This is a genomic window from Pseudomonas sp. PS01301 (assembly GCF_029960215.1).
GTDB classification, from domain to species: domain Bacteria; phylum Pseudomonadota; class Gammaproteobacteria; order Pseudomonadales; family Pseudomonadaceae; genus Aquipseudomonas; species Aquipseudomonas coleopterorum.
This window is the reverse complement of sequence record NZ_JASCPM010000010.1, coordinates 1-57,671: the sequence shown is the minus strand read 5'-3', so window position 1 is coordinate 57,671 and position 57,671 is coordinate 1. Positions and strand designations below refer to the sequence as shown.

The window sequence follows — 57,671 nt, the reverse complement described above, 5'->3', positions numbered from 1 at the left end:
CATCAATGACGTGTGTTCCAGAGTGCTGCGCGACGGCTCGTCGAGCAACTCCTCCATCCGTTGTTTCAACACCAGGGTCTGGAAGTCAGGCATGCTTTGGGCCGGTTCGACGTGCCAACTCGGCATCTGGGTTTCGCTGGCCAGCAGGAACCAATAGAAGCCGTAGGGTGGCAAGGTCAGCAGAAAATTCAGCTGACCGATGGGTGGGAAGGCGCTGCCACCGAGCATTTCCACCGGCACCATGCCGGCGTACTGGGACAGATCCAATTCAGCCGCTTGGGCGGCACGCGAGACGTTGGCGACACACAACACGATCTCGGTCTTGCCATCGCTACCTGTGTATTCGCGCACGTAGGCCAGAATGCGTCGGTTGGTCGGCGTGAGCATGGTCAGACTGCCCCGACCGAATGCCTTCTGCTGGCGGCGCACGGCGAGCATGCGCCGGGTCCAGTTGAGCAGCGAGTGCGGATCGTTGGCCTGGGTCTCGACGTTGACCGACTGGTAGCCATACAGCGGATCCATGATCGGCGGCAATACCAGGCTGGCCGGGTCGGCGCGGGAGAAGCCGCCGTTGCGGTCAATCGACCACTGCATCGGCGTGCGCACGCCGTCACGATCGCCCAGGTAGATGTTGTCGCCCATGCCGATTTCGTCACCGTAATACAGGGTCGGTGTGCCGGGCATGGACAACAGCAGGCTGTTGAGCAGCTCGACGCGGCGGCGGTCCCGTTCCAGCAGCGGCGCCAGGCGACGACGAATGCCGAGATTGATCCGCGCCCTGCTGTCGGCGGCGTAGTAGTTCCACAGGTAGTCGCGTTCACGATCGGTGACCATTTCCAGGGTCAGTTCATCGTGGTTGCGCAGAAAGATCGCCCATTGGCAATTGGCCGGGATCGCCGGGGTCTGACGCAGGATGTCGGTGACCGGAAACCGGTCTTCCTGGGCGAGCGCCATGTACATGCGCGGCATCAACGGGAAGTGAAAGGCCATGTGGCATTCGTCGCCGTCGTCGCCCTTCGCCTCGCCGAAATACAGCTGGGTATCTTCCGGCCACTGATTGGCTTCGGCCAACAGCATGCGATCGGGGTAGTTGGCATCGATCTCGGCACGTATCTGCTTGAGCACCTGATGGGTCTCGGCCAGGTTCTCGTTGTTGGTGCCGTCACGCTCGATCAGGTACGGAATGGCATCCAGGCGCAGACCGTCGATGCCCATGTCCAACCAGTAGCGCATCACATCGATGACCGCTTTCATCACCTGCGGATTGTCGAAATTCAGGTCGGGCTGATGGGAATAGAACCGGTGCCAGAAGTACTGACCGGCCACCGGATCCCAGGTCCAGTTGGACTTTTCGGTGTCCAGAAAGATGATCCGCGTGCCGTCGTATTTCTCGTCGCTATCGGACCACACATAGAAATCGCGGGCCTTGGAGCCTTTCTTGGCCTTGCGCGCACGCTGGAACCACGGGTGCTGGTCGGAAGTGTGGTTGATCACCAGTTCGGTGATCACTCGCAAACCGCGCTTGTGCGCCTCGTTGATGAAGCGGCGCGCGTCGGCCAAGGTGCCGTAGTCCGGGTGCACGGCCTTGTACTCGGCAATGTCGTAGCCATCGTCGCGACGCGGCGAGGGGTAGAACGGCAACAGCCAGATGGTGTTGACGCCCAGATCGGCAATGTAATCGAGTTTGGCGATCAACCCCGGAAAGTCACCGATGCCATCGTTGTCGGAGTCGAAGAATGACTTGACGTGGACCTGATAGATAACCGCGTCCTTGTACCAGAGCGGGTCATCGATGAACGCTTGCGACCGAGGCTTTTTCGCCATTGTTGTTTCCCTGTCTTGTGCGGCTAGGCAACATTGATTGCAACGTGTGGCCAGGAGTGCAGCGTACAGCGAGGGTGCAGCGCGAGACGAGTATTCACACCTCGACGCGCGTGAGCCTCCAGATGCCGAACGGCTGGTAGCCGGGGTCGATCCGCATGAACTGGGTCTTGCCATGCCACGTCCAGCGGTGCCCGGTCATCAGGTCTTCGCCATTGGTGGATGCATTGTCGTCCAACCCCAGCTCCCACAACGGCAGCTCGAAATGGGCTTCCTGAACGTTGTGCGGATCCAGGCTGACCGCGACCAGTACATAGTTGCTGCGGTCGGCCGTGCGCTTGCCGAAATACAGGATGTTGTCGTTGTAGCATTGAAAGAACTCGACGCCCAGATGTGTTTGCAGCGCCGGGTTCTGACGACGGATACGGTTGAGCTGGGCAATCTCGGCAATGATGTTGCCCGGCGCGGTGTAATCCCGTGGCCGGATCTCGTATTTCTCCGAGTCCAGGTACTCTTCCTTGCCGGGGATCGGCGCCGATTCACACAGTTCGAAACCCGAGTACATGCCCCACAGGCCCGAGCCCATCGTCGCCAGCGCGGCGCGGATGAGGAACCCGGCGCGGCCGCTGTCATGCAGGAAAAACGGGTTGATGTCCGGCGTATTGACGAAGAAGTTCGGCCGGTAGCAGTGAGCCCAGGGTGCCTGGTTCAACTGAGTGAAATAGGTGGTCAGCTCAGGCTTGGTGTTGCGCCAGGTGAAGTAGGTGTAACTCTGGGAATACCCGACCTTGCCCAGGCGCGCCATCATCGCAGGCTTGGTGAACGCCTCGGCCAGGAACATCACGCTTGGGTCCTTGCTGCGGATATCGGCAATCAGCCATTGCCAGAACGGCAGCGGTTTGGTGTGCGGATTGTCGACGCGGAAGATCTTCACGCCCTCCTCGACCCAACCCCAGACCACATCGCGCAGTTCGGTCCACAGACCTGGTACGGCATCAGCCGCGTAGAAGTCGACGTTGACGATGTCCTGATATTTCTTCGGCGGATTTTCCGCGTAGCGGATGGTGCCATCCGGGCGCCAGCTGAACCAGCCCGGATGCTCCTTGAGCCAGAGGTGATCCTGCGAGCACTGGATGGCGAAATCCAGGGCGATTTCCAGCCCGTGCTCGGCAGCAGCAGCCACCAGTGCACGGAAGTCTTCGCGGGTACCCAACTGCGGGTGAATGGCTTCGTGTCCGCCTTCGGCGCTGCCGATGGCGTACGGGCTGCCGGGATCGTCCGGGCCTGCAGTCAGGGAGTTGTTCGGGCCCTTGCGGTGCGCACGGCCGATCGGATGGATCGGCGGGAAATACAGCACGTCGAAGTTCATGTCGCGAATCATCGGCAGACGGCTGTGCACGTCGTTGAAGGTGCCGTGGCGCGCCTTGTCGTCGGTGATCGAACGCGGGAACAGCTCGTACCAACTGGCGAACTGCGCCAGTTCCCGTTCCACGTCCAGGGGGAATTCGATGCTGGTGCACAGGAAGGCACGATGATCGGCCAGGGACATCAGCGCCTGGGTATCACGCTGCAACAGCAGCGCAACCTTGGCGTCCTGATCCAGCCCCTGCAGTTCATCGTGAAGCTGACGCAACTGGCGAGCCAGGGTGTCCTGGCTGCGCGCGGCGGCTTGTGCGAGGTGCAGGCGACCTTCTTCCAGTTCGAGCTCGATGGTGACGCCGGCAGCGAATTTCTTTTCCAGCTCGTAACGGTAGCTGGCGAACTGGTCGATCCAGGCATCGATACAGTAGGCATAGGTGCCGACGCTGTCGATGACCAGTTCCGCTTCCCAGCTGTCGTTGCCCAGTTCGCGCATGCTAGTGCTGTGCCAGGTGTCGGAGCCGGCCTCGTGCCAGCGCAGAACCACGGCCAGTTTGTCGTGGCCATCAGCATAGACCTTGGTGCTGACCGTAACGGTCTGGCCAACGATGGCCTTGACGGCGAACTGCCCACCGTCGATGGCAGGCTGAGTGTCTTCGATCACGATCCGTGGCAGCAGCAGCGCCTGGGACAGGCTCAGCACATGGTCTGGCGTCTGTGCATCGGTCGCGTTCTGGTCCGTCGGGATAGTCTGATCAGCCGTCATCGAGCCTTGCTCCTGTGCGTCGCCTGGACGCTGTTGTGCTTGTGCAAGCGGTGAAGTGAATCGGGTTTTTCAATCGCTTAGGTTCGGAGCCGGGCCGGGTGGGAAAGTTCATATGCCTTTGCAGCTTCAATGTACCGGCCAGGGAGCCAAATGGTGGTCTGCGGTGTCCACCGCAGGCACTACTCTTCCTCCTTGTCCTTCACTTTGCAGAGGTAGCGCCATGAGCCTTCCACTTCCACCCGGAACCCCCGATCCCAACATCGACCAGCCGAACCTGCCGCCGTCGTCGCCAAGCGATGAACCCGAGGGGGTGCCTGTGCAACCCACGGTACCACCCACACCGGTTGGCGACCCACCCGCCGACCCTGTGCCTCTGCAAGGCTGAAACATCGCGCACAGCAGTCAGACGGTGCCAGTCACGTCTGTCGGCTGTGCGCGGGGCCGTCCAGGTGGCATAGTGCAGCCCTGCCCAAGACCACCAGGCCGGTAATGAAACGCTACGAGAAATTTGCCGCCCACATTGCCGAGCTGATCCGCACCGGCGTGCTCAAGCCCGATGAGCGCGTACCTTCAGTGCGTCATGCCAGCCAGACCCAGGGCGTAAGTCCTTCGACGGTGTTCCAGGCGTACTACCTGCTCGAACGCCGAGGCCTGATTCGCGCCCGGCCCCGCTCGGGTTACTTCGTCAATGCGCTGGCCGAGCGTGCTCTGCAAGAACCCCAGGTGGAAACGCAGACACTGGCGGAGTCGACCGATGTCGACGTCAGCGAACTGGTGTTCTCCATTCTCGATTCGATCAAGGACCCGAACACGGTCGCCCTGGGTTCGGCATTCCCCAGCCCCGAGCTGTTTCCCCTGCCGCGTCTGGCCCGCTCCCTGGCCAGCACCAGCCGCGCCATGCATCCGCGCGAAACGGTGACGGATCTGTCGCCCGGCAGTCCGGGGCTGCGCCGGCAGATCGCCTTGCGCTACAACATCGCCGGGATGACCCTGCCGGTCGAAGAGTTGCTGATCACCAACGGCGCGCTGGAAGCATTGAACCTGTGCCTGCAGGCGGTGACCGAGCCGGGTGACATGGTGGCCATCGAGGCACCGGCCTTCTATGCCTGCCTGCAAGTGCTGGAGCGCCTCAAGCTCAAGGCCGTGGAGATCCCCACTCATCCGCGCGAGGGGCTCGATGTGGATGCCCTGGCCAATGCCCTGCAACGCCTGCCGATCAAGGCCTGCTGGTGCATGCCGACCTTTCAGAACCCGGTCGGCGCGAGCATGCCCGAGGCACGCAAGCGTCAATTGGTGGAGTTGTTGCATCAGCACCAGGTGCCCTTGATCGAGGACGATGTGTACGCCGAGCTGTACTTCGGCCAGCACGCGCCACGCCCTGCCAAGGCCTATGACCGCGACGGCTGGGTGCTGCATTGCGGTTCGTTCGCCAAGAGCCTGGCACCGGGCTACCGCATCGGCTGGGTGGCCGCCGGACGCTTTGCGCAGAAGGTCGAGCGGTTGAAGATCATGACTTCGATCTGCGCGTCGGTACCGGGTCAGGCGGCGATCGCCGATTATCTCCAGCACGGTGGTTACGATCGCCATCTGCATCGGTTGCGCGATGCGCTGCAAAGTCAGCAGCACGCGATGATGGCGGCGATCGCACGGTACTTTCCCGAAGAGACGCGAGTGAGTCGCCCCGACGGCGGTTATTTTCTCTGGCTCGAGCTGCCGCCGCGGGTCGACTCCCTGCAGTTGTTCCGTCTAGCGCTGGCGCAAGGCATCAGCATCGCACCGGGGCCGATCTTTTCGGCCAGTGGCCGTTTCGGCAACTGCATCCGGCTGAATTACGGCACGCCGATGGACAAGGTGCAATTGGCGGCCATGCAGACACTGGGCAACCTGGTCCGGGAGTTGGCCTGACCCACGGCGTGGTTAAGCATTTCATGAGGATTCGCGATCCCCTGTAGCAGCGGCGCGAGCCGCGTCCGGTTTCAACACAGACCATCTGGCACACTGCGGGCGCCGTCGACGCGGCTGGCGCCGCTTGTGGACCTCTAACAAATGTGTGCGATCAGCGGCTACAATACCAAGCAAGCTAGGCAATGAAAGCGACCGCCGAGGCGCCGCTCAGCCATGGCCGAACCGCTCTAGACCGCCACTTTCGATTGAAACACGAAGTCACTTGGGGCAGTCTTGCACGCAGAACGAACGGATCCTCGCTGCAACCCGCGTGTGCGGCCGTATTGACACTCATTCGACGCCACTGCTAAACATTAACTACCCAGTTAGTTTTGCCTCTCCTCCGCGCTCGCAAGCTTGCCTGCAGGGGGTAGAAACGAAGCCAACGGTTCCAATGCTTCATAATAAAAACAACGGAGACACAGCATGGCGCATGCTCAGTCAGAATCGCACGGCTCGCAGCAAACCAAGAAGGCCACCGCCAGCGGATGGGTCGGTTCCGCCCTGGAATACTACGACTTCTTCATTTATGCCCAAGCCGCGGCGCTGATCTTCCCGCAGATCTTTTTCCCCAACACCGACCCCAAGGTCGCCATCGTTGCCTCGCTGGCCACCTACGGCGTGGGCTACGTTGCACGTCCCATCGGTGCGTTCTTCCTGGGCCACTGGGGCGATACACGCGGCCGCAAGAACGTCTTGCTGCTGTGCATGTTCCTCATGGGTTTCGCCACCATGGCCGTGGGCCTGCTCCCCACCTACAGTCAGGTCGGCCTCTGGGCTCCGGCCATGCTGGTGGTACTGCGCCTGATCCAGGGCTTCGCGGTGGCGGGGGAAATCTCCGGGGCCAGTTCGATGATTCTCGAACATGCGCCCTTCGGCAGACGAGGCTACTACGCCAGTTTCACCTTGCAGGGCGTGCAGGCCGGACAGATCTTCGCCGCGGCGATCTTCCTGCCCCTGGCCTACTTCATGCCGGATGAAGCGTTCAACTCATGGGGCTGGCGGATTCCGTTCCTGCTCAGCGCCGTGGTGCTGATCGCCGGCTACATCATCCGTCGCGAAGTCAATGAAACCCCGGCTTTCGAAACCGTGGAAGCGCGCGCCGCCATCCCCAAATCCCCAGTCGTCGAGGCGTTCAAGCACAGCTGGCGCAACATGGGCCTGGTGATGTGCATGGCGCTGATGAACGTCATTCCGGTAGTGGCCACCATCTTCGGCGCGGCCTACGCCGTGCAGCCGGCCTACGGCATCGGTTTCGCCAAGAGTGTGTACCTGTGGATTCCGGTGGTCGGCAATATCGTCGCGGTGTGCGTGATTCCCTTCGTGGGCAACCTCTCCGACCGCATCGGTCGTCGTCCAATGATCATCGGTGGCGCGCTGAGCTCGGGCATTCTGTCGTTCTTCTACCTGTACGCGATCAGCATCCACAACGTGCCCTTGGCGTTCGGCATGTCGATCCTGATGTGGGGCGTGTTCTATCAGGGCTACAACGCGGTGTTCCCAAGCTTCTACCCCGAGCTGTTCCAGACCCGCTATCGCGTGTCGGCCATGGCCATCTCGCAGAACGTCGGCACGCTGATCACCGCCCTGTTGCCAGCACTGTTCGCAGCGATGGCGCCGCCCGGCTCCACCAACATTCCCATGGTGGTCGGCTCGCTGGCCCTGGGTGTGTGCTGCATCGCAGCGCTGGCAGCCTTCACTGCCAAGGAGACCTACCGCATTCCCATGGCTGATCTGGGCAAACCCGATGCTGCGGCGGTGGATTCCCAGGAATACGAGCGCAGTCGTCAGCAGGCGATAAGCTCGGTGCGTTGATCCGCTGACCCTCACCACCAGAAGGCCCCTGCAACCGCAGGGGCCTTCTGCATTCAGCCGCCCGGATTGGTGTATTGCGCATACACCGCGAAAACCCCGAGTATCGCCCACAGCACGCTGAACAGAAACGGCGACCTCATCGAGAACATCAACGCCCCGCGCCAGCGTTTCTCGTTCGACTCGCGCTCGCTGAACAGCGGTGATTCGTCATAGGCCGCGCCCATGGCCGGCTCGCTGTCGAGCAACTGGCTCTGCTTGAAGTGCCAGTGATCGATGATGTCATAGGCCGAGCGAATGCCCGGCCATGCGTGCAGCGAACTGACCAGACCGAACAGCGCCAACAACGGCGGCACGACCAGGGTAAAAAGCTTGCCCCACTCCGGGTTCAGGTTGGCCATGGACGAAGCGTAGGCGATGACCAGGAACGACTGCGCGGAGAGGTAGGCGTCGGTGCGGTTGGAAAGGATGGAGGTTTCGTACTGGATTTCCTTGCGGTAGAAGTCCAGACGGTCCTTGGGGGTACCGAACATCAACACATCGGCCTTGGCATCGGCCGGGGGCGTGACGTCGTCGACAATGATCTTCGACATGGGTGCATTCCTCTTGCGCTAAGGCTCATAAGAAGGCCATTCGCCCAGTTGGTTCAGCCGCTTCCGATAGGACCGCGGTCCTTCAGGTACACCGCATGCGCCGCCGACGCGGCTTGCGCCGCTGCTACAGGAGTTCGCGAGGCCACCGGTACACGCAGAAAAACCTGCGAACGCAGGGAAACATCCACTTACACCTTTTGCAACTCGTCAGGTCATATGACATCCTAACTCATGCTTGAATAACCCACTGTTCCATCCACAAAAACAACAAAGGGAATTCACCCATGACGAGTACCCACTCGCTCGAAAAGAAGGCGGCCGCCCCCACGACTCGCCTGGGCAGGCTCGCCAAGATCGTCGGACCGGGCATCATTGCCGTCCTGTCATGGCTCGGCGCAGGCGACCTGATCACCTCCTCCGTGGCCGGCGCCAACTATGGCTACGCGATGATGTGGGTGCTGGCGGTGTCGCTGCTGCTCAGATTCCTCATCGTCAACATCATTGCCCGCTTCCAGCTGTGCAACAACCAGGGCATGACCATCCTGCAGGGCTACGCGCAACTGCACCCCTTCTTCGCTTGGTTCATGCTGGGGTACGCCCTGATCATGGGTCACCTGACCAATGCGTACATGATCAAGGGCGCTGGTGAAGCACTGGCCACCCTTCTGCACATCAATCAACCGTTGCTCGCCTCCTTCGCCGTGGTACTGGGCGTGTGGCTGCTGGTGGGTCGCAACATCTACTCGCTGATCGAAGGCGTCATGAAAGGCTTGCTGGCCCTGATGACCCTGGCGTTCATGGCGCTGGCGATCATGTCCAAACCCGATGTGGGCGGCATCCTGGCCGGTACCATCGGTTTTAGCATTCCGCCGGATGAAGGCGTGCACGGTGCCCTACTGGTAGCCGTGTCGGTGATCGGTGCGGTGGCCGGTTCGATCGCCAATTTCGTGCACCCCTACGTGATGCGCCAGAAAGGCTGGGTCGGCCCGGAACACAAGCGCATCCAGCGCAACGACCTGCTGTTCGCGGTGTTCGTCGGGATCATCATCAACCTGGCCATCTGGGTGGTCGGCGCGGAAATCCTGCGTCCCAACGGGATCGAAGTGAAAACCCTGGACGATCTGGGCGCGGCGCTGCAGATGTTCTTTGGCACCGGCGGCTGGTTGATCTTCTTCGTCGGCGTGTTCGCCACCCTGTTCGCCAGCATCGCCGGCAAGACGACCGCCTTCCCCATGCTGATCACCGATGCCTTCCAGCACATACGACCCGAGCGTCGCGAGAAGTACGGCAAGGAATTCCATCACGATCCGATGCACAAGTGGTTCCTGCTGTTCATCCTCGTCACGCCGCTGGTGTGGTCGCTGCCGGGCATGCCTAACTTCGTGACCCTGACCATCGGTGTTAATGCGCTGAACATCATCGGCCTGCCAGTGATCTCCCTCGGCCTGCTGATTATGTCCAACCAGAAGAAGTTGCTCGGCAACTACCGCAACAACTGGTTCGAGAACATCTCCCTGGGCTTCGCCACCATCCTCGCCGTATGGGTCGCCTTCCAGCTGGGCTCGCAACTGCTCGCCTGACCCTGCCACTGCGGACTGTGTCCGCAGCGCGCCTTTCGCGGCCGACGCTTGTTTATCGGGCATACCGTTCGTCGGCACGCGGGCACCACTGACGTGTGCCCGCAGCCCAATGCATGACGCATTCACGAACAAGGAGAGCTCCATGAAAAGCCTGAAACGCATCAACGCAGCCCTGTTGGCAGGCCTGCTGACCGCCGCTGCCGTACCGGCCATGGCCGACAACAGCACCGGCCCGACCAACCCTGCAGCCAAAGGCACCGTGCCCTCGGCCGTAGGCGTACCGTCCGGCACCGGCACCAACATGCCCAATGGCAACACCGATGGTTCCAGCGCGCCGCGTGACGGCACCAGCACTCAGATCAAGCCACAGAACACCGGCAACCCGGAAGGCAGCTCCATGGGCGGCGCCGTGACCAAGCCAGAGTCCGGCAGTCATGACATGGGTGATGGGACTGGCTCTGAAGGCGGCAAGCTCTGATTGACCCTGCACGCTTGAGCCTAGGGAGAATGATATGAGCGAACACAAGACACCTGCGCCGAACGATGTCGACCGTGACACCAGCAGTGCGGCCAACGCCACGCCCAATGACCCGGCCGTCCGCCCTGATTCCAACGATCCGACCACAGCCGAAGGCAATCGCTTCAGTCCGGACTTCAAGTCCGAGCCGGAAGTCGATCCTTCGACCAGTGCGGACGATGAGGAAACAGACGCCGATATCGACACCACCGGCGGCTGATCGCCGCCCCCCTTCGAAGGCCGCTTAGCGGCTGATGCGGCTGCGCTCGTTGCGTACGTCGAAAATCAGCTGCCGTGCGGCCTCCGAGCTAATCAGACCCTGCTCCCTGAACCTTTCGACCTTGCCTATGATCTGCACTGCAGCCTGATCCAGGTCTCTGGAGGCGGCGGTGTGCAGATTGCGAATCTCCCGAAAGATGATCTGATCCACGGGTTCATTCTGCTCGGTATCCCCGCCCGCGCCGTTATCAAGCATTTCCACATCTCCCTGCATCGGTTCACGATGGGGGGGCGTCCAGCCTGTCCCCCATTCAACCTAGATGTGTACCCCGAGCGAACGTGCCTGTGCAATAGTTCTCCCTGAATCAGTCGCCCGGCGGGGGAATATTCCCGATCAACGTAGCGCAGCTCCTCCACTGGTCAGGGTGCAGTCGGTGGGATGTACGCCAGCGTAGTGCCCAACGCCCAGAGCAGAAACAGCACCAACGGCGCGTGTACCAGCAGTTGCACAAACGAGAAGCCGATCAGGTCGCGTGCCTTCAGGCCCAACACACCCAGCAACGGCAGCATGTAGAACGGGTTGATCAGGTTCGGCAAGGCTTCGGCAGCGTTGTAGATCTGCACCGCCCAGCCCAGGTGGTACTGCAACTCGTTGGCCACCTGCATGACGTAGGGCGCCTCGATGATCCATTTGCCCCCACCCGATGGGATGAAGAATCCCAACACCGCCGAATACACGCCCATGAGCATCGCATAGGTATCGTGGGAGGCGATCTGCACGAAGAAGGTCGAGATGTGGTGAGCCAGGGTCTGCGCGTCGCCGCCCTTGACCGTGGTCATGATCGCGGCGATGGAGCCGTACAGGGGAAATTGAATCAGCACACCGGTGGTCGTCGGCACGGCACGCGCCACGGCATCGAGAAAGCTGCGGGGACGCCAGTGCAGCAGCAGGCCGAGCATGATGAACAGGAAGTTATAGGTATTGAGCCCCGAGATGGCCGTAATCGCCGGCTTGGTGGAGAACTCGTGGAACAGCCACCCTGCGGCGAGCAACACCAGGAAGATAGTGATCAGCGGACTGTATTCCAGCCATTCACCCGGTCGGCTGCGCTTGCTCAGCGGCGGCAGGCTGAAAGCCGGGTCGACGCCGCACGCCTGGGCATCGCGGGCCGAGTTCGGGCCGGGCGCGGTGGCATAGGCGACCACCAGCGAAACGACTACCAGCGCGAGCAGCAGTACGCCTGATTGCCAGAGGAAAATGGTCTGGGTGAACGGGATGACACCGGTGATGGACAGGATCGACGGCGGCAGGCTGGCCGGGTTGGCCTGCAACTGCGCCGCCGACGATGACAGCCCCAGGGCCCAGACCGCGCCCAGACCCAGGTACGCTGCAGCGCCGGCGGCGCGATAGTCCATGCGCAGATCGGTGCGTCGCGCCAGCGCGCGCACTAACAGGCCGCCGAACACCAGAGACAGGCCCCAGTTGAGCAGCGAGGCCGCCATCGAGATCAGTGCCACCCAGGCCACTGCCGAGCGTCCATTGCGCGGGATGCGCGCCAGCCGGTCGATGAGTTTCACGGCGGGCGGCGAGCTGGCCACGACGTAGCCGCCGATGACCACGAAGGCCATCTGCATGGTGAACGGAATCAGGCTCCAGAACCCGTCGCCGAACGCGGTGGCCGTGGCCGTCGGCGTGCCGCCGATGGCCAGCGCGCCCAATGCGACCAGCAGCACCGCCGCGGCGGCGAATACGTAGGAGTCGGGGAACCAGCGCTCGGCCCAGCTCGAACAGCGCAGGGCGAAGCGAGCGTAGCGGCTCTCTTCCAGGTGTGCGGACATGGTGGTGTTTCCTTGTTTTTATAGTTGGAGAGCTGCAGGTGTTGGCAGGAAGTTTTCAGAAACTCATTTCGATCACATCGTCGGCAATGATCAACTTGCCGGCCGTTTTCGCCTTGATTTCATCGATGCTGACGCCAGGCGCCCGCTCCTTGAGGATGAACGCACCGTCTTCGATCTCGAGATAAGCCAAGTCGGTCAGCACCTTGCGAATGCAACCAGCGCCGGTCAGCGGCAGGGTGCACACAGGCAGCAGTTTCGACTCGCCGTCCTTGGACGCGTGGGTCATGGTGACGATGATGTTCTCCGCACCGGCCACCAGGTCCATGGCCCCACCCATGCCCTTGACCAGCTTGCCGGGGATCATCCAGGAAGCGATGTTGCCCTGCACGTCCACCTCGAAGGCGCCGAGCACGGTAAGGTCGACATGACCGCCGCGAATCATCGCGAACGACTGCGCCGAGTCGAAGATGGAGGCGCCCAGGCGCGCGGTCACGGTCTGTTTGCCGGCATTGATCATGTCGGCGTCGACGGTGGCCTCGGTGGGGAATTCGCCCATGCCGAGCAGGCCGTTTTCCGATTGCAGCATCACGTCGATGCCAGGTGGCACGTAGTTGGCCACCAGGGTCGGGATGCCGATGCCCAGGTTCACGTAATAACCGTCCTGCAGTTCGCGCGCCACGCGCTGGGCCATCTGTTCGCGGGTAAGTGCCATGGAAAAAACCTCGTGGGAAACAGCGCAGAAAGGAAACGATCAGGCCTTGAGCGTGCGCTTCTCGATGCGCTTCTCGAAGGTGCCCTGGATCACCCGGTCGACATAGATGCCTGGCGTGTGGATATGCTCGGGCAGCAACACGCCCGGCTCGACGATCTCTTCGACCTCGACCACGGTGATGCGTCCGGCACTGGCGGCCAGCGGATTGAAGTTCTGTGCGGTATGACGATAGACCACGTTGCCGAAGTGGTCGGCCTTCCAGCCTTTGACGATGGCGAAGTCGCCGGTGATGGCTTGTTCCAGGATGTACTGGCGGCCATTGAATTCGCGCACTTCCTTGCCTTCGGCAATCGGTGTGCCGTAGCCGGTGGCAGTGAAAAACGCGGGGATGCCAGCGCCGCCGGCGCGCATCTTCTCGGCCAGGGTGCCTTGAGGGGTCAGTTCGACTTCCAGTTCGCCATCGAGCAACTGCCGCTCGAACAGCGCGTTTTCGCCCACGTAGGAGGCGATCATCTTGCGGATCTGCCGGTCTTCGAGCAGTACACCCAAGCCGAAACCGTCGACGCCGCAGTTGTTGGACACCACCGTGAGATCGCGCACGCCCAGCCGCTTGATCTCGGCGATCAGGTTCTCCGGAATGCCGCACAGGCCGAAGCCGCCGGCCAATACCGTCATGCCATCGCGCAGGCCATCGAGCGCCTGTGCGTAGGTTGCCACTCGCTTATCGAGTCCAGCCATGATCGTTCGCCTTTTATTGTTTGTCATGGCGCCGTCCGTGCCGCGACGGCGTGGGTGCAGGTATCTTCTCCCCGCACGGCTAATTTGTTAATTTTGTTTTTCTTCGGTATTGATTGGTTTTCCAAATAGATGAACGTCAAACAGCTCCGCGCCTTTCTCGCCGTGGCCCAGGCCCTGAGCTTTGCCCAGGCGGGCGAAAAGTTGCACCTGTCCCAGCCTGCGCTGAGCCTGACCATCAAGGGTCTGGAAGAAGACCTGGGCGGCGCGCTGCTGATCCGTACCACGCGCAGCGTCAGCCTCACGCCCGAAGGCGAAGCCCTGCTGCCGCTGGCCCGGCGCCTGCTGGCGGATTGGGACAACACCGAGGAGTTGCTGCGCCAGCACTTCACCCTGCAATTGGGCAAGGTGTCCATCGCGGCCATGCCGTCGTTCGCCGGCAACCTGTTGCCTGGGGCCCTGCGGATCTTTCGCGACCGCCATCCACGGGTCAATGTCGCGGTGCATGACGTGATCAACGAGCAAGTGGTGGAGATGGTTCGTCACCGCCGCGTGGAACTGGGCATCGGCTTCGAGCCGGAAAGCACCTCGTCATTGGTGTTCACGCCCTTCTACACCGACCGCTTCGTGGCCGTGGTGCCGGCCGATTCGTCGCTGGCCGAGCAACCGGTACTGACGTGGGCAACCCTGCTGGCCCATGATTTCATCGCGCTGCAGCGACCTTCCGCGGTCCGCCTGCTGCTGGAAAGCGCCGTCAGCGAGGCGCACGGCAAGCTGGCGGTGGCGTTCGAAAGTCACCAGTTGAGCACCATCGGGCGCATGGTCGCCCATGGCCTGGGCGTCAGCGCGGTACCGGCCCTGTGCATCGAGCAGATGCACGAGCTGGGCGCGCGCTGCGTGCCGCTGGAGTCGCCCAGCGTCGAGCGCCGAATCGGCCTGATGCGCTTGCCGGACCACAAGCTTTCGGCCGCCGCACACGCGCTGATGGAAGTGCTGCTGGAGCACACGGCCCACCGTCGCCAATGACCCTGTCACCCGACGGTTTGAACCGCAGCCCGATGACACTGCCCAACCCACAGGCTCCGTGTAGCAGCGGCGCGAGCCGCGTCGGCGGTCCCCGCGGTATTGTGACCCACCGCGTCGAGGCCGGACGCGGCTTGCGCCGCTGCTACAGGGGCGCTCAATTCCTTTTCCATCGAGGAGCATTGCGATGAACAGCATCGATCTTGCCGGCAGGCCGGTTCCACGCATTGGCCAGGGCACCTGGCGCATGGGCGAAGACCCGGCCCGTGCCCGGCAGGAAATCGCCGCGTTGCAGGAAGGCATCGACCTGGGGCTGACCTTGCTCGACACCGCCGAAATGTACGGCGAAGGCGGCTCTGAAAAAATCGTCGGCCAGGCCATCCAGGGTCGCCGGGACCAGGTCACGCTGGTCAGCAAGGTCTACCCGCACAACGCCAGCCTCAAGGGCGTGGCGCAAGCGTGCGAGCGCAGCCTGCAGCGCATGCAGGTGGAGCACATCGACCTGTACCTGCTGCACTGGCGTGGTCAGTACCCGCTGAGCGAAACGGTGGACGCCTTCGAGCGTCTGCGTGAGCAGGGCAAGATCGGCGCCTGGGGCGTGTCGAATTTCGATGTCGATGACATGATCGAGCTGAACGATGAACGCTGTGCGACCAACCAGGTGCTGTACAACCTGGAAGAGCGCGGCATCGAGTTCAACCTGCTGCCCTGGTGTGCCGAGCGGGCAATGCCGGTGATGGCCTACTGTCCGATTGCCCAGGGCGGCCGCTTGCTCGACCAACCGGCATTGCGCCAGGTTGCGCAGCGCCACGGCGTCACGCCGGCGCAAGCCTGCCTGGCCTGGGTCATTCGCCGTGAAGGGGTGATCGCCATCCCCAAAGCCTCCACGGCCGAACATGTGCGCCTGAACGCCGCCGCCCTGCACATCAAACTCGATGCCGAAGACTTCGCCGCGCTGGATCTAGCCTACCCCGCACCGCAACGCAAGCAGCGGCTCAACATGGTCTGAAGCAGCCGCGTGCCGCCGACCGAGGCGCCGTCAATCGTCCAGCGGTTGCGGCGCCTTGCTCGGTTTCGCGGCCTTGGCGGGCTTGTTCGTAGGCTCCTGCGCGGCGGCTGCGACCGGGGCTGGCGCATTGGCCTCCTTCTCGGCTGCGGGCAATTGATCGATGGTACTGAACAGCTGCGCAGGCTCCACGTAGCCCGCCTGTTCGAGCTTTTTCTCGCCATCCTTGCCCAGCAGCACGAACTTCTGACTGGAACCGGCGCCCAGCTTCAAATCGCGGATCAGGGACATGGTCGCCTGCGGGTCGAGGTCCTTGCCGTCACGCTGGCCGATGGTATTGATCACGGTGTAGAGCACCATTCCGCGCTGCTTGAAGCCGTCGCGGTTGGCGGGCTCTTCCAGCGCCTTGCGCAGTTTCAGCAGGTTGGGATCCACCGAGCTCGGGGCGATCACCACCAACGGCCGGGCCCGTCCGCGGTCCTGGGCCAGGGGGCTATCACCGTCGGCGGCCAGCAGCGGCGCGGCGAAGGCGAACAGTGAGGCGAGGGTCAGCGACCGGATCATCATGCTCCATCTCCTTGACGTATCGATGGCTCATCATTACAGAGATTTCGCCCCCGTGCGAGCCGGGGCCAGGCGAGCGATCAGGCTGCCGCCGAACACGTTGATCACCAGCCCCACCATCACCAGCGCACCACCCCACCACTGCAGGGCGCTCAGCCGCTCGCCGAGAATCCAGGCCGAGGAGCTCAAGCCCACCACCGGTACCAGCAACGAAAACGGTGCCACCTTGCCCGCCGGATAACGCGACAGCAGCTTGCTCCACAGGCCATAACCCAGCACCGTGGCGATCGCGGCCAGGTACACCAGGCTGCCGATGGACTTCCAGCCGATGCCCAGCAGCGACCGTTCGATCAACGCCGGCCCTTCCAGCCACAGCGACAGCGCAAAGAACGGCAGCGGCGGAATCAGCGCGCCCCAGATCACCAGCGCGACCAGGTCGATATTGCCGAAACGGCGGGTAATAATGTTGCCCATGGCCCACATCGAGGCTGCGCACAGGGTCAGCAGTACGGCCACCAGTGGTGTGGCCTGATCGCTTTCCAGGCCGATCATCGCCAGCCCGCCTGCCGCCACCAATAGCCCCACCACACTGGCCGCACGCAGGCGTTCGCCGATGAACAGGGCAGCGAAGAACAGCGTGAAGAACGCCTGGGATTGCAACACCAGCGACGCCAGGCCCGCAGGCATGCCGTTGGCCATGGCCTCGAACAGAAAGGCGAACTGCCCCAGGGAAATGGTCGCGCCGTAGGCGATCAGCCAGCGCAGCGGCAGGTTCGGACGGCGAATGAAGAACACCGCGGGAATCGCCACCAGGGTGAAGCGCAGGCCGCCCAGCAGCATGGGAGGCAGGCCGTCGAGGCCGTAACGGATCACCACGAAATTCAAGCCCCAGACGACGATCACGATCAAGGCCAACATCAGGTCTCTAGGTGCCACGGTACCTCCACAGGTTCAGGTCAGTCCGCTCGGGGCAGCCGATCCCCCACGGGGTGGCGACTGCACGGGTCAGCCGGATCATTCTTGCCCATCGCAGCCCCTGACGGAAACCTGTTTCAAAACTTTTCTGAACCGGGTCGGGCAGCCTGGCGTTCCGTGGCGGCCCTCGCTTGAGCTAGAGTGCAATCACAATGCCATTTCAGGGGTCCGTCGATGCGCGTGTTCTGGGTAATGCTGATTGCAGTGGGCTTGTCGGGTTGTACCTCGTTTCGCGCCGATTCGGAGCACCTCAAGGCTGTCCCGGCAGATCGTTTGTCAGCCTGGCAACAGCCCTTGACGCCGTCGAGCGAACTGGTGGTGGACCGCGACATCGGCATCATGGGCGGCGGCTGCTACGTCGCGCTGCTGATCGACCGCGAACCGGCGGCGTTGATGGCCGTCGGCGAGGTGGCCACCTTTCACCTGCCGCCTGGCGAACACATCGTCGGCATCACCACCGACAAGCAAGGTGGCATGCTCTGCAGCAAGGGCCGTCTGAACCGCGAACTGCGCCTGCAGGCCAACCCAGGCGAGCGCCAGCACCTGCGTATCGTCAGCGAAGCCAAGAGCGGCTTCGGTATCGTTCCGGACCCGCGCTGATTGCGTCGACACACCTTCTCCCCCGCTGATCTGATCAGGAGTCGCCATGCCCAACCAGCCTCTGCACCATAACGCACATCAGCAGCCCATCGGCCACGCGCTGCCCGACTGGACCGCGCGCCCTCGCCCGGCCCATGCGGTGATCGAAGGCCGCTATTGCCGCCTCGACCCCTTGAACGTCGCGGCCCACGCCGAGGATCTGTTCCAGGGCTATTGCCAGCAGAGCGACGGCAGCGACTGGACCTACCTGCCCGTCGGACCGTTCGCCGACCTCGACAGCTATCGCACTCACCTGCAAACCGCGGCAGCCAGCCAGGATCCGCAACACTGGGCGGTGATCGATCTGCGCAGCCAACGGGCCGTGGGCACGCTGGCCTTGATGCGCATGGACCCGGCCAATGGCGTCATCGAAGTGGGCCATGTGACTTTCTCGCCGTTGATGAAACGCACCCCCGTGTCGACCGAAGCGCAGTAATTGCTGATGCGCCTGGTGTTCGATGAGTTGGGCTACCGGCGCTACGAATGGAAATGCGATGCCTTGAACGCGCCCTCGCGCAAGGCCGCCGAGCGCTTGGGCTTCAGCTTCGAAGGCATCTTTCGGCAGGCACTGGTGTACAAGGGCCGCAACCGCGACACCGCGTGGTTCTCCATCATCGACAGCGAATGGCCAGCGCGGCGCGCGGCATTCGAACGCTGGCTGGCGACGGAGAACTTCGACGGCTCGGGCCAACAATTGACCGCATTGACCGCCTGTCGCCAGCAGGATTGAGAAACCCGGCTATCCTTGCGACTGGCGAAATGAATCGCCTCGTTGCTCACCACCCGCAGCTCCCCATTCACAAAAAAGAGAGCCGACGCTTGAAACTCGAACCCTTGCCAAAGTCGCTGATCGCCGTTGCGTTCGCGCTGGCCCCCACCTGTTTGTTCGCCGCTTCCCCCGCCCCCGTCGCCGCCCAGAACGGCATGGTCGTCACCGCCCAGCAACTGGCCACCCACGTTGGCGTGGACGTGCTCACGGACGGCGGCAATGCCGTCGACGCTGCCGTCGCCGTGGCCTACGCCCTGGCCGTGGTCTACCCGGCCGCCGGCAACATCGGCGGCGGTGGCTTCATGACCCTGCAGATGGCCGATGGCCGCAAGACCTTTCTGGACTTCCGCGAGAAGGCCCCACTGGCCGCCACCCCGGACATGTACCTGGACAAGGCCGGCAACGTCATCGAAGGCCTGAGCACCGACGGCCACCTGTCGGTGGGCATTCCAGGCACCGTCTCGGGCATGGAGCTGGCCCTGCAGAAATACGGCACCTTCAAGCGTGCCGACCTGCTCGCGCCAGCCATCAAGCTGGCCGACGAGGGCTTCACCCTCGGTCAGGGCGACGTCGACCTGCTGGAAACCGCCACCGAGGATTTCCGCAAGGACAGCCAGGACTCGGCGAAGATCTTCCTCAACCAGGGTCAGCCGTTCAAGGCCGGTGACAAGCTGGTGCAGAAGGATCTGGCACGCACCCTGCGGGAGATTGCCGACAAGGGCAACGCCGGTTTCTATCAAGGCTGGGTGGCCAAGGCCATCGTGGATTCGAGCCAGGCCGGCAAGGGCATCATCACCCAGGCCGACCTCGACAAGTACAAGACCCGCGAGCTGGACCCCATCGAGTGCGACTACCGCGGCTACCACGTGATCTCCGCACCACCGCCCAGCTCCGGCGGCGTGGTCATCTGCCAGATCATGAACATTCTGCAGGGCTACCCCATGGCCGAACTGGGCTATGGCTCGGCGCAGGGCATGCACTACCAGATCGAGGCCATGCGCCACGCCTATGTGGACCGTAACAGCTACCTGGGCGACCCGGACTTCGTCAAGAACCCCATCGCTCACCTGCTCGACGCCAACTACGCGACGAAGATCCGCAACAGCATCTTGCCGAACAAGGCGGGTGTCTCGGCCGAGATCAAACCGGGCGTGGCGCCCCATGAGGGGAGCAATACCACCCACTACTCCATCGTCGATCAGTGGGGCAATGCGGTTTCGGTCACCTACACCCTCAATGGCTGGTTCGGCGCACGGGTCATGGCCAGCGGTACCGGCATCCTGCTCAACGACGAGATGGACGACTTTACCTCCAAGGTCGGCGTCGCCAACATGTACGGCCTGGTGCAGGGCGAAGCCAACGCGATCGCGCCCTACAAGACGCCGCTGTCGTCCATGAGCCCGACCATCGTCACCAAGGACGGCAAGCCGGTGATGGTGGTCGGCACGCCCGGCGGCAGTCGAATCATCACCGCGACCTTGCTGACCATGCTCAACGTCATCGACTACGGCATGGACATCCAGCAGGCGGTCAATGCGCCCCGCTTCCACCAACAGTGGATGCCCGACGTGACCAACCTGGAACACTTCGCCATCAGCCCGGACACGCGCAAGATCCTCGAGAGCTGGGGGCACAAGTTCGGCGAGCCACAGGACGCCAACCACCTGGCAGCGATCCTGGTCGGCGCGCCTTCACTGGGTGGCAAGCCCGTCGCCAACAACCGCTTCTACGGTGCCAACGACCCGCGCCGCAACACCGGCCTTGCCGAAGGCTATTGAGCCAATAAACACGCGGTCGGGCCAGTGCATGGGCCTGACCGCGTGCACCACCGGTGAACGATCCACCTGAACTTTCCATTTTCCTCCGCGCTCAGATTTTTTGATCGCCTGGTACGCCAGGCCTTAACTGACCCGAGGAAGATCCACATGGCTACCCAACTGCAAGGCAAGAAAGTCCTGTTCATCACCGCCAACACCGGCATCGAGCGTGACGAACTGCTCAAGCCCGTCGAAGCGCTGCGTGCAGCCGGCGCCACCGTGACCCACGCTTCCAGCGAAGGCGGCACCGTGCAGACCTTCCAGCAGGACACCGAGAAAGATCGCACCGTCGAGTCCGACAGCAAGATCCAGGGCCTGAGCGCCAGCGACTTCGACGCTCTGGTCATCCCAGGCGGCACCGTCAACGCCGACACCCTGCGTCAGGACACCGATGCGCAGCAACTGGTCAAGGCCTTCGCCGATGCAGGCAAAGTCGTCGCCGCCATCTGCCACGGCCCATGGCTGCTGATCAACGCCGGCGTGATTCCCGGCAAGACCCTGACCTCCTACCCCAGCGTCATCCTCGACCTGACCAACGCCAAGGCCGCTGCCTGGGTCGATCAGGAAGTCAAACAGTGCGGCGCCAATGGCTGGACCCTGATCACTTCGCGTACCCCGGATGACATCCCTGCGTTCAACGACGCCATCATCAAGGCCCTCGGCGCAGCCTGAGCCGCCCTTCCACTCACAGATCAGGGAGCCTAGATGCCTTCTCTATTCGATTCGATCCAGGTTGGCGAGCAGCAGTTGCCCAACCGGATCCTCATGGCCCCGCTGACACGCGGCCGCGCCACTCGCAACCACGTACCCACCGACCTGATGATCGAGTACTACACCCAGCGCGCCAGCGCCGGGTTGATCATCACCGAAGCGACCGGCATCACCCAGGAAGGCCTGGGCTGGCCCTACGCACCAGGCATCTGGAGCGACGAGCAGGTCGAAGGCTGGAAGAAGATCACCGCCGCCGTGCACGAAGCCGGCGGGCGCATCGACCTGCAGCTGTGGCACATGGGCCGCATCGTCCACCCCAGCTTCCTCGGCGGTGCACAGCCGGTTTCGTCTTCGGCGACGACTGCGCCAGGCCACACCCATACCTATGACGGCAAGCAACCCTACGTGGAAGCCCGGCCGTTGGGCATCCATGAGATCCCGCGGTTGCTGGACGACTACGAGCACGCCGCGAAGAACGCCATGCGCGCCGGCTTCGATGGTGTGCAGATCCATGCCGCCAACGGCTACCTGATCGACCAGTTCCTGCGCGACAACAGCAACTTCCGCGACGACGCCTATGGTGGTTCGGTGGAAAACCGTATTCGCCTGTTGACCGAGGTCACCCAGCGGGTTGTCGACACCATCGGTGCCGAACGCACCGGCGTGCGCCTGTCGCCCAACGGCGATTCGCAGGGCGTCAACGACAGCGATCCGGAAACCCTGTTCTCCGCCGCTGCCGCTGCGCTGGACAAGATCGGCATTGCCTATCTGGAATTGCGCGAACCGCCGTTCGACGGCACCTTCGGCAAAGCCGATCGCCCGCCGGTGCACCCGGTGATCCGCAAGGCCTTCAGCCGGACCCTGGTGCTCAATTCCGACTACACCCACGAAAAAGCGCAGGCTGCGCTGGACGCCGGTGAAGCCGATGCGATCGCCTTCGGTCGGCCGTTCCTGGCCAACCCGGACCTGCCCCATCGGTTCGCCAAGGGGCTGCCGCTGAACAAGGACGTCATGGAAACCTGGTACAGCCAGGGTCCGGAAGGCTATGTGGATTACCCCACAGCCGACGAGCAGTAAAGCGGAAACGGGGGCTTCGGCCCCCGATCTTTTTTGGACATTGTCGACACTTACCTTCGAGTGCCCTTGACTGCAAGCTGTAACAGGACTATTTTTTCGTCACTACCTGCCCAGGTGTCGACAATATGTCCGTTACCTCTGTTTCGCCCTTGCCCGTTCCCGATCCGGAATTCACGACCCCGCCCAGTGCCGTTCCAATGGAAACCGAGACGCTGTCGGAGAACGTGTTCCGCCGCATCCAGGCGGCCATCATCAATGGCGAAATAGCCCCAGGCAGCAAGATCTCCGAACCCGAACTGGCACGCACCTATGGCATCAGCCGCGGACCGCTGCGTGAAGCCATCCACCGTCTGGAAGGCCAGCGCCTGCTGGTGCGCATTCCCCACGTCGGTGCCCGGGTGGTGTCGCTCAATCACGCCGAGCTGATAGAGCTCTACGAAATCCGCGAATCCCTCGAAGGCATGGCCTGTCGACTGGCTGCCGAGCGCATGAGCCAGGCACAGATCGACGAGTTGCGCGAGGTGCTCGCCACCCATGAACGCGATGCCGCGTTCCAGGCCGGCGTCGGCTACTACCAGCAGGAAGGCGATTTCGACTTCCACTACCGCATCATTCAGGGCAGCGGCAACAGCACGCTGGTGCAGATGCTCTGCGATGACCTGTACCAACTGGTGCGCATGTACCGCATCCAGTTCTCTGCCACGCCCAACCGTCCGCACCAGGCTTTCGCCGAGCATCACCGTATCCTCGACGCCATCGCCGAGCGCGACGGCGAACTGGCCGAGTTGCTCATGCGTCGGCACATCGCCGCGTCCAAGCGCAATGTCGAACGCCATTACCTGGAACCCAACCAGAACAACACCCCAGGAGCCCAATCATGAGTCAGCCCACCCGCCCCGGCCAACGCTTCCGTCAGGCCCTCGCCGAAGAGTCGCCCTTGCAGGTGGTCGGCGCCATCAACGCCAACCACGCCCTGCTCGCCCAGCGCGGCGGTTTCAAGGCCATCTACCTGTCCGGTGGCGGCGTCGCGGCCGGCTCCCTGGGCCTTCCCGATCTGGGCATCACCGGCCTTGACGACGTGCTGACCGACGTGCGCCGCATCACCGATGTGTGCGATCTGCCATTGCTGGTCGACGTCGACACCGGTTTCGGCTCGTCGGCCTTCAATGTCGCCCGCACCGTCAAGTCGATGATCAAGTTCGGCGCCGCGGCCATGCACATCGAAGATCAGGTGGGCGCCAAGCGCTGCGGTCATCGGCCGAACAAGGAAATCGTTTCCCAGCAGGAAATGGTCGACCGCATCAAGGCGGCGGTGGATGCGCGCACCGACGACAGCTTCGTGATCATGGCGCGCACCGATGCTTTGGCGGTGGAAGGTCTGGAGTCAGCTCTGGACCGCGCGGCAGCCTGCATCGAAGCGGGTGCGGACATGATCTTCCCCGAAGCCATCACCGAACTGCAGATGTACCAGCTGTTCGCCAGCCGGGTGAAAGCACCGATTCTGGCCAACATCACCGAGTTCGGCGCCACGCCGCTGTTCACCACCGAGCAGCTCGGTGGCGTCGGCGTCGGCCTGGTGCTCTACCCGCTGTCGGCGTTCCGCGCCATGAACAAGGCCGCCGAGAACGTCTATACCGCGATTCGCCGCGATGGCACCCAGCAGAACGTCATCGACACCATGCAGACGCGCATGGAGCTGTACGACGCCATCGACTACCACGACTTCGAGCGCAAACTCGATGCGCTGTTCGCGCAGAAAAAATGATCGCTGCATTCCAATAACAAATCCAAGATCGGAGAAAACAATGGCCGAAGCAAAAGTACTCAGTGGCGCTGGCCTGCGTGGCCAGGTGGCCGGACAAACCGCGTTGTCGACCGTCGGCATGCCCGGCGCCGGGCTGACCTATCGCGGCTATGACGTGCGCGAACTGGCCGAGCACGCGCTGTTCGAAGAAGTCGCCTACCTGCTGCTGCACGGCGAGCTGCCCACCCACGACGAGCTGGCGGCCTACCAGGGTAAGCTGCGCAGCCTGCGCGACTTGCCGCAGCCGCTCAAGGAAGTGCTCGAACGCATTCCGTCCAGCACCCATCCGATGGACGTGATGCGCACCGGTTGCTCCTTCCTCGGCACGCTGGAACCGGAGCGCAACTTCGGTCAGCAGGAACACGTCACCGACCGCCTGCTGGCGGCCTTTCCGGCGATCATGTGCTACTGGTATCGCTACAGCCACCACGGTGTGCGCATCAGTTGCACCAGCGATGAAGACACCTTCGCCGGGCACTTCCTGTACCTGCTGCATGGCAAGTCACCCAGTGAACTGCACAGCAAGGTCATGGACGTCTCGTTGATCCTCTACGCCGAGCACGAATTCAACGCTTCGACCTTCACCGCCCGCGTCTGCGCCTCGACCCTGTCGGACATGTATTCGTGCGTGACCGCAGCCATCGGCTCGTTGCGCGGCCCCCTGCACGGCGGTGCCAACGAAGCGGCCATGGCCATGATCCAGAAGTTCGCGTCGCCCGAAGAAGCGGTGCGCGGCACCTTGGCCATGCTCGAGCGCAAGGACAAGATCATGGGCTTCGGCCATGCCGTGTACAAAGACAACGACCCGCGCAACGAAGTGATCAAGGGCTGGGCGAAGAAGCTGTCCGACGAAGCCGGTGACAAGGTCCTCTACCCCGTCTCCGAAGCCATCGACAAGACCATGTGGGAGCAGAAGAAGCTGTTTCCCAACGCCGACTTCTACCACGCCTCGGCGTACCACTTCATGGGCATCGCGACCGAGCTGTTTACGCCGATCTTCGTCTGCTCTCGGGTGACCGGCTGGGCAGCCCATGTGTTCGAACAGCGGGCCAACAATCGAATCATTCGCCCCAGCGCCGAATACGTGGGCGTGGAACAGCGTGCGTTCGTACCCCTGGATCGCCGCTGACCTGGCGGGCCTCTTCGCGGGCAGATGGCTCGCCGCCCGCCCCGCTCCCACATTCCCATAGTGCTCAACACGTACGGGTCCATGTGGGAGCGGGCTCTGCCCGCGAAGGCCGCCCCGCCGAACTTCTGCCATGCCTTGCACCGTGAGCCGACCTGATGAACACACAACACCGCAAGTCATTACCCAACTCGCCGCTGGACTATTACGACGCCCGAGAAGCCGTCGAAGCCCTCCAGCCCGGCGCCTACGCCACCCTGCCCTACACCTCCCGCGTACTGGCGGAAAACCTGGTGCGCCGTTGCGACCCCGCCACCCTGGACGCCTCCCTGCGCCAGTTGATCGAACGCAAGCGTGACCTGGACTTCCCCTGGTACCCGGCGCGAGTGGTGTGCCACGACATCCTCGGCCAGACCGCCCTGGTCGACCTGGCCGGCCTGCGTGACGCCATCGCCTCACAGGGCGGTGACCCGGCGCTGGTCAATCCGGTGGTCCCGACGCAGCTCATCGTCGACCATTCGCTGGCCGTGGAAAGCGCCGGCTTCGATCCGCGGGCGTTCGAGAAAAACCGCGCCATCGAAGACCGTCGCAACGAAGACCGCTTCCACTTCATCGACTGGACGCGCAAGGCGTTCAAGAACGTCGACGTCATTCCGCCGGGCAACGGCATCATGCACCAGATCAACCTGGAGAAAATGTCGCCGGTGATCCAGGTCCGCGAAGGCGTTGCCTTTCCCGACACCTGTGTCGGCACCGATAGCCATACCCCCCATGTCGACGCGCTGGGCGTGGTGGCCATCGGCGTGGGCGGGCTCGAAGCCGAAAGCGTCATGCTCGGTCGCGCGTCGTGGATGCGCCTGCCCGAAATTGTCGGGGTCAAGCTGACTGGCCAATTGCAGCCGGGCATCACCGCCACCGACATGGTGCTGTCCCTGACCCAGTACCTGCGCCAGCAGAAAGTGGTGGGTGCGTACCTGGAGTTCTTCGGTGAAGGCGCACGCGCCCTGACCTTGGGCGACCGCGCCACGCTCTCCAACATGGCCCCGGAATACGGCGCCACAGCGGCGATGTTCGCGATCGACCAGCAGACCATCGACTACCTGCGCCTCACCGGCCGCGAAGAGCAGCAGGTGCAACTGGTCGAAGACTATGCGCGCCTGACCGGCCTGTGGGCCGACAGCCTGGACGACGCTGTCTATGAGCGCGACCTGAGCTTCGATCTGTCCGGCGTCGTACGCAACATGGCCGGGCCGAGCAACCCGCACGCGCGCATTGCGACCAGCGACTTGACGGCCCAGGGCATCGCCGGCCCCTGGAGCGAAGTGCCCGGGCAGATGCCGGACGGTGCGGTGATCATCGCCGCCATCACCAGTTGCACCAACACCAGCAATCCCCGCAACGTCATCGCTGCCGGGTTGCTGGCGCGCAATGCCAACCGCCTGGGCCTGACGCGCAAGCCCTGGGTCAAGTCGTCCCTGGCACCGGGCTCGAAAACCGTGGCCCTGTACCTGGACGAAGCTGGGCTGACCGAGGAACTGGAAACCCTGGGCTTCGGCATCGTCGCCTTCGCGTGCACCACCTGCAACGGCATGTCCGGCGCGCTCGACCCGGTGATCCAGCAAGAGATCATCGAGCGCGACCTGTACGCCACTGCCGTGCTCTCGGGCAATCGCAATTTCGACGGACGCATCCACCCCTATGCCCGTCAGGCCTTCCTGGCCTCGCCGCCGCTGGTGGTGGCGTATGCGATTGCCGGCACCATTCGTTTCGACATCGAAAAAGACGTGCTCGGCCTCGACCCGCAGGGCCAGCCGATCCGCCTCAAGGACATCTGGCCCAGCGACGAGGAAGTCAACGCAGTGGTCAAATCGTCGGTGAAACCCGAACAGTTCCGCCAGGTGTACATCCCCATGTTCGCCGTGCACGAGGACCACGGACCGAAAGTCGCGCCGCTGTATGACTGGCGCCCGGCGAGCACCTACATCCGTCGTCCGCCGTACTGGGAAGGCGCCCTGGCCGGCGAGCGCACGCTCAAGGGCATGCGCCCGCTGGCAGTGCTGCCGGACAACATCACCACCGATCACCTGTCGCCTTCCAACGCGATCATGCTCGACAGTGCTGCCGGTGAATACCTGGCGAAAATGGGCCTGCCCGAAGAAGACTTCAACTCCTATGCCACCCACCGCGGCGATCACCTGACCGCGCAACGGGCGACGTTCGCCAACCCCAAGCTGTTCAACGAAATGGTGGTGGAGAACGGCAAAGTCCGCCAGGGCTCGCTCGCGCGCCTGGAACCCGAAGGCCAGGTCATGCGCATGTGGGAAGCCATCGAGACCTACATGCAGCGCAAGCAGCCGCTGATCATCATCGCCGGGGCCGACTATGGCCAGGGTTCCTCACGGGACTGGGCGGCCAAGGGTGTTCGTCTGGCCGGGGTGGAAGCGATCGCCGCCGAGGGCTTCGAGCGTATCCACCGTACCAACCTGGTGGGCATGGGCGTGCTGCCGTTGCAGTTCGACGCGGGCACGGACCGCAAGACCCTGGGCATCGATGGCACCGAGGTGTTCGACGTGGTTGGCCGGCTGACGCCCCAGGCGCGGCTGACCCTGATCATCGAACGGCGCAACGGCGAACGCGTGCAGGTGCCGGTCACCTGCCGCCTGGACACCGCCGAAGAGGTCTCGATCTACGAAGCCGGCGGCGTGCTGCAACGCTTTGCCCAGGATTTCCTGCAGGCGACCGCACCCACTCACGCTGCCGCCGACGCCCATTGAGGACTGCCCTATGACTCAGCTTCGCATTCCCGCCACCTACCTGCGCGGTGGCACCAGCAAAGGCGTGTTCTTCAGGCTCGCCGACCTGCCCGAAGCGGCGCGTCTGCCCGGTCCGGCGCGCGACGCCCTGCTGTTGCGGGTGATCGGCAGCCCCGACCCCTACGGCAAGCAGATCGACGGCATGGGCGGCGCCACGTCGAGCACCAGCAAGACGGTGATCGTCAGCCCCAGCAGCCAGCCGGGGCACGACATCGACTACCTGTTCGGTCAGGTGTCCATCGACAGCGCCTTCGTCGACTGGAGCGGCAACTGCGGCAACCTGTCGGCAGCGGTCGGCCCGTTCGCCATCGCTCAGGGCCTCATCGATCCCACTCGCGTGCCGCACGACGGCATCGCCACGGTGCGCGTATGGCAGGCCAACATCGGCAAGACCATCATTGCCCATGTGCCCATGAGCGGCGGCGAGGTTCAGGAGACCGGAGATTTCGAACTGGACGGCGTGACCTTCCCGGCCGCCGAAGTGCAACTGGAGTTTCTCGATCCGGCGGCCGAGGCCGACGGTGCGGCCGGGGCCATGTTTCCCACCGGGCAGCTGATTGACGAGCTGGACGTACCCGGCGTGGGCCGGTTCGAGGCGACGATGATCAATGCCGGCATCCCGACCATCTTCATCGATGCCGCCGCATTGGGGTACAGCGGCTGCGAGTTGCAGGACGCGATCAACGGCGACCCTCAGGCGCTCGCGCGCTTCGAGACGATCCGCGCCCACGGGGCATTGCGCATGGGCTTGATCCAGCGTCTGGAAGAGGCGCAAACCCGCCAGCACACGCCCAAGGTCGCCTTCGTCGCGCCCCCAGCCGATTACGTGGCTTCCAGCGGCAAACCGGTGGCTGCGGCCGATATCGACCTGACGGTGCGGGCCATGTCGATGGGCAAGCTGCACCACGCCATGATGGGCACCGCCGCGGTCGCCATCGGGACGGCTGCCGCGATTCCCGGGACCGTGGTCAACCACGCAGCCGGCGGTGGCGTGCGCAGTACGGTGTGCTTCGGCCATCCCTCCGGCACCCTGCGCGTGGGCGCCGAAGCCGCCCAGCTGGATGGCCAGTGGCAAGTCACCAAGGCGATCATGAGCCGCAGCGCGCGGGTCCTGATGGAGGGCTGGGTCAGGGTGCCCGCGCAGACCCTCGCTTAGGCCTGGATCAGGAACTCAGGCGGTGGGCTGCTCCTGCTGCCGGTAACGCAGCCACACCGCGCCGCCCTCTTGCACCTCGGCACTGTCGAGTGTCAGGTAGGTCGGCTGCTGCCATTGCTTGGCATCGATCTCGAACGACGCCGGATGCGCGCCCCGGCCATCCACCAACGGCAACAGCAGGACACTGATCTCGTCGACCAGCCCGGCGTTGACGAACGAGCCACTGACGTGGGGACCACCTTCGACGACCAGGCGCTTGATGCCCAATTCCCGGCCGAGAATGTCCACCACCTGATGCAGGTCGAGGGAGTCCTTGCCGGCGAAGATGTAAGACACCTGGATCGATTGCAGATAGGCCAGATAATCGTCACTGACCGCTTCGGTGAGCACTTCGACGATGTGTGAATCCAACGCCGTGTTTGACTTCCAGCCGACCTTGCCCTGGGGGTCGATGGAAATGGCGTAGGCACTTGCCGAGCGATCGGCAAAATGGTGCGTCCGCTCGATCGGCCCCTTGGCCAGGCCGGACGGGTAACCCTCGTCGTGAGCGATTTCCTGCATCGTCACGCGCCCACAGGCCCAGGCGTCGAAGTCGAACTGTTTGGCCAAGCGTTCGTACAGCTCGCCGGCGGCGTTCTTGAACGGCCGGGCCCAGCCGTCGGTCAGGGCATGACCGTCGACGGAGGACATCATGTGGCAGATTACATAGGGCTTCATGGGAGCTCCTTGGCTGTCGGTGTGTCTATCACCGACCGGCGCCCATGGCCGTTGGTTCAGCTTGAAGCAGGCGTGGACCTGTTCGACGCTTCGCCGAGATCGAGGCGCATGTGCGTCGTCTGCCAGACGGGATCGGACTCGACGTCGATCACTTCGAAGCCCTGTTTCTGCCAGAACGCGATCGCTCCGGGCAGGAACGGATGGGTGTGCAGATACAACGTGGCCACACCAGCCTGACGCGCCTGCGCCAGCAGCGCTACGTACAGCGCCCTGGCAACCCCGGCACCCCGGCAGCTCGGCGAGACGAACAGCCTGACCACCTCGACTGTATCGCTGGCCGGCAGTTGCAGCTGGCTGAAGCGCTGGTCATAGGGCAGGTAGCCGATGGCGCCGACGATGCGACCCGCCTGCCAGGCCAGCAGAAAACAGCCCTGATCCGAACCCAGGTACACCTCGTCGAAGCGCGCCAGATCGTCCGGGACCTGGGTGGCATCCAACTGCGGGAAGATCGAGGCCCTGGCGGCCATGACATAGTCGAGAACCGCGGGTATCTGGTCCGGCGCTGCCGGACGGATGTCGATGGCGTTCACGGTGTCTGTCCTCCTGTCAGTGGCTCAGAACGCAAGCTTGTAACCGATCAACAGAAGCATTACCGCCAGGCAGGGCCGCAGGATGTCGTCCGAAACCCGCCCGGACAGATGGCTGCCCAGGTAGATCCCCGGCAGCGAGCCGAGCAGCAAATGCCCGAGCAATGACCAGTCCATGTTACCCATGCTGGCATGCCCCATGCCCGCGACCAGAGTCAATGGCACGGCATGGGCGATTTCGGTGCCCACCAGGCGCCGGGTCGCCAGGAACGGATACAGCATGAACAACGCCACCGTCCCCAAGGCACCGGCGCCGATCGAGGTCAGCGAGACCATCACTCCGAGCACGACGCCGGTCACCACGGTGAGCGCGTTGAGGGTGTTCGGGCTGAGGTTGTAGCGATCCCCGGCATGGCGGCTGGCCAGGGCTTGCAGGCGTTTCTTGAACAGGATCGCCAACGCCGTCAGGAACAGCACGACCGCCAGCGCTTGCTTGATCACCACGCCCATGGCCTGCGGTTCGGCATTCAGGCTTTTCAGGTACCAGAGCACGAACGCTGCCGCCGGCACGCTGCCCAGCGCCAGCCAGCCGGTGATCTTCCAGTCGATGTTCTTGTTGCGTCCATGGACCCAGACGCCACTGGCCTTGGTGATGGCCGCGTACAACAGATCGGTGCCGACCGCCGTGGCTGGATTGATGCCAAACCAGAGCAGAATCGGCGTCATCAGTGAGCCGCCGCCTACGCCAGTCATGCCGACGATGAAGCCCACGACCAATCCGGCAATGGTGAAACCCCAGGTACCTACTTCCATTCTTACGTCCTACACATCAGATTCAGCATCGCGGGAGCGGTAGCCGGGCGGCAGGATATCAACTTCTGTTATAGCCATTTATAACTATGCAGCATTAGCTTATAACCCAGCCCCACAGGCATCAGCAAGTGCACCACGGTTCACTGTCAACTTCAGCGCGACAGTCCTGACCGCTTCGACGGATTTATCCTCTTGCGAAGAACGCATACTCTTGATCCATCGCACAGCATTCCCACCGCTGGGCACCTTCACTCGGGAGAACGTCATGCTCGCACTTCGCAAAGCCTCGGATCGCGGTATCGCCAACCACGGCTGGCTGCAATCCTTCCATACCTTTTCCTTCGGGCATTATCGCAACCCTCAGGAACAGGGCTTCTCCGACCTGCTGGTGATCAACGACGACCGCGTCAGCGCTGGCAAGGGCTTCGGTCAGCACCCGCACCGCGACATGGAGATCTTCTCCTACGTGCTGGAAGGCGCCCTGGCGCACAAGGACACCCTGGGCACCGGCTCGGTGATTCGCCCCGGCGATGTGCAGCTGATGAGCGCCGGCCACGGCGTCGCCCACAGCGAGTTCAACCATAGCGACGTCGATCCCGTGCATTTCCTGCAGATCTGGATCGTGCCCGAAGTGGCAGGCGCCAAGCCGCGCTATCAGCAGGAGCACTTTTCCGCCGAGCAGAAACGCGGTCGCCTGCAGCTGATCATCTCGCCCGATGGCGCCGAAGGCTCGTTGCATGTCCGCCAGGATGCGCGGGTGTATGCCGGGTTGTTCGATGGCGAGGAGCAGGCCACGCTGACACTTGCGGCCAACCGCTACGCCTATGTGCACGTGGCCACCGGCAGTGTCGAACTCAACGGCCAGCGCCTGAACGAAGGAGATGGCGTGCGCCTGCGGCAGGAAACCGTGCTGCAGTTGGCCAATGGGGTCAATGCCGAGGTGCTGGTGTTCGACTTGCGCCCGAACGAGCTGCCGCAGATGCCCTGATCGGTATCCGCACCGGGGGCGCTCATCGACCTTGTCGATGGGCGCATTGAAAAAAGCGATTGGCTTGACCCCGGTGTGGCGCGTACCTTCAAGGTCTGCATTTTTTTTGCAACGCCTGTACGGCGTTGGCAGTCGAAATGGTCATGCCCTTTACTGGTACCCCTGATGCACACCCCTGAGCGCACCCTGCACGATGGCTTCGCCCGCAAAGTCGATTACCTGAGACTGTCGGTTACTGACCGCTGTGATTTCCGCTGCGTGTATTGCATGGCCGAAGACATGACGTTTCTGCCGCGCAAACAGATTCTCAGCCTCGAAGAGCTCGAACAGGTGGCAGCCAGCTTCGTCGCCCTGGGCACGCGCAAGATCCGCCTGACCGGGGGCGAACCCCTGGTGCGTTCGGGCATCGTCGATCTGTGCCGACGCATCGCCGCCCTGCCCGGCCTTCAGGAACTGTGCATGACCACCAACGGCTCGCAGCTGGCGACCTTGGCCCAGCCGTTGTTCGACGCCGGCCTCAAGCGCTTGAACATCAGCCTGGACAGCCTCGATCCGGCACGTTTCCGCGAACTCACCCGTACCGGCGACCTGAACAAGGTGATCGCTGGCATCGACGCGGCCAATGCTGCCGGTTTCCGCCATACCAAGCTCAACTGCGTGGTTATGCAGGGCCGCAACGATGACGAAGTCGTCGATCTGGTGGCCTTTGCCATCGAGCGCGGCCTGGACATTTCCTTCATCGAGGAAATGCCCCTGGGTGCGATCAGCGAGCACAGCCGCGCCGAGGCCTTCTACTCCAGCGAGCAGGTCCGCGCACGGCTCGCCGAACGCTACGAATTGCTCCCGTCCACGGATTCCACCCAGGGCCCGTCACGTTACTGGCGCGTTCCTCAGGCGCCGGGCACTCGCATCGGCTTCATCTCCCCGCACAGCCACAATTTCTGCGCGACCTGCAACCGAGTGCGCCTGACTGTCGAAGGCCGGCTGCTGCTGTGCCTGGGGAACGAGCACTCGGCAGACCTCAAGCAGGTGCTGCGCGAGCATCCCGGCCAGCCGGAAGTGCTCGAACAGGCAATCATCAAGGCCATGCAGCTCAAGCCATGGAGCCACAACTTCCGCCTGGACGACGATGTGCAGGTGGTGCGTTTCATGAACATGACCGGCGGTTGATCGCGGCGGCTGTCTTCGCCATTGTTCTGCTTTGCTTATCAACCCGTTTGAAAATGCAACTTATCAAATCAGTGCACAGGGCCGACAATCGCCCTGTGCCGTCGCTGTATTTCCGGTACGTCCTGCGCTGTCCGCGCCCCACAAGAACAAGGCCACCGGCCCACCTACCGAGGACTCCTCCATGCAAGACGTCGTTATCGTAGCCGCCACACGCACGGCCGTAGGCAGTTTTCAGGGTTCACTGGCAAGCGTGCCCGCCGTCGAGCTGGGCGCCGCGGTGATCCGCCGGCTGCTTGCACAGACCGGCCTGGACCCGGCGCAGGTCGACGAAGTGATTCTGGGGCAGGTGCTCACGGCCGGTGCCGGGCAGAACCCGGCGCGTCAGGCGGCCCTGTTTGCCGGGCTGCCCAGCGCGGTACCGGCCATGACCCTGAACAAGGTCTGCGGTTCGGGGCTCAAGGCCGTGCACCTGGCGACCCAGGCCATCCGTTGCGGCGATGCCGAGGTGGTGATTGCCGGTGGCATGGAAAACATGAGCCTGGCGCCCTACGTATTGCCAGCGGCCCGCACCGGGCTGCGCATGGGCAACGCACCCCTGGTCGACAGCATGATCAAGGACGGCCTGTGGGATGCCTTCAACGACTACCACATGGGCATCACTGCGGAAAACCTCGCCGAACAGTACGGCATCAGCCGAGAAGCGCAGGATGCCTTCGCGGCGCAGTCCCAGCAAAAGGCCGTGGCGGCCATCGAGGCAGGTCGCTTCACCGCCGAGATCACGCCCATCGACGTCCCGCAGCGCAAGGGCGACCCCCTGCCCTTCACGATCGACGAGCAGCCCCGCGCCGGCACCACCGCGCAAACCTTGGGCAAGCTCAAGCCCGCCTTCAAGCCTGATGGCAGCGTGACGGCTGGCAATGCGTCGTCGCTCAATGACGGCGCCGCCGCGGTCCTGCTGATGAGTGCGGCCAAGGCGCAAGCGCTGGGCCTGCCGGTACTGGCGCGCATCGCCGCCTACGCCAATGCCGGCGTGGATCCGGCGGTGATGGGCATCGCCCCGGTGTCGGCGACGCGCCGCTGCCTGGAAAAGGCCGGCTGGAGCCTGGATCAACTGGACCTGATCGAGGCCAACGAAGCCTTTGCCGCCCAGGCGTTGTCGGTGGGCCAGGTCCTGGGGTGGGACGCGAGCAAGGTCAACGTCAATGGCGGTGCCATAGCCCTGGGTCACCCGATCGGTGCTTCGGGTTGCCGGGTCCTGGTGACCTTGCTGCACGAGATGCTGCGCCGCGACGCCAGCAAGGGTCTGGCAACCCTGTGCATCGGTGGTGGCCAAGGCGTTGCCCTGGCCCTGGCTCGAGACTGACCCGTGCTCCCTCGCCGCGCACTGGCCGTGCGTGGCGAATGGGGCGACAATGGCTCAACGCCACTTATTCAGGAGCTCTGCCGATGAGCCGCACTCTATTCGCTTCGCTGTGCATCACGGGCGCACTGCTGTCGGCTGCGTCGACCGCCACTTTCGCCATCGAAGTCCTGCCAGCGCCAGGCACCGGTGCGCAGATGGTTTCGCTGGGCAAAGGCGACCGTGTTCCGCCCAACTATGCCCTCCCTGAATCGGCCTTCACGGGCTGGAAGGCTGCCGGCCTCAAGCAACCGGACATCGACAGCCAATGGGTGCAGATGGGCGACAACTTTGTGCTGATCAGGCGTGGCAATGCCGTTATTCAGGACGTTCAACCCATTCCAAAATAGACGCGGCAGCGATTGTCGGTGCAACCGGTGTGTCGGCAACCACATCGTCGAAGCCTCGATCAAGCGCTTTGCAGCGTCATTTACATCTAGTTACAGACAAATTGTATAGATTGTAAATGCGCTTTACTCTCAAATGCGAAAAACTATCATCTGCGCTCGCACCTCGTGTCGAGCGCTCCGGATCATGGCTGCTCCATAGCTCTTCCCCTTCCCGGTCGCTCTCGTCACGCCACTGAATTGCTGGAGAGCCCCGATGCGCTTGAACTTGAGCCACCTGTCCGTCGCCTTGCTGGCCGCGCTTGCACCCCCGACCTTTGCCGAATCGGCATCCACGAATTCCCAGCGTATCCCGGTTCAACCTACCGACCTGCCCGTGGATGGCAGCGAGCAGGCCTTGCAGCTCGAGGAAACCCGGATTCTGGGAACCGCAGCGCAGGAGCTCAAGCAGGCACCCGGGGTGTCGATCATCACCGCCGAGGACATCAAGAAGCGCCCGCCCACCAACGACCTGTCGGAAATCATTCGTCGCGAGCCGGGTGTCAACCTGACCGGCAACAGCGCCAGCGGCAACCGCGGCAACAACCGCCAGATCGACCTGCGCGGCATGGGCCCGGAGAACACCCTGATCCTCATCGACGGCAAGCCGTCCTCGTCGCGCAACGCCGTGCGCTACGGCTGGAACGGCGACCGCGACACCCGTGGCGAAACCAACTGGGTACCGGCCGAGGAAGTCGAACGCGTCGAGATCCTCCGGGGTCCGGCCGCAGCGCGCTATGGCTCCGGGGCCATGGGTGGCGTGGTCAACATCATCACCAAACGGCCGACCGACGAATTGCACGGGTCGATGACCGTCTACGCCCTGCAACCCGAAGACAGCGCCGAGGGCGCCGGCAAGCGGGCCAACTTCAACCTCAGCGGACCGCTGACCGATGATCTGATCTTCCGTGTGTATGGCAGCGCGAACAAGACCGATGCCGACGACGCCGACATCAACAGCAGCTACCAGGCCGATCCCGGCTCGTTGGTCGCCGGTCGCGAAGGCGTACGCAACAAGGACGTCAACGGCCTGCTGAGCTGGAAGCTCGACCCCGAGAACACCGTGGACCTGGAAGCCAGCTACAGTCGCCAGGGCAATATCTACACCGGTGACACGATGAACAACGTCGGCAGCGACTTCGTCAACAGCCAGCTGGGCAAGGAGAGCAACGTACTGCACCGCTCGAGCTTCGGCATCACCCACCACGGCGACTATGAGTGGGGCAGCAGCCAGTCTTCCCTGACCTATGACTTCACCCGCAACAACCGCCTGCGCGAAGGCCTCGCCGGTGGCCCGGAGGGCGCGCCCAACGGCTCCGGACGCTTCGAATCACGGTTGCGCAACACCCGCGCGGCGAGCGAGGTCAACCTGCCCCTGAGCTGGGGCGCAGAGCAGGTCCTCACCCTGGGCGGTGAGTACCTGTACGAGTCGATGAGCGACCCTGGCGCCCTCAGTTCGCAATCGTTTGACGGCAATGGCGGTGCCGCAGGCGCCCTGGGCGTGGACCGCAGCACCGACAAGATCACCGCGCGCAGTTTCGCCGTGTTCGTGGAAGACAACATCGAGGCGACGCCCGATACCATCGTCACTCCGGGCCTGCGCTACGACCACCACGAGACCTTCGGCGACAACTTCAGCCCCAGCCTGAACGCCTCGCACAAGCTGACCGACGATCTGACCCTCAAGGGCGGCATCGCGCGTGCCTACAAGGCGCCCAACCTCTACCAGTCCAATCCCAACTACCTGCTGTACAGCCGTGGCCAGGGTTGCAGCATCGCCCAGACCAACAACGGCGGCTGCTACCTGGTGGGCAATGAAAACCTGGTGCCCGAAATCAGCGTCAACAAGGAGCTGGGGCTGGCTTACGACAAGGGCACCTGGCGCACCAGCGCGACCTACTTCCGCAATGACTACAAGAACAAGATCGTCGGCGGGATCGACCCGCTCTACCGCCTGAACAGCGGCGCTCGCGTGCTGCAATGGGAGAACTCGGGCAAGGCGGTGGTCGAGGGCGTGGAAGGCAACCTGTTCATCACCCTCACCCCCGAGCTGGACTGGAACACCAACCTGACCTACATGATCGAGTCCGAGAACCGTGATACCGGGGAGCCGCTCAGCGTGATCCCCAAGTACACCCTCAACACCACTCTGGACTGGCAGGCCAGCGAAAAACTGTCGTTCCAGGCCAACGCTACCTGGTTCGGCAAGCAGGAAGCGCCATCGCTCAATACCCGTACCGGTGCGGTCTACGACGACCTGGCCCAGAAAGACGTCGCTCCCTACGCGATTGCCGGGCTGAGCAGCGGCTATGCGTTCAACGAACATTTGAGTGTGCGGGTCGGTGTGAACAACCTGTTCGACAAGCGCCAGTACCGTGAAGGCGGCGCCAGTTCGGCCGGCGCCCAGACCTACAACGAACCCGGACGCGCCTACTTCGCGTCCGTCACCACCTCGTTCTAAGAAGAGTCTGAACCATGCTCAAGCCCCTTTGCCTCGCGCTCTGCACCCTGCTCGCCAGCACCTGGGCCCTGGCCGCACCACGCACCCTCGACACGCCCTATGGGCCCGTCACCCTGCAAGGCTCGCCCACCCGGGTGATCACCCTCGACGAGAGCAGCCTGGACGCCGCGCTGGCGGTTGGCGTGCAACCGGTGGGTACCGTTTCGACCCGCGGCAGCGATCAGGTCTCGGCCTACCTGCAGGAACGCGCCGGCCAGCCACAGATCGTCGGTACGGCGCGGGCGCCGAATCTGGAGGCCATCCTCAAGCTGGCGCCCGACCTGATCCTGGCGCCTGCCGGCGTCAGTCAGGAACTGTTCGCCACCTATAGCCGCATCGCGCCGACCGTGGCGTCGAAGAACTCGAGCATGAACGACTGGCAGGCCACCACCGCGTTCTATGCGCTGGCCCTGGATCGTCAGGCGCAAGGCCAGCAGGTGCTCGCCGCCATCGACCAGCGCGCCGCCGAGCTCAAGGCGCGTCTGCCCGCCGAACAGCGAGTCTCTGTGGTGCGCTGGAACCCACAAGGCCCGATCGCCATGTCCGGCCGGATCTTCGTCGGGCAGATGCTGCACAAGGTCGGATTGCAGACCACCGAACTGGCCAACGGCCTGAAAGGGCCGCACAGCGATGTCCTCAGCCTGGAAAACCTGAGCCGGATCGACGCCGACTGGCTGTTCGTCGCCAGCCTGAACGCCGACGGTGCCAGCGCCCTGGAAGCGGCACGCCAGCAACCGGCGTTCACGCGTCTGCACGCCGTGCGGCAGAACCACGTGGCGACCGTCGACGGTCAGGTCTGGGCCAGCGGCTCGGGGCCATTGGCCGCGCACAAGGTGCTGGACGACCTGCAGCGCATCCTCGCCCCCTAGGCCCGGTTCTGTTCATGACCCAAACCCTGCCCGCGCCAACCCTGGTCAACCGCTACCGCTGGAGGGTGTATCGGTGTGCCACCCTGCTGGCGCTCGTCATGGTGACGAGCCTGCTGTTGGGGGCCGGCGACGCCGGGCCCTGGCGTGCGCTGTCCACCTTGTTGGGCCAGGGCAGCAGCGAGGAGCGCTTCGTGCTGTTCCAGCTGCGTTGGCCGCGAACCCTGCTCGGCCTGCTGGTCGGTGCCGCGCTGGGTGCGGCGGGCATCGTGCTGCAGGCGACCACGCGCAACCCCCTGGCTGAGCCCGGCATGCTCGGCGTCAGTGCCGGTGCTTCGCTGGCCGTGGTGATCGCCGTCGCCCTGGGCGCGAGCTCGGCGACGGTCAACCTCGGCGTTGCCGTCGCCGGCGCGCTGGTGGGCTGTGCGCTGGTGCTGCTGGTCAGCCGCGTCGGCAGCCTGGGCGACGACCCGGTGCGGCTGGTACTGGCAGGCGCGGCGTTCAGCAGCCTGCTGGCGGCCTTGACTTCGCTGATCCTGCTGCACGATCAGCGCAGTGCCGACGAGATCCGCTTCTGGGTCATCGGCGCCCTCGCCGGTCGCTCCGGCGACACCGTCCTCTGGAGCCTACCCGGTGTGATCGGCGGATTGCTGCTATTGCTTCCGGTAATCCGGCCACTGGCCAGCCTGGCCTTGGGCGAGCGCGTGGCCGCCGGGCTAGGCCACCATCCGCAATTGACCCGCCTGTGGGCCCTGGTTGCCGTGGCGATACTGGTGGGTACGGCCACGGCCGCAGCGGGGCCAATCGGCTTCGTCGGCCTGATCGTGCCGTTCATGGCACGCCGCCTGGTCGGACCGGACATCCGCCGCACCTTGTTACCGGCCTTGTTGCTCGGCCCCTGCGTACTGATCAGCGCCGACATCATTTCGCGCCTGACCGTGCGCCCCTACGAACTGCCCATCGGGGTCATCACCGCGTTCATCGGCGCGCCGATTCTGATCGCCGTGGTTCGCGGACAGCGGATGCCGCGCCTGTGAAGCGCTCGATCCCTCCAGGCCACTGGCTGCTGCGCAGCGGCAACTGGTCGGTGCTGGTCGACCGCCGCGCCTGTCTGGCAGGCCTGATCCTGAGCCTGGCCTTGGTGCTGGCCGGCGCGCTGAGTCTGGCCAGCGGTTCAGCCGACATCGACGCCATCAGCGCAGTGCGCGCCCTGTTCGGGGTCGGTGAGCCGATGCAGGTTTTCCTGGTCCGCGAACTGCGGCTGGAGCGACTGCTGGCCGGGCTGTTTACCGGCGCCGCGCTGGGCATCGCCGGCTGCCTGTTGCAGACGCTGGCGCGCAATCGCCTGGCCACCCCCGGCGTGATTGGCATCGACGACGGTGCCACGGCGTTCGCCGTCGCCTCCATCGTGGCCGTGCCCACCAGCCTCGCACCGCCCGCCCTGGCACTGATCGGCGCCATGACCGCCGCCGCGCTGGCCTTCGGCCTGGCCGGTGGCAGCGGCGCACGGGGGTATCGGTTCATCGTCGTGGGCATTGGCGTTGGGGCGGTGTTCGGCGCGCTGACCAACCTGATGCTCGCGCGCACCGACCTCGACAGCGCCAACCAGGCCTACCCCTGGACCGTCGGCAGCCTCAGCGCCCGACCATGGCTGGCGGTGCAACTGCTGGGCATTGCATTGCTGTTGGCAATTCCCTGCGCGAAAGGACTGAACCGGGCACTGGCCACCCTGCGCTTCAACGACAGCGTGGCCCGCGGCCTGGGCATCGACGTGGCACGGGTGCGCCTGCTGATCCTGGCCCTGACGGTCCTGCTGACCGGCCTGGCCGTGGCCGTGGTCGGGCCAGTCGGACTGATCGCACTGGCTGCGCCGGAGATGGCGCGCTACCTGTCCGGGCACCGCGGCGTCGCCGTCGTCAATGCCGGGCTGGCCGGCGCCCTGCTCATGGTCTGCGCCGACTGGAGTGGCCGCACCGTCCTGGCGCCGGTGGAAATCCCGGTGGGCATCGTCACCGCCGTCGTCGGCGGCCCCTATCTGCTGTGGATTCTGATCCGCCAACCCTTACGGAGCACCCCATGAGTCTGGACCCGGCCCTGCTGGATGCCAACGCTGAACCTGCCCGCCTGAACGCGCAGGACCTGAGCCTGGGCTATGGCCGCACAGCCGTGATCGAGCGCCTGTCCCTGGACGTGCCCATGCGACGGGTCACCGCCATCGTCGGCCCCAACGGATGCGGCAAGTCGACCCTGCTTGCCGGGCTCTGTCGGCTGCACAAGGCCAGCCACGGCGCGGTGGTGCTCGACGGCCGGGACATCGCCCGCCTGCCGACCCGGCAGGTCGCCCAGCGCCTGGCCCTGTTGCCTCAGGACGCTTCGGCGCCCGATGGCTTGACGGTCCAGGAGCTGATTCGCTTCGGTCGACAACCCCATCAGGGCCCGCTGCGCCAGTGGTCCGAGCACGACCAGCGTATCGTCGAGGCCGCGCTGGCGGTCGCCGACCTGCAAGCGCTGGCCGACCGCCCTCTGGAGTCGATGTCCGGCGGCCAGCGGCAACGCGCCTGGATCGCCATGGCGATCGCCCAGGCCACACCTCTGCTCCTGCTGGACGAGCCGACGTCTGCCCTGGATCTGGGCCATCAGATTGAAGTGTTGGAACTGATTCGCGACCTCGCCGCCGTCGGCAAGACCGTGGTCATGGTGGTGCACGACATTTCCAGCGCTTGCCGCTACGCCGATCATCTGGTGGCCATGCACGATGGACGGATCGTTGCCGAAGGCCCACCGGCAGAGGTGGTGACCTCGGCATTGATCGAACGGCTATACGGCGTGAAATGCGAGCTGTTGCGTGATCCGCACAGCGGCACACCGATCATCGCCGGCGTGCGCCGGCGTTGATCGGCAGCGTCTGCTCAACGGTATTGCGCGCCGTCGAACCAGGCGAGCTTTTCCCGCAGTACCACTACTTCACCCACGATCACCAAGGTTGGAGCGTGCACTTCGTGCTCGGCAACCATGCGTGGCAGATCCGCCAGCGTGCCGGTGAACACCCGCTGGTTCACCGTGGTGCCCTGCTGGATCAACGCCGCCGGTGTATCCGCGCCACGCCCGTGGCGGATCAACTCTTCACAGATGATCGGCAAACCGATCAGGCCCATGTAGAACACCAGCGTCTGCCCCGGTGACACCAGATCGTGCCAGGGCAAGTCGCTGGTGTTGTTCTTGAGGTGCCCGGTGACGAAGCGCACCGATTGCGCGTAGTCGCGGTGGGTCAGCGGAATCCCGGCATAGGCCGCACAACCACTGGCCGCAGTGATGCCGGGCACCACCTGGAAGGGAATACCGTGAGCGGCGAGCTCTTCGATCTCTTCACCGCCACGACCGAAGATGAACGGATCGCCGCCTTTGAGGCGCAGCACACGCTTACCCTGCTGGGCCAGCGCCACGAGCTGCTGATTGATCTGTTCCTGCGGCAGGGCGTGCTCGGCGCGACGCTTGCCGACGTACACACGCTCGGCGTCGCGGCGGCACAAATCGAGAATCGCCGGCGCGACCAGGCGGTCGTACAGCACCACATCGGCCTGCTGCATCAAGCGCAGCGCGCGAAAGGTCAGCAGGTCCGGATCGCCCGGCCCCGCGCCCACCAGGTACACCTCACCGGGCGCATGGGGCGGCGCGCCGTCGACCTTGGCCTGCAGCATGCGCTCGGCCTCGGCGCCCTGCCCGGCCAGTTGACGGTCGGCGATTGGGCCCTGGAACACTTCCTCCCAGAACGCACGGCGCTGAGTGACGTCCGGGTACAACGCCTTGACCTTCTGCCGAAAGCGCGCCGCCAGGCCGGCCAGCTCGCCATAGGTCGAGGGAATCCAGGTTTCCAGCTTGGCGCGGATCAGACGGGCCAGCACGGGCGCGTCCCCCCCACTGGAGACCGCCACCACCAACGGCGAGCGATCGACGATGGCTGGGAAGATCACCGTGCACAGCGCCGGAGAGTCGACCACGTTGACCGGGACGCAGCGCGCGCGGGCATCGGCCGACACCTGGGCGTTGAGCGGTTCATCGTCGGTGGCGGCAATCACCAGCTGACAGCCGTCCAGGTCGTGGCTCAGGTAGCCTCGGTCGAGCATCTGTCCGCCGCTGCCGCGCACCAGCTCGGCCAGTTGCGGATCGATGCTCGGCGCAACCACCCGCAGCACCGCGCCCGCTTCGGCCAGCAGGCGCGACTTGCGCAGGGCGATCTCGCCCCCGCCCACCACCAGGACCTGGCTGTCGCGCAGTTTGTGGAAAAGCGGTAGGAACTCCATTTAGCCGATGACCTCGAGGCCGCCCATGTAAGGCTTGAGAACCTCGGGCACGCGGATGCTGCCGTCGGCCTGCTGATAGTTTTCCAGCACCGCCACCAGGGTACGACCGACCGCCAGGCCGGAGCCGTTCAAGGTGTGCACCAGTTCAGGCTTGCCGGTTTCCGGATTGCGGAAGCGGGCCTGCATGCGGCGCGCCTGGAAATCACCGGTGTTGGAACACGAGGAAATCTCGCGGTACTTGTCCTGGCTCGGCACCCAGACTTCCAGGTCGTAGGTCTTCACGGCGCTGAAACCCATGTCGCCGGTGCACAGCGCCAGGACGCGGTACGGCAGCTCCAGGGCCTGCAACACGCGTTCGGCGTTGGCAGTCAGGCTTTCCAGCGCTTCCATGGACTTGGACGGCTCGACCACCTGGACCATCTCGACCTTGTCGAACTGGTGCTGGCGGATCATGCCGCGGGTGTCGCGCCCCGACGCACCGGCTTCGCTGCGGAAGCACGGCGTATGGGCAACGAACTTGAGGGGCAGCTGTTTGACGTCGAGGATCTCGCCGGCCACGATGTTGGTCAGCGACACTTCAGCCGTAGGAATCAGATACAGATCGGCCTCGCCGTCACGGCTGATCTTGAACAAGTCTTCCTCGAACTTGGGCAGCTGGCCGGTGCCCTGCAAGGCCGGTGCCTGGACCAGGTACGGGGTGTAGGCTTCTTCGTAGCCATGCTCGCTGACGTGCAGGTTGATCATGAACTGCGCCAGGGCACGGTGCAGGCGAGCGATCGGGCCGCGCATGATGGCAAAGCGCGCGCCGGACAGCTTGGCCGCCGTTTCGAAATCCAGGCCGCCGGTCTTGCCACCCAGCGCGACGTGGTCCTGCACCGGGAAGTCGAAGGTGGCAGGCGTACCCCAGCGACGGACTTCGACGTTGCCGTCTTCGTCTTCGCCGACCGGGACCGATTCGTGGGGCAGGTTGGGAATGCCCAGGGCGATACCGTCCAGCTCACCCTGCAATTGCTCCAGCTCGACCTTGCCGCGGCCCAATTCTTCGGCGATGGACTCGACCTGCGCCTTCAACGCGTCGACGTCGCCGCCACTCTTCATGACCTGGCCAATGGACTTGGACAGCGCGTTGCGTTCGGCCTGCAGTTGCTCGGTGCGGGTCTGCACGGTCTTGCGCTGGGCTTCCAGCGCCTCGATGCGTGCCACATCCAGGACATAGCCACGGCTGGCAAGGCGATCCGCTACGTCCTGAAGCTGGCTACGTAACAGTTTGGAATCGAGCATGTCGGTCTCTCGTTTATCAGTATTGGTCAGATTTTAGTCAGTGCCAGGCCGGCCCAGGTGGCCAGCAGGCCGCCGAATACGCTCACTGCGCAGTAGCCCATGGCAACCAGTCCCTGGCCGCTTTCGAGCAAGCGCACGGTGTCCAGCGAAAATGAGGAAAAGGTGGTCAGGCCGCCCACGAACCCCACCATCAGTCCCGAACGGATTTCGACCGGAATGTCCGGGCGAATCATGAACAGGCCGTACAGGTAGCCGATGATCAGGCAGCCGACGATATTGACGGCCAGCGTACCGGTATAGAACAGGCGTGGCCAGTTCGCATTGATGTAGGTGGCGGTAAACAGCCGCAGCAAGGTGCCGACCACCCCACCCAGCGAGACCGCGATGATGGTCGGGATCACTCGGTTCTCCGCCGTCGGGGGCTGTTGTCGTCCAGGCTGGACAGATGTTTGAGCTTCTCGCCGATCTTCAATTCCAGGCCGCGGGGCACAGGTCGGTAGTAGTGGCGCGGGCTCAGTTGTTCGGGGAAATAGTCCTCGCCGGCCGCGTAGGCGTCGGGCTCGTCGTGGGCGTAGCGGTACTCGTCGCCATAGCCCAGCTGCTTCATCAACTTGGTCGGGGCGTTGCGCAGGTGCAGCGGCACTTCGAGGGAACCGTGCTCGGCTGCTTCGCGCATGGCCGCCTTGAAGCCCATGTACACAGCATTGCTCTTGGGCGCGCACGCCAGGTAGACGATCGCCTGGGCCACGGCCAACTCGCCCTCCGGACTGCCCAAGCGCTCCTGCACGTCCCACGCCGACAGGCACAAGGGCAACGCGCGCGGATCGGCATTGCCGATGTCCTCGCTGGCCATGCGCACCACACGACGTGCCAGATACAGCGGATCGCACCCGCCGTCGAGCATACGCGCGAACCAGTACAGTGACGCATCCGGATTGGAACCGCGCACTGACTTGTGCAGGGCCGAAATCTGGTCGTAGAACGCCTCGCCGCCCTTGTCGAAACGCCGACGGGTGTCGCCCAGCAGGCTCTGCAACAGTTCGGTGCCGATTTCCTCGCCGTCTTCGGCAAGGTCCGACGCGTTCTCCAACAGGTTGAGCACGCGGCGCCCATCACCGTCGGCGGCCGCCATGAGCATGGCGAAGGCTTCGTCACCCAAGCGCAGTCGACGCTTGCCCAAACCCCGCTCCTCATTCAGCGCGCGATCGACCAGACGCCGCAGGGCCGCCTCGTCCAAGCTCTTGAGCACGTAGACACGAGCCCGCGAGAGCAAGGCGTTATTGAGCTCGAAGGAAGGGTTCTCGGTGGTGGCACCGATGAAGATCAGCGTGCCGTCTTCCACATAGGGCAGGAAGGCATCCTGCTGGGACTTGTTGAAGCGATGCACTTCGTCGACGAACAGAATCGTGCGACGGCCGTACTGACCGGCCTGCTGCTTGGCCACCTCGACCGCCTGGCGAATCTCCTTGACCCCGGCCAGCACCGCCGAGACGGTTTCGAAGTGCGCGTCCGAGACTTTCGCCAGCAGCCGCGCCAGGGTGGTCTTGCCCACGCCCGGCGGACCCCAGAAGATCATCGAGTGCAGGGCGCCCTGCTCCAACGCTTCGCGCAACGGCTTGCCACGGGCGAGCAGATGCTCCTGGCCGACATATTCGTCCAGGTTGCTTGCGCGCAGGCGGGCAGCCAGCGGCTGGGCAATGGGATCGCTGCGAAACAGGTCCATGGGCTGGCAATCGACCTCGAATTATTCCTGGATCACGTCCGCCCCTTTGGGGATGTCGAACTTGAACTTGCTGGCAGCGATCGGCTCGTTGGCCTTAACGTTCATGAACAGGATATTAGTGCGCTGGCCAACGCTGTCGATCAGCTGCATGTCGTTGATCATGCCCTTGCGGAACGACAGGCGCAGCGAGTCGAACAAGGTGTCACGCGTCTTGGGCTTGAGCACGAAATCGATCACGTCACCGGCTTCCTTGGCGCTGATGTCGAAGCTCTGGCTGATCTTGGACACGTCACCGGACAACAGCAGTGCCGGGGTCTGGGTCAGGCGCTGGTCGAGATTCTTGATGGTGACCTGCTCCAGGTCCGGGTCCCACAGCGAGACTTTCTTGCCGTCGGAAACCATCAGCTGTTCCTGGGGCGCATCGGTGTGCCAGTTGAACAGGCCAGGGCGCTGCAGGGCCATCTCACCAGCGGTTTCCTGCAACTGGGTACCGCTGCCATCCAGGGTCAGCTGGGAAAAGCGGGCGGTCAACGTCTGGGACTTTTCCAGCAGTTGCGTCAAGCGCGCCACGTCCTTCTGGTCGGCATGCACCGACAGGCTGGACAGGGCCAGGGCAGAAACCAACAGCATGCGAATCAGGCGCATGGGAATCCTCGTTCTAGGGTAAGGCGCGAGCGTTGCATCAGTCGCGCATCGGGCCCGGCGCGATCACTTCGCGCGAGCCATTGGTATTCATCGGCGTGACCACACCGGCCATTTCCATGGACTCGATCATCCGCGCCGCGCGGTTGTAGCCGATCTTGAGCTTGCGCTGCACCGCCGAGATGGACGCGCGACGGCTTTCGAGGACGAAGTTCACCGCTTCGTCGTAAAGCGCATCGCTCTCGCTGTCGTCACCATCACCGCCACCGCCGCTGTTTTCGAAGCCACTGCCGGCCTCTTCGACGCCGGCCAGGATGTCTTCGTTGTAATCCGGCACGCCCCGCTGCTTCCAGGCCTCGACCACGCGGTGCACTTCTTCGTCGGAAACGAAGGCGCCATGTACGCGAATCGGCAGACTGGTGCCTGGCGGCATGTAGAGCATGTCACCGTGACCCAGCAGTTGTTCGGCGCCACCCTGGTCGATGATGGTCCGCGAGTCGATCTTGCTCGACACCTGGAACGCCATACGGGTCGGAATGTTGGCCTTGATCAGGCCGGTGATGACATCCACCGACGGTCGCTGGGTGGCCAGGATCAGGTGGATACCGGCAGCACGGGCCTTCTGGGCGATCCGCGCGATCAATTCTTCGACCTTCTTGCCGACGATCATCATCATGTCGGCGAATTCGTCCACCACCACCACGATGGTCGGCAGGGTCTTGAGCAACGGCGCCTCGTCGTGAATGCTTTCACGCTTGTACAGCGGGTCACTCAGCGGTTCGCCAGCCTCTTCGGCATCCTTGATCTTGCGGTTGAAGCCCGCCAGGTTGCGCACGCCCATGGCAGCCATGAGCTTGTAGCGCCGCTCCATCTCGGCCACGCTCCAGCGCAGCGCGTTGGCCGCGTCCTTCATGTCGGTGACCACCGGGCACAGCAAATGCGGAATGCCTTCGTAGATCGACAGCTCGAGCATCTTGGGGTCGATCATGATCAGCTTGGCGTCTTCAGGACCCGACTTGAACAGAATCGACAGGATCATCGCGTTCACGCCCACCGACTTACCGGAACCGGTGGTACCGGCTACCAGCAGGTGCGGCATCTTCGCCAGGTCGGTGATGACCGGCTTGCCGCCGATGTCGTGACCCAGGGCCATGGTGACGGGCGACGTGGCCTGATCGTACTGGGGCGAGGACAGCACTTCGGAGAAGCGTACGATCTGCCGGTCTTCGTTGGGAATCTCGATACCCACGGTGGTCTTGCCGGGAATGACTTCGACCACCCGCACGCTCAACACGGCCAGCGAGCGTGCCAGGTCCTTGGCCAGGTTGGAAATCCGGCTGACCTTGACGCCGGCTGCGGGCTGAATCTCGTAGCGGGTGATGACCGGGCCCGGGTGAATGGAATCGACGGTCACTTCCACGCCGAATTCCTTGAGCTTGACCTCCAGCAACTGCCCGACGGCCGCCAGCGACTCAGGCGAGTAGTTGACCTTCTTCTGTTCGGCCGGGTCGAGGATGGAAATCGGCGGCAGCGTACCCTGCACGGCGCTGTCGACGAACAACGACGCCTGTTTCTCCTTCTGCACCCGCGCGCTCTGCTCGGCAGGCTTGGCACTGGATGCGCCGAGGCTGCTTTCTTCGCTCAACGGCTTGATCGGCACCGCAGGTCGCGCAGGCTGGCTCGGCGCGATCTGAGCGGGTGCAGGATTGGTTGCGACCGAGGCGGCCGGCATGATCGGCGCCACGGGACGAGGCTGCGGACTCGGCTGGCTCGACAGCGTCGGTTCCACCGGCAAAGGCCGAGCGGGCTTGGGCTTGGCCAGATCCCGCGGTTCGCTCATCCGCGGCGCGGCGTAGGCTGGCTCGTCCACTTCGCGCAGTTGGGCCACCAGTTGCTTGCGTTCGGCACGCGCCGCCCACCAGCGGGTGACGGAGCCCTGCATGAGTTCGAGCAGATCGAGGGTGATCTTGCCGGTCATGTCCATGACCTTGAACCAGGACAGGTCGGTGAACACCGTCAAACCGAACAGGAACAATGCGATGAACAGCAAGGTGCTGCCCTGGATGTTCAGTGCATTGAGCGCCAGGTTGCCCAGGCTTTCGCCCAGCGCACCCCCAGCTGACGCCGGCAGGCTGCCGGCGGAATGGAAATGAATATGCGCCAGCGCCGCGCCGGAAAGAATCAGGAACACCAGACCGATCAAGCGCCACGAGAACAGCCAGCCGCTCCACTGCCAGGGCTCATGGCGCTGACGGAAGATCTGCCAGGTCTTGACGGCCAGCAACAGCGGGAAGATGTAGGCGAAATAGCCCAGCACCATGAACAGGATATCGGCGGCGAACGCACCGGCGCGGCCGGCGGCGTTCTGCACCTGGTCCATGTTGCTGCTGGTATGACTCCAGCCCGGATCGGTCTGGTCGTAGGTCAACAACGCCATCCACAGATACAGACATAGCGCGCCCATGGCGATCAGGGCGCCTTCCTTGAGGCGGTAGTGCATCTGCTGACGCCAGACAGGCACCGATGCGGGAGCGGATGAGGCAGTGGATTTCTTCAAAACGCTTGATTTCCTGCGCCTGTTGGAGCGCGCAACTGATGAATGACTAAAAACACAGCAAATGGCCAGTATCGGTTGGGAACGGGCCCTGCAAAGATCGCATTGTACGGGTTTGTCGGCAATTCGCGCATCCGCAATGTGAGCATCTGCCGCCGTGCGCTTTCGGACACCGTCGTCGAGCCGAATCACCGGTTGATTCGACCGCACATTGCCTTTGCCGACAAGACCTTACGCGCGGATCTTGAAGAACAGTCACGTGGGACTGCAAAAGCACAGAAAAGTTACATGAAAGCTGCCACCCAATCCTGTCCGGCATCGTGCAGGAAGACCGCGCTGCATCGGCGGTGCACGTTGGCGGGCCAGCCGGATCATGGCAGGATGAACCCATCGCCCACCCGTACCACCCTCCCCTGCCGTAGCGAACAACCATGCTGACTTGGCTCAAACGAAACGAATTGGTCTTTCCACCCCTGAGCAAAGCCATGCGCGAGCCCAACGGCCTGCTCGCCGCTGGCGGCGACCTCAGCCCCGAGCGCCTGATCCAGGCCTACCGACACGGCTGCTTCCCCTGGTTCGAGGAAGGCCAACCGATTCTGTGGTGGTCACCCGATCCGCGCACCGTGCTGCTGCCCGCCGAAGTGCACGTTTCCCGCAGCCTGCGCAAAGTCCTGCGCCAGGGCCGTTTCAGGGTCACGTTCGACCGTGACTTCGCGGCAGTGATTGCCGAGTGCGCCGGGCCACGGAACTACACGGACGGGACCTGGATCACCGACGACATGCAACGTGCCTACCTTGCCCTGCACGAGCAGGGTCACGCCCACTCGGTCGAAGTGTGGGACGGCGATGCGCTGGTGGGCGGGCTCTACGGCCTGGCGATGGGCCGGCTGTTCTTCGGCGAGTCGATGTTCAGCCGTGCCGACAATGCCTCGAAGGTCGGTTTCGTGACCTTGGTCGAACACCTGCAGCAAGCCGGGTTCGTGCTGATCGATTGCCAGATGCCGACCGACCATCTGCACAGCCTGGGTGCACGAAGCATTCCCCGCGAGGTATTTGCCGGCTACCTGAGCCAATACCTGGACCAGCCCAACAGCGCGACGTGGCGGCGCTAGGCGAGTTATCCAGCACTGGCATACACTGAACGTACTGGTTTCATTCCGAGGGTTCATCATGACTGAGTTGGCGCGCTTGAAGTTCTATGCCACTCAACCCCATTCGTGCAGCTACCTGCCCGACGAGCAAGCCACGACCTTGTTTCTCGATCCGAGCCAGCCGATGGACGTCAATGTATACGCTGACCTCTCGGAAATGGGTTTCCGCCGCAGCGGCGACCATCTCTACCGGCCGCACTGCCAGCGCTGCAGCGCCTGCGTGCCGGCGCGCATCCCAACAGCGGGTTTCACCCCTTCACGCCAGCAGAAACGCATCCTCAAGCGCAACCCCGACGTGCAGGTGACCTGCGCCACCCCGCGTTTCACCGAAGAATATTTCGATCTGTACCAGCGTTACATCGAGCAGCGTCACGCCGATGGCGACATGTTTCCGCCCAGCCGGGATCAATTCTCGACCTTCCTGGTGCGCGACCTGCCCTTTTCCCGCTTTTACGAATTTCGCCTGCAGGGGAAGCTGGTGGCGGTTGCTGTGACCGACGTACTGCCCAACGGCCTGTCCGCCGTGTACACCTTCTACGAACCGACCGAGGAACGCCGCAGCCTGGGCCGCCTGGCGATTCTCTGGCAGATCGAGGAAGCCCGTCGCTTGAGTCTGGATGCGGTCTATCTGGGGTACTGGATCAAGAACTGTCAGAAGATGAATTACAAGACCCAATATCGCCCGATCGAGCTGCTTATCAACCAGAGATGGGTGACTCTTAACTGAACCCCTTGGCTTGAGCCCCCTTTTTCGGGCACAATGCACGCCGCTTTTGCCTGGCGCAGTTGCACCGGGCCATCAACTGGATACCGAGGGTTTTACTGCATGTCGAAAGAAGACAGCTTCGAAATGGAAGGCACTGTCGTCGACACCCTGCCCAACACCATGTTTCGCGTGGAGTTGGAAAACGGGCACGTCGTAACCGCGCATATCTCCGGCAAGATGCGCAAGAACTACATTCGTATTCTGACCGGTGACAAGGTGCGTGTTGAGCTGACGCCCTATGATTTGAGCAAAGGGCGCATCACCTACCGCGCTCGCTGAACCGAGACACATGAAAACGCCCGGCATTGCCGGGCGTTTTTGTGTGCGCAGGGTTTGGACATTAAAAGCTACGCGGCTTGCGCCGCTGCTACAGGGATCATACAAACCCATGTAGCAGCGGCGCGAGCCGCGTCACACGCTTAGGCCATCTCCGCCGTGGTCTCGAAATCGAAGGTCAGCTCGCCGTCCTTGATGTCGATGTGCACCACGCCGCCGTGCTCGGCCAACTCGCCGAACAGGATTTCTTCCGCCAACGGCCGCTTGATCTTGTCCTGAATCAAGCGCGCCATCGGCCGCGCGCCCATCTGCACGTCGTAGCCACCGGCCGCCAACCAGCCGCGAGCGGCGTCGGTGACTTCCAGTTGCACACGCTTGTCTTCCAGCTGCGCCTGAAGCTCGGTGAGGAACTTGTCGACCACGCTCTTGATGACTTCGTGGCTCAGGCGACCGAACTGGATGATGGTGTCCAGGCGGTTGCGGAACTCGGGCGTGAAACTCTTCTTGATCACTTCCATGGCGTCCGAAGAATGGTCCTGATGGGTAAACCCGATCGAGGCACGTGCAGCGGTTTCGGCACCGGCGTTGGTGGTCATGATGAGGATCACGTTGCGGAAGTCCGCCTTGCGACCGTTGTTGTCGGTCAGGGTCCCGTGGTCCATCACCTGCAGCAGCAGGTTGAAGACCTCAGGGTGAGCCTTCTCGATTTCATCGAGCAACAGCACACAGTGCGGCTGCTTGGTGATGGCCTCGGTCAGCAACCCGCCCTGGTCGAAACCGACGTAGCCGGGCGGCGCACCGATCAGACGCGAAACGGTATGACGCTCCATGTACTCGGACATGTCGAAGCGCACCAACTCCACGCCCAGCGCCTTGGCCAACTGCCGCGCAGCTTCGGTCTTGCCCACACCGGTGGGACCGGCGAACAGGAACGAGCCGACCGGCTTGTCCGGCGCCTTGAGGCCCGCACGGGACAGCTTGATGGCGGTGGCCAGCGAATCGATGGCAGCGTCCTGGCCGAATACGGTGAGCTTGAGGTCACGCTCCAGGTTACGCAGCAGTTCCTTGTCGGAGCTGGTCACGTGCTTTGGCGGAATCCGCGCGATCTTGGCCACGATGTCCTCGACCTGAGGCACTTCGATGCGCTTGACCCGATTAGCCTCTGGTTGCAGACGCTGATAGGCACCGGCTTCGTCGATGACGTCGATGGCCTTGTCGGGCATGTGCCGGTCATTGATGTAGCGCGAAGCCAACTCCGCAGCGGCACGCAACGCCTCGTCGCTGTACTCGATGTTGTGGTGTTGCTCGAAACGCCCCTTGAGGCCGCGCAGGATACCGATGGTGTCTTCCACCGAAGGCTCGGACACATCGACTTTCTGGAAGCGCCGCGCCAGGGCACGGTCCTTCTCGAAGATGCCGCGGAATTCCTGGAACGTGGTCGAACCGATGCAACGGATATCTCCGGAGGACAGCAGCGGCTTGAGCAGGTTGGAGGCGTCCATCACCCCGCCCGACGCCGCGCCCGCACCGATGATGGTGTGGATCTCGTCGATGAACAGGATAGCTTGTGGACGCTTCTTCAGCTCACCGAGCAGCGCCTTGAAGCGCTTCTCGAAATCGCCGCGGTACTTGGTGCCGGCCAGCAACGCACCCAGGTCGAGGGAATACACGACGCTGTTGGCGAGCAGGTCGGGCACCTGACTGTCGACGATGCGCTTGGCCAGGCCCTCGGCGATGGCCGTCTTGCCCACGCCTGCCTCGCCCACCAGCAACGGGTTGTTCTTGCGGCGACGGGCGAGGATCTGCGCAACGCGCTCGACCTCGATCTCGCGCCCTACCAGCGGATCGATGCGACCCTGGCGTGCCAGTTCATTTAGGTTGCTGGCATAGGCGTCCAGCGGGTTGCTCGACGTGGAGGTGTCACCACCTTCCTCATCCTGCATCTCCTGCTCGCCTTCGGAACTGTCGCCGTGGCCCGGCACCTTGGAAATGCCGTGGGCGATGTAGTTGACCACATCGATCCGCGCCACGCTCTGCTGCTTGAGCAGGAACACGGCCTGGCTTTCCTGTTCGCTGAAGATCGCCACCAGCACGTTAGCGCCAGTGACTTCTCGCTTGCCCGAACTTTGCACGTGAAACACGGCGCGCTGCAGCACACGCTGGAAGCCCAGGGTTGGCTGGGTCTCGCGATCCTCGTCATGCACGGGGATCAACGGCGTGGTGGAGTCGATGAACTCCTGCAGGTCGTGTTTGAGTTTGTCGAGATTGGCGCCGCACGCCCGCAAAACGGTGGCGGCTGCCTCGTTGTCCAATAGCGCCAGCAGAAGGTGCTCCACGGTCATGAATTCATGACGCTTGGAGCGCGCTTCCTTGAAGGCAAGATTGAGCGTGACTTCGAGCTCGCGGTTTAACATAGCTTCACCTCATACCCAAGTGGTCGGCGTTAACCGTCCTTCTCGATTTCACAGAGTAGCGGATGCTGGCTTTCCCTGGCGTACTGGTTGACCTGCATGGCCTTTGTTTCGGCGATGTCTCGGGTAAACAATCCGCATACTGCCCGTCCTTCGGTGTGGACGGCCAGCATGACCTTGGTCGCCAGCTCACGATTCAGATTGAAAAAAACCTCGAGGATTTCGACGACGAAATCCATCGGGGTGTAGTCGTCGTTGAATAGAACCACCTTGTACATCGGTGGGGCCTGTAATGCCGGCTTGGATTCCTGAACGGCAATGCCTGCCGAATCGTCCTCGTGCGACTGCGGGCGGTCTTGATTGAAGGTTAGTCGAATCTGACTGAATGCATGCATGGAAAGAAGATTCATCGTTGAGCGAATAGAAGTAGTGGGTTGGACCTTGTGACCGAATTTTGACTCGGCCGCCGCATGACCTTGACTATCGGCAAAACGGTGTTACAAACAGTAGAACCCACATTGGGGAAGAAAGGTCCGCGCAGTCAACCAAATTTTTTCAATCGATTGATTGCGCATGAAGTGGATGATACTCCAGAGCTGGAGTCCTTTGCAGAGGGATATGGGTATGCACAGTGGTAAAGTCAAGTGGTTCAACAATGCCAAGGGCTACGGCTTCATCATCGAGGACGGCAAGGACGAGGATCTTTTCGCCCATTTCTCCGCCATCGGGATGGAAGGCTACAAGACGCTGAAGGCAGGTCAGGCCGTGGTCTTCGACATTATCCAGGGACCCAAGGGTCTGCACGCGGTGAAAATCCAGGCGGCGCAGACAGCAACGTCCGAAGCAGCCACTGCCACGTCCGACAACCAGACCAAGGAGTCCGCAGACGCGTGATGCTCAGGCTGGCACAGTGATCGCGAGCAAGCGTTCCGTGGGCCCATGCCCTGCAACCGGAGCGTTTACTCGCCGTCATTGGACCACCTTCTGGTTCGATGCACACACAGACAGGCCATCCAGACGGATGGCCTGTCTCGTTTCACGCGTTTGGATTTCGAGTGCGCCCCGGCGCCGCAGCTTTGTGCCCCCTACACAGTATTCATCGCCACGACCAGTGGTATACTGCCGCAGTGACCACAGGGTCACCCTGGTCGGACCGGTCCGCTCGTGCGAGTTGTCTTGGGGCCATTCTTGGGGCCGTTTGTTGCCGGTCGACCGCTTGACGCTCTACTGATGCATCCCACATCACCGCGACGAATGCTCGACTTTTCGCCTCATTGATGACAACGAGCGAAAGCGCCTATCCTGCGCATCTCGAGATTCTGTGCACGCTCAGCAAAGAAGAGAGTTAATTCGATTATGCCCACCCGCTCAAAGATCATCTACACCTTCACCGACGAAGCGCCAGCCCTGGCCACCTATTCGCTGCTGCCGATCATCGAAGCCTTCACCGCTTCCTCGGACATCGCCGTCGAGACGCGCGACATCTCCCTGGCAGCGCGCATCCTTTCAAGCTTCCCCGAGCGTCTGCAGGCCGGCAAACCCGTCCCGGACGATCTCGCCGAGCTGGGCACCCTGGCCACCACGCCTGAAGCGAACATCATCAAGCTGCCGAACATCAGTGCTTCGGTACCGCAGCTCAAGGCCGCCATCAAGGAGCTGCAGGATCAGGGCTTTGACCTGCCCGACTACCCGGACAGCGCCGAATCCGACGCCGACAAGGACACCCGCGCCCGCTACGACAAGGTCAAGGGCAGCGCCGTGAACCCGGTCCTGCGCGAAGGCAACTCCGACCGCCGCGCCCCGCTGTCGGTCAAGAACTACGCACGCAAGCATCCGCACAAGATGGGTGCCTGGGCGGCCGATTCCAAGTCCCATGTAGCCCACATGAGCAGCGGCGACTTCTACGGCAGCGAAAAAAGCGCCCTGATCGAAGCCGATGGCAGCGTCAAGATCGAGCTGGTCGGCAATGACGGCAGCACCACCGTACTGAAGGAAAAGACCAAGGTGCTGGCCGGCGAGATCATCGACTGCGCCGCGCTGAGCAAGAAGGCCCTGCGCGCCTTCGTCGCCGCCGAGATCGAAGACGCCAAGAAGCAAGGCGTGCTGTTCTCCGTGCACCTCAAGGCCACCATGATGAAGGTCTCCGACCCGATCATGTTCGGCCAGATCGTCGCCGAGTTCTACCAGCAGGCGCTGGACAAGCACGCCGACGTGCTGGAGCAGGTCGGTTTCAACCTGAACAACGGCATTGGCGATCTGTACGCACGCATCAAATCGCTGCCGGCCGAACAGCAGGCGCAGATCGAAGCCGACGTTCAGGCCGTCTATGCCACCCGCCCTGCCCTGGCCATGGTCAACTCCGACAAAGGCATCACCAACCTGCACGTGCCCAGCGACGTCATCGTCGATGCCTCGATGCCGGCCATGATCCGTGACTCGGGCAAGATGTGGAACGCCGACGGCGTGCTGCAGGACACCAAGGCGGTGATCCCGGATCGCTGCTACGCCAGCATCTACCAGGCCGCCATCGAAGACTGCAAGAAGCACGGCGCCTTCGATCCGACCACCATGGGCAGCGTGCCCAACGTCGGTCTGATGGCGCAAAAAGCCGAAGAGTACGGCTCCCACGACAAGACCTTCCAGATCGCCGCCGATGGCGTGGTTCGCGTCAGCGACAGCAACGGCCGCGTGCTCATGGAGCAGAAGGTCGAAGCCGGTGACGTGTTCCGCATGTGCCAGACCAAGGACGCGCCGATCCAGGATTGGGTCAAGCTTGCCGTCAACCGCGCCCGCGCCAGCAGCACCCCCGCCGTGTTCTGGCTCGACCCGGCGCGCGCCCACGACGCCGTGATGATCGAAAAGGTGCAGAAGTACCTCAAGGACCACGACACCAATGGCCTGGACATCCAGATCATGTCGCCGGTCGATGCCATGGCGTTCTCGCTCAAGCGGATTCGCGCAGGGCAGGACACCATCTCCGTCACCGGCAACGTGCTGCGCGACTACCTGACCGACCTGTTCCCGATCATGGAACTGGGCACCAGCGCCAAGATGCTGTCGATCGTGCCGCTGATGAACGGCGGTGGCCTGTTCGAAACCGGCGCTGGCGGTTCGGCCCCCAAGCATGTCCAGCAGTTGGTGGAAGAAAACTTCCTGCGCTGGGATTCGCTGGGTGAGTTCCTGGCCCTGGCCGCTTCGCTGGAGCACCTGGGCAGCACCTACGACAACCCCAAGGCGCTGGTACTGGCCGCAATGCTGGACAAGGCCACCGGCCAGTTCCTCGACAACAACAAGTCGCCATCGCGCAAGGTCGGCAACATCGACAACCGCGGCAGCCACTTCTACCTGGCGCTGTACTGGGCCCAGGCCCTGGCCGAGCAGAACGACGACGCCGCTCTCAAGGCGCAGTTCGCCCCGCTGGCCAAGACTCTGGCCGAGAACGAGGCGAAGATCGTCGCCGAGCTCAACGCCGTTCAGGGCAAGCCGGTGGACATCGGTGGCTACTACCACGCCGATGCCGAGCTGACCCGCAAGGCCATGCGCCCGAGTGAAACCCTGAACGCCGCGATCGCTTCGCTGGTGTAAGGTTTGCCTTGGTAACACCCTCAGCCCCGGCCTAGTGCCGGGGCTGACTTTTTCTGGCATCCGCGATCTCTCGTAGGAGCGGTCATCGGCCGCGAAAAAGGCAACGCGAATTGGCTGATGCACTGCGGTGCCTGTTTCGCGGCCGGGCCCCCCCCCGCCGGGGGGGGCCGCGGGAGTT

Annotated in this window: 51 protein-coding genes and 1 pseudogene (1 of these 52 running past the window's edge); 32 read left to right on the top strand and 20 right to left on the bottom strand. The window is 63.4% G+C overall.

Translation table 11 applies throughout. From position 1 onward, the window contains the following. Both treS and QMX89_RS07555 read right to left on the bottom strand, forming a co-directional pair. Positions 1-1,824, bottom strand: the 5' portion of a protein-coding gene (treS, locus tag QMX89_RS07560) for a maltose alpha-D-glucosyltransferase (protein ID WP_282347661.1). 1,500 nt of this gene lie to the left of the window's left edge; the window shows 1,824 of its 3,324 coding nt (coding positions 1-1,824); its start codon is at positions 1,822-1,824; the stop codon falls past the left edge of the window. A gap of 94 nt (positions 1,825-1,918) precedes the next feature. Next, positions 1,919-3,946: an alpha-1,4-glucan--maltose-1-phosphate maltosyltransferase gene (locus tag QMX89_RS07555; protein ID WP_282347660.1), complete on the bottom strand. Its 2,028-nt coding sequence runs from the start codon at positions 3,944-3,946 to the stop codon at positions 1,919-1,921. A 220-nt stretch (positions 3,947-4,166) separates the two neighbouring features. Between QMX89_RS07555 and QMX89_RS07550 the strand changes: the two genes are divergently transcribed. The 3 genes from QMX89_RS07550 (at position 4,167) to QMX89_RS07540 (ending at position 7,705) form a co-directional block, all read left to right on the top strand. Next, positions 4,167-4,331, top strand: coding sequence for a hypothetical protein (locus QMX89_RS07550; protein ID WP_282347658.1), 165 nt, complete (start codon positions 4,167-4,169; stop codon positions 4,329-4,331). Positions 4,332-4,435: 104 nt separating this feature from the next. Continuing rightward, entirely contained in the window at positions 4,436-5,851 is a 1,416-nt protein-coding gene (gene mapR, locus QMX89_RS07545; protein WP_282347656.1) for a GntR family transcriptional regulator MpaR, read from the top strand. 465 nt (positions 5,852-6,316) lie between these two features. Then, positions 6,317-7,705 (top strand): MFS transporter, encoded by a 1,389-nt coding sequence (locus QMX89_RS07540; protein WP_049860144.1) that lies wholly within the window; start codon positions 6,317-6,319, stop codon positions 7,703-7,705. Positions 7,706-7,758: 53 nt separating this feature from the next. Here QMX89_RS07540 and QMX89_RS07535 read toward each other — a convergent pair whose 3' ends face one another. After that, a complete protein-coding gene (locus tag QMX89_RS07535) occupies positions 7,759-8,295 on the bottom strand; it encodes a hypothetical protein (RefSeq protein ID WP_049860143.1) in 537 nt (178 codons plus the stop codon). Positions 8,296-8,579: 284 nt separating this feature from the next. Between QMX89_RS07535 and QMX89_RS07530 the strand changes: the two genes are divergently transcribed. From QMX89_RS07530 to QMX89_RS07520, 3 genes are all read left to right on the top strand, one after another. After that, positions 8,580-9,875 (top strand): Nramp family divalent metal transporter, encoded by a 1,296-nt coding sequence (locus QMX89_RS07530; protein WP_282347655.1) that lies wholly within the window; start codon positions 8,580-8,582, stop codon positions 9,873-9,875. Positions 9,876-10,017: 142 nt separating this feature from the next. Next, positions 10,018-10,353, top strand: a complete 336-nt coding sequence (locus QMX89_RS07525) for a hypothetical protein (protein ID WP_056842527.1) — start codon at positions 10,018-10,020, stop codon at positions 10,351-10,353. Positions 10,354-10,387: 34 nt separating this feature from the next. Beyond that, complete coding sequence (locus tag QMX89_RS07520; protein WP_282347654.1) at positions 10,388-10,612, top strand: hypothetical protein; 225 nt, start codon at positions 10,388-10,390, stop codon at positions 10,610-10,612. Between the two features lie 24 nt (positions 10,613-10,636). Here QMX89_RS07520 and QMX89_RS07515 read toward each other — a convergent pair whose 3' ends face one another. The 4 genes from QMX89_RS07515 to QMX89_RS07500 form a co-directional block, all read right to left on the bottom strand. Beyond that, a complete protein-coding gene (locus tag QMX89_RS07515; protein WP_049860139.1) occupies positions 10,637-10,867 on the bottom strand; it encodes a hypothetical protein in 231 nt (76 codons plus the stop codon). 164 nt (positions 10,868-11,031) lie between these two features. After that, positions 11,032-12,450, bottom strand: a complete 1,419-nt coding sequence (locus QMX89_RS07510; RefSeq protein WP_282347653.1) for a TIGR00366 family protein — start codon at positions 12,448-12,450, stop codon at positions 11,032-11,034. A 55-nt stretch (positions 12,451-12,505) separates the two neighbouring features. Beyond that, entirely contained in the window at positions 12,506-13,162 is a 657-nt protein-coding gene (locus tag QMX89_RS07505) for a CoA transferase subunit B (protein ID WP_049860138.1), read from the bottom strand. A gap of 39 nt (positions 13,163-13,201) precedes the next feature. Beyond that, positions 13,202-13,900, bottom strand: a complete 699-nt coding sequence (locus tag QMX89_RS07500) for a CoA transferase subunit A (RefSeq protein ID WP_049860137.1) — start codon at positions 13,898-13,900, stop codon at positions 13,202-13,204. A gap of 129 nt (positions 13,901-14,029) precedes the next feature. On the opposite strand from QMX89_RS07500, the gene QMX89_RS07495 reads away from it, so the two are divergent. Beyond that, positions 14,030-14,923 (top strand): LysR family transcriptional regulator, encoded by an 894-nt coding sequence (locus tag QMX89_RS07495; RefSeq protein WP_282347652.1) that lies wholly within the window; start codon positions 14,030-14,032, stop codon positions 14,921-14,923. A 184-nt stretch (positions 14,924-15,107) separates the two neighbouring features. Continuing rightward, the gene (locus QMX89_RS07490) at positions 15,108-15,929 is read left to right on the top strand and encodes an aldo/keto reductase (RefSeq protein ID WP_282347646.1); all 822 of its coding nucleotides are present in this window, start codon (positions 15,108-15,110) and stop codon (positions 15,927-15,929) included. Positions 15,930-15,959: 30 nt separating this feature from the next. Here QMX89_RS07490 and QMX89_RS07485 read toward each other — a convergent pair whose 3' ends face one another. Continuing rightward, entirely contained in the window at positions 15,960-16,493 is a 534-nt protein-coding gene (locus QMX89_RS07485) for a DUF4174 domain-containing protein (RefSeq protein WP_049860134.1), read from the bottom strand. Between the two features lie 33 nt (positions 16,494-16,526). Then, positions 16,527-17,426 (bottom strand): EamA family transporter, encoded by a 900-nt coding sequence (locus tag QMX89_RS07480; protein ID WP_090357912.1) that lies wholly within the window; start codon positions 17,424-17,426, stop codon positions 16,527-16,529. Between the two features lie 213 nt (positions 17,427-17,639). Here QMX89_RS07480 and QMX89_RS07475 point away from each other — a divergent pair, with 213 nt between their 5' ends. The 10 genes and pseudogenes from QMX89_RS07475 (at position 17,640) to prpF (ending at position 29,377) form a co-directional block, all read left to right on the top strand. After that, positions 17,640-18,065 (top strand): 3-isopropylmalate dehydratase, encoded by a 426-nt coding sequence (locus QMX89_RS07475; RefSeq protein WP_090357910.1) that lies wholly within the window; start codon positions 17,640-17,642, stop codon positions 18,063-18,065. Positions 18,066-18,153: 88 nt separating this feature from the next. Continuing rightward, positions 18,154-18,834: pseudogene (locus QMX89_RS07470) on the top strand (GNAT family protein). Positions 18,835-18,923: 89 nt separating this feature from the next. Then, on the top strand, positions 18,924-20,651 hold the full coding sequence (ggt, locus tag QMX89_RS07465; protein WP_282347643.1) for a gamma-glutamyltransferase: 1,728 nt from the start codon (positions 18,924-18,926) through the stop codon (positions 20,649-20,651). Between the two features lie 147 nt (positions 20,652-20,798). Continuing rightward, a complete protein-coding gene (locus tag QMX89_RS07460) occupies positions 20,799-21,362 on the top strand; it encodes a type 1 glutamine amidotransferase domain-containing protein (RefSeq protein WP_282347642.1) in 564 nt (187 codons plus the stop codon). 33 nt (positions 21,363-21,395) lie between these two features. Next, complete coding sequence (locus QMX89_RS07455; protein WP_049860129.1) at positions 21,396-22,478, top strand: alkene reductase; 1,083 nt, start codon at positions 21,396-21,398, stop codon at positions 22,476-22,478. A gap of 197 nt (positions 22,479-22,675) precedes the next feature. Continuing rightward, on the top strand, positions 22,676-23,359 hold the full coding sequence (locus tag QMX89_RS07450; protein ID WP_056842515.1) for a GntR family transcriptional regulator: 684 nt from the start codon (positions 22,676-22,678) through the stop codon (positions 23,357-23,359). Next, positions 23,356-24,243, top strand: coding sequence for a methylisocitrate lyase (gene prpB / locus QMX89_RS07445; RefSeq protein ID WP_282347641.1), 888 nt, complete (start codon positions 23,356-23,358; stop codon positions 24,241-24,243). The genes QMX89_RS07450 and prpB overlap by 4 nt, the downstream gene beginning before the upstream one ends. A gap of 40 nt (positions 24,244-24,283) precedes the next feature. Further along, on the top strand, positions 24,284-25,411 hold the full coding sequence (prpC, locus tag QMX89_RS07440; protein WP_282347640.1) for a 2-methylcitrate synthase: 1,128 nt from the start codon (positions 24,284-24,286) through the stop codon (positions 25,409-25,411). Positions 25,412-25,566: 155 nt separating this feature from the next. After that, positions 25,567-28,182 carry a Fe/S-dependent 2-methylisocitrate dehydratase AcnD gene (gene acnD / locus QMX89_RS07435; RefSeq protein WP_282347639.1) on the top strand — a complete coding sequence of 872 codons (2,616 nt, stop codon included), beginning with the start codon at positions 25,567-25,569 and terminating at the stop codon, positions 28,180-28,182. A gap of 10 nt (positions 28,183-28,192) precedes the next feature. Continuing rightward, entirely contained in the window at positions 28,193-29,377 is a 1,185-nt protein-coding gene (gene prpF / locus QMX89_RS07430) for a 2-methylaconitate cis-trans isomerase PrpF (RefSeq protein ID WP_282347638.1), read from the top strand. A 15-nt stretch (positions 29,378-29,392) separates the two neighbouring features. Here prpF and QMX89_RS07425 read toward each other — a convergent pair whose 3' ends face one another. From QMX89_RS07425 to QMX89_RS07415, 3 genes are read right to left on the bottom strand one after another with little or no spacing between them, the layout of a single operon-like run. Next, positions 29,393-30,094, bottom strand: a complete 702-nt coding sequence (locus QMX89_RS07425) for a dihydrofolate reductase family protein (RefSeq protein WP_282347637.1) — start codon at positions 30,092-30,094, stop codon at positions 29,393-29,395. Positions 30,095-30,150: 56 nt separating this feature from the next. Then, entirely contained in the window at positions 30,151-30,675 is a 525-nt protein-coding gene (locus tag QMX89_RS07420) for a GNAT family N-acetyltransferase (RefSeq protein WP_282347705.1), read from the bottom strand. 33 nt (positions 30,676-30,708) lie between these two features. Next, the gene (locus QMX89_RS07415) at positions 30,709-31,494 is read right to left on the bottom strand and encodes a sulfite exporter TauE/SafE family protein (protein ID WP_090357895.1); all 786 of its coding nucleotides are present in this window, start codon (positions 31,492-31,494) and stop codon (positions 30,709-30,711) included. Positions 31,495-31,759: 265 nt separating this feature from the next. Between QMX89_RS07415 and QMX89_RS07410 the strand changes: the two genes are divergently transcribed. From QMX89_RS07410 to QMX89_RS07370, 9 genes are all read left to right on the top strand, one after another. Next, positions 31,760-32,482 carry a pirin family protein gene (locus tag QMX89_RS07410; protein WP_049860120.1) on the top strand — a complete coding sequence of 241 codons (723 nt, stop codon included), beginning with the start codon at positions 31,760-31,762 and terminating at the stop codon, positions 32,480-32,482. Positions 32,483-32,647: 165 nt separating this feature from the next. After that, positions 32,648-33,652: a GTP 3',8-cyclase MoaA gene (gene moaA, locus QMX89_RS07405; protein ID WP_090357891.1), complete on the top strand. Its 1,005-nt coding sequence runs from the start codon at positions 32,648-32,650 to the stop codon at positions 33,650-33,652. A 181-nt stretch (positions 33,653-33,833) separates the two neighbouring features. Continuing rightward, the gene (locus QMX89_RS07400) at positions 33,834-35,015 is read left to right on the top strand and encodes an acetyl-CoA C-acetyltransferase (RefSeq protein ID WP_282347635.1); all 1,182 of its coding nucleotides are present in this window, start codon (positions 33,834-33,836) and stop codon (positions 35,013-35,015) included. An 83-nt stretch (positions 35,016-35,098) separates the two neighbouring features. Continuing rightward, the gene (locus tag QMX89_RS07395; protein ID WP_282347634.1) at positions 35,099-35,401 is read left to right on the top strand and encodes an RcnB family protein; all 303 of its coding nucleotides are present in this window, start codon (positions 35,099-35,101) and stop codon (positions 35,399-35,401) included. A 253-nt stretch (positions 35,402-35,654) separates the two neighbouring features. Next, positions 35,655-37,898, top strand: a complete 2,244-nt coding sequence (locus tag QMX89_RS07390; protein ID WP_282347633.1) for a FepA family TonB-dependent siderophore receptor — start codon at positions 35,655-35,657, stop codon at positions 37,896-37,898. Positions 37,899-37,912: 14 nt separating this feature from the next. After that, the gene (locus QMX89_RS07385; protein WP_049860115.1) at positions 37,913-38,806 is read left to right on the top strand and encodes an iron-siderophore ABC transporter substrate-binding protein; all 894 of its coding nucleotides are present in this window, start codon (positions 37,913-37,915) and stop codon (positions 38,804-38,806) included. 14 nt (positions 38,807-38,820) lie between these two features. Beyond that, a complete protein-coding gene (locus tag QMX89_RS07380) occupies positions 38,821-39,840 on the top strand; it encodes an iron ABC transporter permease (RefSeq protein WP_282347631.1) in 1,020 nt (339 codons plus the stop codon). Continuing rightward, positions 39,837-40,883, top strand: a complete 1,047-nt coding sequence (locus tag QMX89_RS07375) for an iron chelate uptake ABC transporter family permease subunit (protein ID WP_282347630.1) — start codon at positions 39,837-39,839, stop codon at positions 40,881-40,883. The genes QMX89_RS07380 and QMX89_RS07375 overlap by 4 nt, the downstream gene beginning before the upstream one ends. Continuing rightward, entirely contained in the window at positions 40,880-41,698 is an 819-nt protein-coding gene (locus QMX89_RS07370; protein ID WP_282347629.1) for an ABC transporter ATP-binding protein, read from the top strand. Before QMX89_RS07375 ends, QMX89_RS07370 begins: the two co-directional genes overlap by 4 nt. Positions 41,699-41,712: 14 nt before the next feature. Here the strand turns inward: QMX89_RS07370 and cysG are convergent, their stop codons facing one another. From cysG to QMX89_RS07340, 6 genes are read right to left on the bottom strand one after another with little or no spacing between them, the layout of a single operon-like run. Beyond that, on the bottom strand, positions 41,713-43,104 hold the full coding sequence (cysG, locus tag QMX89_RS07365) for a siroheme synthase CysG (protein ID WP_049860112.1): 1,392 nt from the start codon (positions 43,102-43,104) through the stop codon (positions 41,713-41,715). Next, the gene (gene serS / locus QMX89_RS07360; protein ID WP_049860111.1) at positions 43,105-44,385 is read right to left on the bottom strand and encodes a serine--tRNA ligase; all 1,281 of its coding nucleotides are present in this window, start codon (positions 44,383-44,385) and stop codon (positions 43,105-43,107) included. 26 nt (positions 44,386-44,411) lie between these two features. Next, positions 44,412-44,786, bottom strand: a complete 375-nt coding sequence (gene crcB / locus QMX89_RS07355; protein WP_049860110.1) for a fluoride efflux transporter CrcB — start codon at positions 44,784-44,786, stop codon at positions 44,412-44,414. Further along, a complete protein-coding gene (locus tag QMX89_RS07350; RefSeq protein WP_049860109.1) occupies positions 44,783-46,108 on the bottom strand; it encodes a replication-associated recombination protein A in 1,326 nt (441 codons plus the stop codon). The genes crcB and QMX89_RS07350 overlap by 4 nt, the downstream gene beginning before the upstream one ends. Positions 46,109-46,129: 21 nt before the next feature. Next, on the bottom strand, positions 46,130-46,753 hold the full coding sequence (gene lolA / locus QMX89_RS07345; RefSeq protein ID WP_049860108.1) for an outer membrane lipoprotein chaperone LolA: 624 nt from the start codon (positions 46,751-46,753) through the stop codon (positions 46,130-46,132). Between the two features lie 37 nt (positions 46,754-46,790). After that, the gene (locus tag QMX89_RS07340) at positions 46,791-49,307 is read right to left on the bottom strand and encodes a DNA translocase FtsK (RefSeq protein WP_082223614.1); all 2,517 of its coding nucleotides are present in this window, start codon (positions 49,305-49,307) and stop codon (positions 46,791-46,793) included. A 428-nt stretch (positions 49,308-49,735) separates the two neighbouring features. On the opposite strand from QMX89_RS07340, the gene aat reads away from it, so the two are divergent. The 3 genes from aat to infA all read left to right on the top strand — a co-directional run bounded on the left by aat (position 49,736) and on the right by infA (position 51,500). Further along, positions 49,736-50,416 (top strand): leucyl/phenylalanyl-tRNA--protein transferase, encoded by a 681-nt coding sequence (aat, locus tag QMX89_RS07335; RefSeq protein WP_049860106.1) that lies wholly within the window; start codon positions 49,736-49,738, stop codon positions 50,414-50,416. Positions 50,417-50,474: 58 nt separating this feature from the next. Next, positions 50,475-51,182: an arginyltransferase gene (locus QMX89_RS07330; RefSeq protein ID WP_049860105.1), complete on the top strand. Its 708-nt coding sequence runs from the start codon at positions 50,475-50,477 to the stop codon at positions 51,180-51,182. Between the two features lie 99 nt (positions 51,183-51,281). Beyond that, complete coding sequence (infA, locus tag QMX89_RS07325) at positions 51,282-51,500, top strand: translation initiation factor IF-1 (RefSeq protein WP_002553999.1); 219 nt, start codon at positions 51,282-51,284, stop codon at positions 51,498-51,500. Between the two features lie 140 nt (positions 51,501-51,640). Here infA and clpA read toward each other — a convergent pair whose 3' ends face one another. Together clpA and clpS are read right to left on the bottom strand one after the other, a co-directional pair. Next, positions 51,641-53,911: an ATP-dependent Clp protease ATP-binding subunit ClpA gene (gene clpA, locus QMX89_RS07320; RefSeq protein WP_049860104.1), complete on the bottom strand. Its 2,271-nt coding sequence runs from the start codon at positions 53,909-53,911 to the stop codon at positions 51,641-51,643. 29 nt (positions 53,912-53,940) lie between these two features. After that, positions 53,941-54,303, bottom strand: a complete 363-nt coding sequence (gene clpS / locus QMX89_RS07315) for an ATP-dependent Clp protease adapter ClpS (protein WP_043190060.1) — start codon at positions 54,301-54,303, stop codon at positions 53,941-53,943. Between the two features lie 229 nt (positions 54,304-54,532). Between clpS and cspD the strand changes: the two genes are divergently transcribed. Together cspD and QMX89_RS07305 are read left to right on the top strand one after the other, a co-directional pair. Beyond that, complete coding sequence (gene cspD / locus QMX89_RS07310; RefSeq protein WP_049860221.1) at positions 54,533-54,802, top strand: cold shock domain-containing protein CspD; 270 nt, start codon at positions 54,533-54,535, stop codon at positions 54,800-54,802. Positions 54,803-55,264: 462 nt separating this feature from the next. After that, complete coding sequence (locus QMX89_RS07305) at positions 55,265-57,493, top strand: NADP-dependent isocitrate dehydrogenase (RefSeq protein ID WP_282347626.1); 2,229 nt, start codon at positions 55,265-55,267, stop codon at positions 57,491-57,493. Positions 57,494-57,671: the final 178 nt, after the last annotated feature.

What these genes read in the sequence shown, in the direction of transcription:
- QMX89_RS07395 (WP_282347634.1), top strand. Translation starts at nt 35,099, where the DNA reads ATGAGCCGCACTCTATTCGCTTCGCTGTGCATCACGGGCGCACTGCTG.
- QMX89_RS07505 (WP_049860138.1), bottom strand. Translation starts at nt 13,162, where the DNA reads ATGGCACTTACCCGCGAACAGATGGCCCAGCGCGTGGCGCGCGAACTG.
- QMX89_RS07455 (WP_049860129.1), top strand. Translation starts at nt 21,396, where the DNA reads ATGCCTTCTCTATTCGATTCGATCCAGGTTGGCGAGCAGCAGTTGCCC.
- clpS (WP_043190060.1), bottom strand. Translation starts at nt 54,303, where the DNA reads ATGCATGCATTCAGTCAGATTCGACTAACCTTCAATCAAGACCGCCCG.
- QMX89_RS07390 (WP_282347633.1), top strand. Translation starts at nt 35,655, where the DNA reads ATGCGCTTGAACTTGAGCCACCTGTCCGTCGCCTTGCTGGCCGCGCTT.
- acnD (WP_282347639.1), top strand. Translation starts at nt 25,567, where the DNA reads ATGAACACACAACACCGCAAGTCATTACCCAACTCGCCGCTGGACTAT.
- QMX89_RS07460 (WP_282347642.1), top strand. Translation starts at nt 20,799, where the DNA reads ATGGCTACCCAACTGCAAGGCAAGAAAGTCCTGTTCATCACCGCCAAC.
- QMX89_RS07555 (WP_282347660.1), bottom strand. Translation starts at nt 3,946, where the DNA reads ATGACGGCTGATCAGACTATCCCGACGGACCAGAACGCGACCGATGCA.
- QMX89_RS07370 (WP_282347629.1), top strand. Translation starts at nt 40,880, where the DNA reads ATGAGTCTGGACCCGGCCCTGCTGGATGCCAACGCTGAACCTGCCCGC.
- QMX89_RS07495 (WP_282347652.1), top strand. Translation starts at nt 14,030, where the DNA reads ATGAACGTCAAACAGCTCCGCGCCTTTCTCGCCGTGGCCCAGGCCCTG.
- QMX89_RS07525 (WP_056842527.1), top strand. Translation starts at nt 10,018, where the DNA reads ATGAAAAGCCTGAAACGCATCAACGCAGCCCTGTTGGCAGGCCTGCTG.
- QMX89_RS07385 (WP_049860115.1), top strand. Translation starts at nt 37,913, where the DNA reads ATGCTCAAGCCCCTTTGCCTCGCGCTCTGCACCCTGCTCGCCAGCACC.
- QMX89_RS07410 (WP_049860120.1), top strand. Translation starts at nt 31,760, where the DNA reads ATGCTCGCACTTCGCAAAGCCTCGGATCGCGGTATCGCCAACCACGGC.
- moaA (WP_090357891.1), top strand. Translation starts at nt 32,648, where the DNA reads ATGCACACCCCTGAGCGCACCCTGCACGATGGCTTCGCCCGCAAAGTC.
- cspD (WP_049860221.1), top strand. Translation starts at nt 54,533, where the DNA reads ATGCACAGTGGTAAAGTCAAGTGGTTCAACAATGCCAAGGGCTACGGC.
- QMX89_RS07305 (WP_282347626.1), top strand. Translation starts at nt 55,265, where the DNA reads ATGCCCACCCGCTCAAAGATCATCTACACCTTCACCGACGAAGCGCCA.
- QMX89_RS07540 (WP_049860144.1), top strand. Translation starts at nt 6,317, where the DNA reads ATGGCGCATGCTCAGTCAGAATCGCACGGCTCGCAGCAAACCAAGAAG.
- QMX89_RS07330 (WP_049860105.1), top strand. Translation starts at nt 50,475, where the DNA reads ATGACTGAGTTGGCGCGCTTGAAGTTCTATGCCACTCAACCCCATTCG.
- QMX89_RS07450 (WP_056842515.1), top strand. Translation starts at nt 22,676, where the DNA reads ATGGAAACCGAGACGCTGTCGGAGAACGTGTTCCGCCGCATCCAGGCG.
- QMX89_RS07550 (WP_282347658.1), top strand. Translation starts at nt 4,167, where the DNA reads ATGAGCCTTCCACTTCCACCCGGAACCCCCGATCCCAACATCGACCAG.
- QMX89_RS07530 (WP_282347655.1), top strand. Translation starts at nt 8,580, where the DNA reads ATGACGAGTACCCACTCGCTCGAAAAGAAGGCGGCCGCCCCCACGACT.
- QMX89_RS07520 (WP_282347654.1), top strand. Translation starts at nt 10,388, where the DNA reads ATGAGCGAACACAAGACACCTGCGCCGAACGATGTCGACCGTGACACC.
- QMX89_RS07475 (WP_090357910.1), top strand. Translation starts at nt 17,640, where the DNA reads ATGCGCGTGTTCTGGGTAATGCTGATTGCAGTGGGCTTGTCGGGTTGT.
- aat (WP_049860106.1), top strand. Translation starts at nt 49,736, where the DNA reads ATGCTGACTTGGCTCAAACGAAACGAATTGGTCTTTCCACCCCTGAGC.
- prpB (WP_282347641.1), top strand. Translation starts at nt 23,356, where the DNA reads ATGAGTCAGCCCACCCGCCCCGGCCAACGCTTCCGTCAGGCCCTCGCC.
- clpA (WP_049860104.1), bottom strand. Translation starts at nt 53,911, where the DNA reads ATGTTAAACCGCGAGCTCGAAGTCACGCTCAATCTTGCCTTCAAGGAA.
- QMX89_RS07350 (WP_049860109.1), bottom strand. Translation starts at nt 46,108, where the DNA reads ATGGACCTGTTTCGCAGCGATCCCATTGCCCAGCCGCTGGCTGCCCGC.
- QMX89_RS07400 (WP_282347635.1), top strand. Translation starts at nt 33,834, where the DNA reads ATGCAAGACGTCGTTATCGTAGCCGCCACACGCACGGCCGTAGGCAGT.
- QMX89_RS07515 (WP_049860139.1), bottom strand. Translation starts at nt 10,867, where the DNA reads ATGCTTGATAACGGCGCGGGCGGGGATACCGAGCAGAATGAACCCGTG.
- mapR (WP_282347656.1), top strand. Translation starts at nt 4,436, where the DNA reads ATGAAACGCTACGAGAAATTTGCCGCCCACATTGCCGAGCTGATCCGC.
- lolA (WP_049860108.1), bottom strand. Translation starts at nt 46,753, where the DNA reads ATGCGCCTGATTCGCATGCTGTTGGTTTCTGCCCTGGCCCTGTCCAGC.
- QMX89_RS07510 (WP_282347653.1), bottom strand. Translation starts at nt 12,450, where the DNA reads ATGTCCGCACACCTGGAAGAGAGCCGCTACGCTCGCTTCGCCCTGCGC.
- QMX89_RS07380 (WP_282347631.1), top strand. Translation starts at nt 38,821, where the DNA reads ATGACCCAAACCCTGCCCGCGCCAACCCTGGTCAACCGCTACCGCTGG.
- QMX89_RS07415 (WP_090357895.1), bottom strand. Translation starts at nt 31,494, where the DNA reads ATGGAAGTAGGTACCTGGGGTTTCACCATTGCCGGATTGGTCGTGGGC.
- QMX89_RS07490 (WP_282347646.1), top strand. Translation starts at nt 15,108, where the DNA reads ATGAACAGCATCGATCTTGCCGGCAGGCCGGTTCCACGCATTGGCCAG.
- QMX89_RS07500 (WP_049860137.1), bottom strand. Translation starts at nt 13,900, where the DNA reads ATGGCTGGACTCGATAAGCGAGTGGCAACCTACGCACAGGCGCTCGAT.
- serS (WP_049860111.1), bottom strand. Translation starts at nt 44,385, where the DNA reads ATGCTCGATTCCAAACTGTTACGTAGCCAGCTTCAGGACGTAGCGGAT.
- prpF (WP_282347638.1), top strand. Translation starts at nt 28,193, where the DNA reads ATGACTCAGCTTCGCATTCCCGCCACCTACCTGCGCGGTGGCACCAGC.
- QMX89_RS07535 (WP_049860143.1), bottom strand. Translation starts at nt 8,295, where the DNA reads ATGTCGAAGATCATTGTCGACGACGTCACGCCCCCGGCCGATGCCAAG.
- cysG (WP_049860112.1), bottom strand. Translation starts at nt 43,104, where the DNA reads ATGGAGTTCCTACCGCTTTTCCACAAACTGCGCGACAGCCAGGTCCTG.
- prpC (WP_282347640.1), top strand. Translation starts at nt 24,284, where the DNA reads ATGGCCGAAGCAAAAGTACTCAGTGGCGCTGGCCTGCGTGGCCAGGTG.
- QMX89_RS07485 (WP_049860134.1), bottom strand. Translation starts at nt 16,493, where the DNA reads ATGATGATCCGGTCGCTGACCCTCGCCTCACTGTTCGCCTTCGCCGCG.
- infA (WP_002553999.1), top strand. Translation starts at nt 51,282, where the DNA reads ATGTCGAAAGAAGACAGCTTCGAAATGGAAGGCACTGTCGTCGACACC.
- QMX89_RS07425 (WP_282347637.1), bottom strand. Translation starts at nt 30,094, where the DNA reads ATGAAGCCCTATGTAATCTGCCACATGATGTCCTCCGTCGACGGTCAT.